The organism is Actinophytocola sp., from assembly GCF_036002505.1.
GTDB lineage: Bacteria > Actinomycetota > Actinomycetes > Mycobacteriales > Pseudonocardiaceae > DASYTH01.
This window is the reverse complement of the sequence record NZ_DASYTH010000185.1, coordinates 1-49,783: the sequence shown is the minus strand read 5'-3', so window position 1 is coordinate 49,783 and position 49,783 is coordinate 1. Positions and strand designations below refer to the sequence as shown.

Below are 49,783 nucleotides of genomic sequence, written 5' to 3'. Positions count from 1 at the left end.
TCACCGGCACCCGCTTCGTCATCGAGTACGACAACACCCAGAACAACGTCAACCACATCCACAACGTGCTGCGCGACCGGGACGCCGACTTCGGCGGCGATCTCCTGGCCACCCACACCGCCGCCGAACGACCCGAGGCCTGAGTGCGGTGAATGCGTCTTTCCTCGCACTGGGCGTGAGGAAGGACGCATTCACCGCACCACCACCGTCCTTCATCAGGCCGGGCTCCAGTCGGTGTTCGATCCGCTCAGCACCAGGCACGGTAGGTCGCCGGGGACCTTGCCGGCGAGGAAGGCGGCGAAGCCCGCGGCCGCGGCGGGTTCGACGGCGAGGCGGAAGTCTTCCCAGAGGCGGTCGCGGGCGGCGAGGATTTCGGGGTCGCCGACGAGGACGGAGTGCACGCCGGCGTCGCGGAGCACGGTGAAGGGGATGTCGCCGACGGTGGTGGCGCCGAGGGCCGAGGCCGCCACGGAGTCCACTGTGGACTCAATGGGCGCGCCGGCGGCGAGGGCGTTGTGCAGGCAGCAGCAGTGGGTGGGCTCGACGGTGATCACGCGGCGGCCGGCGGCGGCCAGGACCGTGCCGGCGGCGAGGCCTCCGCCGCCGACGCCCACGACCAGGGTGTCGATCTCGGGGATCTGCTCGACCGCCTCGGCCGCGCAGGTTCCCTGGCCGGCCACCACGAACGGGTCGTTGTAGGCGGGCAGGCACATGCCGCCGATGGCCTCCGCCTCGGCGAGCGCGGCGGCGACCGCCTCGGAGTAGATCGTGCCGTGCCGGACCAGGCGGGCGCCGGTGGACTCGATGCGGCGGGCCTTGCCGTCGGGGACCGTGGTGGGGACGAACACGGTGGCGGGGCGGGAAAGCAGCTTGGCGGCGGTGGCGACCGCGTAGCCGTGGTTGCCACCGGACGCGGTCACCACGTGCTCGGGCCCGTCCGTGCCGAGGATGGCGTTGAGCGCGCCGCGGAGCTTGAACGAGCCGGTGCGCTGCAGGTGCTCGAGCTTGAGCACCAGAGGACGACCCGCGACCTCGGCACGCAGCACCGGCGTGCGGCGCACGTAGGGGGCGACCCGCCGGGCCGCGGACGCCACGTCGGCCGGGGTGAGCATGATCGTGGAGATGGTCATGGCCCACACTAAACCCGTGTCGAACCTCCCCTGGCCCGCCGGCGCCGCGACCGGGATCGGGTCGATGCCCGGTACCGACCCGGCCGAGGCCGCGAACGTGATCATCGGCGAGCTGCCCGACCTGCCGCACCTGCCCGAGCTGCCCCGCCGCGGCCTGGGCGCCGACGTCATCGGGCGCACTGCCGCGCTGCTGGTGGACCTCGCGGTCGAGGTGGTTCCCTCCGGCTACCGGGTCACCGCCAGACCCGGCGTGGACCACCGGCGCGCGGTCGACCTGATGCGGCGCGACCTCGACGCGTTCCAGGACGCACTGGACCGGGCCGCGGCCACGCCGCCCGCGGTGAAGGTCCAGCTAGCCGGGCCGTGGACGCTGACCGAGGGCATCGAGTTGCCGCGCGGGCACCGGGTGCTCACCGACCGCGGCGCGCTGCGTGAGTTCACCGAGTCCCTCGCCGAAGGCCTCACCCAGCACGTCGACGAGCTGGCCAAGCGCACCGGCCGCCCGGTCGTCGTGCAGCTCGACGAGCCGACGCTGCCCACGGTGCTCGCCGGCGCGCTGCCCACGCCGTCCGGGCTCAGCATGGTTCCGGCGGTCCCGGGCGCCGACGCCCGCGAGACGCTCAGCACGGTGATCAGTGCCGCGCAGGCGGCCACCGGGCAGCCGGTGATCGTGCACTGCTGCGCACCCCGCCCACCGGTGGCGCTGTTCCGCGCGGCCGGCGCCGGCGCGATCGCCCTCGACGCCACGTTCCTCGACGGAGCGCCGGCGGCCCTGGCCGACGAGATCGGCGAAGCGTGGGACGCCGGCACCGTGTTCCTGCTCGGCCTGCTCCCCGGGACCGATCCAGCGAAGCCACCGACGCTGGCCGACGCCGCCGGGCCGGCGCTGCGCCTGGTCGACCGGCTCGGCTTCCCCCGCTCGCTGCTGGCTGAGCGGGCGCTCGCCACCCCGGCGTGCGGGCTTGCCGGCGCCACCAGCGCGTGGACCCGCCGGGCGCTGGCGCTGGTGCGGGACGTTGGAAAGGCGTTCGTGGAGCCGCCGGAGAGCTGGTAGGGAAGCGCGGGTTCATGATCGCCAAATGAAGCAGGATGGTCGCGCAGCGACTCTGCTGCTTCCCAACTGGCGATCTTCCCCGATCTGCGCGACCCCTTACTCGCCGGTGGCGCCGTCGAGGCGTTCGCGGAGGAGGTCGGCGTGGCCGTTGTGGCGGGCGTACTCCTCGATCATGTGGACGAGGATCCAGCGGAGGGAGACCTTGTTGCCGTCGCGCTGGGTGCCGGTGACGTCGAGGGACGGCGTGGCGGCGACGAGCTCGCGGGCGCGGTCGCACTCGGCGTGCCAGAGGGCGAACGACTCGTCGACGTCGGCGGTGTCGACGTTGTCGAAGTCGCTGTCCGGGTCGTCGGTGGACCAGTAGCGCGCGGGGGCGTCCTCGCCGGCGAGGGTGCGGCGGAACCAGCCGCGCTCCACATCGGACATGTGGCGCACCAGGCCGAGCAGGGACAAGGTGGACGGCGGCACGGCGCGGGTGCGCAACTGGTCGTGGTCCAGACCAGAACACTTCCAGGCCAGCGTGTCCCGCTGGAAGTCAAGGAAGCCCAGGAGCGTCGTGCGCTCGTCGGCTTCCTGCGGTGCTTCGGTTCGCTCGATGGTCATGGCACGCATTCTCTACCGGAGCACCGACACACCGCCGGGCAGCCGCACGGTGGACAGGTAGGAGAGCAGGGTCGACCGCAGCGCCCGGGCCGCATTGGTGGGCGGCACGTCGGTGCGGTGCGCGAGCGCGACGGTGCGATGCAGCACGGGGGTGATCGCCGTCGCCCGCAGCGCCGGCCGGCCGGCGAGCACCATGCTGGGCACCACGGCGACGCCCAAGCCGGCCTCGACGAACTGGAGCACGGCGTCCATCTCGCCGCCCTCCACGGCGAGCTGCGGCTCGAAACCGGCCCGCCGGCAGGCCTGCAGGGTGGTCTCGCGCAGGTCGTAGCCTTCGCGGAACATCACCATCGGGGTGTGCCGCAGCGCGCTCAGCCGGGCCGGTGCCTCGGTGGTCGAGGCGACCACGAGGCGCTCGCGCAGGATCGGCGTGACGGTGAGGGCCGGGTCCGCGCCCTGCGGCGGCACGATGACCAAGGCCAGGTCGAGCTCGCCGCCGGTGAGCGCCCTGGTCAGGTCGCGTGATCCGCTTTCCTGTACCTGCAGGCGGATTCCGGGGTACGCGTCGTGGAACCGGCGCAGCACCTCGGCGACCACGGCCACGCACAGGCTCGGTGTGGCGCCCAGCCGGACCCGGCCCTGGCGCAGGCCCACCAGCTCGCCGACCTCCAGCCGCGCGGTGTCCACATCGGACAGGATGCGCTTGGCGACCGGCAGCAGCGCCTCACCGGCCGGGGTGAGCGTGACGTTGCCCCGTGCGCGGCCGAACAGCGGCGCGCCGAGCTCGCTCTCCAGGGTGTGGATCTGCTTGGACAGCGAGGGTTGCGCGACGTGCACCCGCTGCGCGGCCCGGGTGAAGTGCCGGGTCTCGGCGACGGCGACGAAGTAGACGAGCTGCTGGAGCGTCATAGTCTCAGACTATCGTCATGAGCTGGACGATATATTGGACGACTCGACGGCGGCGCTCGTACCGTTGCCGTCGTGGTGGTACTGACGCGGACGACGGTCGGCCAGAAGGCCGTCATGGCGGTCACCGGGGCGGTCCTGCTGCTCTTCGTGACGCTGCACATGCTCGGCAATCTCAAGGCTTTCCTCGGTGCGCAAGCACTTGACGGGTACGGCCGGTGGCTGCGGGAGATTCTGGAGCCGGTGTTCGGGCACGAGGGCGTGCTGTGGCTCACCCGTGGAGTGCTGGTGGTGTGCGTCGTGCTGCACCTCGTCGTGGCCGCCCAGCTCACGCGGCGGGCGCACGCGGCCCGCCCGGTCGGCTACCGCCACCGGGTGCGCGTCCAGGGCGGCTACGCGGCGCGGACCATGCGCTGGGGCGGCGTGATCATCGCCCTGTTCCTGGTTTACCACGTGCTCGACCTGACCGCCGGTGTGGCCAACCCGCACGGCGTGCCCGGCGAGATCTACCGCAACGTCACCGCGGACTTCCAGCGCTGGTACGTGGTGCTGGCCTACACCGTGGCCGTGGTGGCGCTCGGTTTCCATGTGCGGCACGGGGTGTGGAGCGCGCTGCGCAGCCTGGGCGTGGCCCGGGTCGCGCCCGGGTTCGCGCTCGGCTACGCCATCGTGCTCACCGCCGGGTACCTCGCCGTGCCCTTTGCTGTCCTCTTTGGAGTGTTGCGATAATGATCTCCTTCGGCGTGGGCGAACCGGTCGTGGACACCGCGGTTCCGGGCGGGCCACTGGAGACCCGCTGGGAGCGCAGGAGGTTCGGTGCGCGGCTGGTGAACCCGGCGAACCGGCGCCGGTTGAGCGTGATCGTCGTGGGCACGGGGCTCGCCGGTGCCTCGGCCGCGGCGAGCCTGGCCGAGTTGGGCTACCGGGTGACCTCGTTCTGCTTCCAGGACAGCCCGCGGCGCGCGCACAGCATCGCTGCGCAGGGCGGGATCAACGCGGCCAAGAACTACCGCAACGACGGCGACAGCGTGTCCCGGCTGTTCCTGGACACGGTGAAGGGCGGCGACTTCCGGTCCCGGGAGTCCAATGTGTACCGGCTGGCCGAGCTGAGTGCGGCGATCATCGACCAGTGCGTGGCACAGGGCGTGCCGTTCGCCCGGGAGTACGGCGGGCTGCTGGACACCCGCAGTTTCGGCGGCGCGCAGGTGTCCCGCACGTTCTACGCCCGCGGCCAGACCGGGCAGCAGCTGCTGCTCGGCGCGTACCAGGCGCTGGCCCGGCAGATCCAGGCCGGGACGGTGGACATGCACCCGCGCACCGAGATGTTGGACCTGGTCGTGTCGGACGGCCGGGCCCGCGGGGTGATCGTGCGGGACCTGGTCACCGGGGAGATCAGGCCACACCTGGCCGACGCGGTGGTGCTGGCCACCGGCGGCTACGGCAACGTCTACCACCTGTCCACGAACGCCAAGGGCAGCAACGCGACCGCGATCTGGCGGGCGCACCGGCGCGGCGCGCTGTTCGCCAACCCGTGCTACACCCAGATCCATCCCACCTGCATCCCGGTCAGCGGCCAGCACCAGTCCAAGCTGACGCTGATGAGCGAGTCACTGCGCAACGACGGCCGGGTCTGGGTGCCGGCCGAGCCCGGCGATTCGCGGCCACCGCAACGGATTCCCGAGGAGGAGCGGGACTACTTCCTGGAGCGGCGGTACCCGAGCTTCGGCAACCTGGTGCCGCGGGACATCGCCTCCCGGGCGGCGAAGCAGATCTGCGACGCGGGGCGCGGGGTCGGCCCCGGCGGGCTCGGGGTGTACCTGGACTTCGCCGAGGCGCTCGGCCGGTTCGGCCGCGCCGGCTTCGACGAGCGCTACGGCAACCTTTTCCAGATGTACCAGCGGATCACCGGCGAGGATCCGTACACCTCCCCGATGCGGATCTACCCCGCGGTGCACTACACGATGGGCGGGCTGTGGGTGGACTACGACCTGCAATCGTCGATTCCCGGCCTGTTCGTGATCGGGGAGGCCAACTTCTCCGACCACGGCGCGAACCGGCTCGGCGCGAGCGCGCTCATGCAGGGCCTGGCGGACGGCTACTTCGTGCTGCCCGCCACGATCGGCGACTATCTGGCCGAAGCTCCCTTTGGGACGGTCAACCCCGAGAGCGTGGCCGCGACCGAGCGGGCGGTGCGGGACCGGGTGCACCGGCTGCTGTCGGTGCACGGCGACCGGAGCGTCGACTCGTTCCACCGCGAGCTGGGCCGGCTGCTGTGGGATCACTGCGGGATGGAGCGCACCGAGGCCGGCCTGCGCAAGGCGCTGGACCGGATCCCCGAGATCCGCGCGGAGTTCTGGCGCGACGTGCGGGTGCCCGGCGCCGGTGCGGGGCTCAACCAGTCGCTGGAGCGGGCCGGCCGGGTCGCCGACTTCCTGGAGTTGGCCGAGCTGATGTGCCTGGACGCCCTGCACCGCGCGGAGTCCTGCGGCGCGCACTTCCGCGCCGAGTTCCAGACCCGGGCCGGCGAGGCGCTGCGCGACGACGAGAACTTCGGCTACGTGGCCGCCTGGGAGCACACCGGTGACGATCCGGTGCTGCACCGCGAGGCGCTTGCCTTCACCTCCGTCATCCCGAGCACGCGGAGCTACGCATGAGGTTCACGCTGCGGATCTGGCGCCAGGACGGCCCGGAGGACCCGGGGCGCCTCGTCGAGTACCTGGTCGACGAGGTGACGAGCGACATGTCCTTCCTGGAGATGCTGGACTTGTTGAACGAAAGGATCGCCGTCGAGGGGGACGATCCCATCGCCTTCGACCACGACTGCCGCGAGGGCATCTGCGGCATGTGCGGCCTGATGATCAACGGCGTGGCGCACGGCCCGGAGCGCGCCACCACCACCTGCCAGCTGCACATGCGCCACTTCCGGGACGGCCAGGCGATCACCGTCGAACCCTGGCGCGCCCGCCCGTTCCCGGTGCTCAGGGACCTGGTCGTGGACCGGTCCGCACTGGACCGGATCATCGAGGCCGGCGGCTACGTCAGCGCCCCCACCGGCAGCGCCCCGGACGCCAACGCCGTCCCGGTCCCCAAGCCCGACGCCGACACCGCGTTCACCGCCGCCGCCTGCATCGGCTGCGGCGCCTGCGTCGCGGCCTGCCCCAACGGCTCGGCGTCCCTGTTCACCGCCGCCAAGGTCACCCACCTCGGCGTGCTCCCGCAGGGCCAGCCCGAACGCCCCACCCGCGCGCTCACCATGCTCGCCACCCAGGACGCCCTGGGCTTCGGCGGCTGCAGCCTCACCGGCGAGTGCGCCGCCGCCTGCCCCAAGGAGATCCCGCTGGACACGATTCCGCGGTTCAACCGCGACGTGCTCAAGTGCGACAAAGGCGGCCTTTCTCGCGCTGGGCGTGAGGAAGGCGGCCTTCATCGCACTGCCGGCTACGGAATGCTGTAGAGGAGTGCGGTCACGGTGCCGGACGCCTGGGTGACACCCTCATCAGTCAAGCAGTCGAGCAGGTTGGCTTGGCCGGCAAGCAGTGATGCGAGAGCGGTGTCCCCGGCGAAGCGATCGGCGGTCACTACCCCCTGCACCACGACGGTTGGTGGAATTGCCGTCGCCTGGACGTGTAGGGCCACCGTGCTGGTGTCGGTACTCCCGTCGGAGAGCAGCCATGTAATGTTCACGGTCACGTCCGCGCTCCCACCGAGGGTGGTAGGTGCACAGGCGGCGTTGCCGGTGCCGGCGAGCGTTAGCGTTCCGCTCAACACGTGTGGGTTGGCCATGGTTAGGTCCACACAGTTGGTGACGATCGCGGAGCCGGTGATGTCGAACTTGCGAGGAAAGATGTTCACGCCGGGGTTGAACTCCACGTCGCCGGACACCTCACAGCGCAGGTCCAGGACCGGATCCGCCGTGGCCGTGCCGGCGCTCACCGCCAGAGATACTCCAAGAAATGTGACGAAAGCCGTTACTGAAGCCACAGTTCTTCTCATTTGCAAGACACCTCTTTCGTTGCCTTATCCATAGTGGACAGTGGCGGATCGAGGCTAGCCCACGAAGAATGGATTGGCGTGAATCTTGACCATACGTACATCAAATCTAACGAGGTGTATCCGTTCGATTACGGCGCGCTGCCGATTGAATTGATTGAGCATTTCACCAAGATTGCTCTTGCATTTCTGGTGGACAGACCCGTCGGGTGCAGAATGGGCACATGAGGTGGTGGCGCAGGCAGACCCCGCAACCCGAGCCAGACCCCGGCCCCTTCACCCTGGCCGAGCGGTTCTGGTGCGGCTGGCAGGAGATGCTGCCCGAGGTGGCCGCCGCGCTGGGGGACCGGGAGCCGAACCGGGTGGAGAACCAGCTCTGCGACCTGGTCGCGGGGCTGCATCCGCGGCTGCACTTCAGTGTTGACCGCGGGCAGCGGGCGATCTACGCGCTGGTGGTCAGCGGGCAGGAGGACCCGGCGCTGCGCCCGTACACCGACGCCTGGAAGGCCGCGGCACCGCCGGAGGACGCCCTCTGGGAGTACCACGACTCGGTGCCGCCGGTGCCGGATCCGACGCTGGTGACGGTGAACCTGGGCGCGCACCGGATCGCGCTGGCCGACGTCCGGGTGGTGGCCCAGGTGGACGAGGAGCACGGGGTCGTCGACGTCGCGGTGCACCATCCGGTGCTGGCCGAGCTGGACGAGGCGGGCCGGTCGGCGCTGACGTTCCTGCCGCTGGACGCCACGCTGGGTGAGCGGCTGGCCGCCGAACGGCTCCGCCGGGTGGAGACCGCGGTCGCCGCGCCGGACGGCACTCTCGGGTTGCTGGAGTTCCGCGATCTTGTCCGGAAACTGGCTACTCTGCAACCGTGACCAGGAACTCAGCGATGCGAGCCTCGTCCCGAACGAGGGAGACAGCCGATCGTTGTGGGTCGGGCGTGGCATTGGCCGGCTCTGTCGGTGCAGTCACATACGGTCGTCTGCGTGAAGGCCGGGTACCGCTACCGGATCGAGCCGACTGTGACTCAGCGAGCGATGCTGGCGCGTACGTTCGGCTGTTGCCGCGTGGTGTTCAACGACGCGGTCCGAATCCAGCGGGAGGCCCGGCGGGTCGAGGAGAACGTCTCTCCCACCGAGGTGCAGCGTCGGGTGATCACCGAAGCCAAGAGCCGCGAGGATCGGGCCTGGCTTGGCGAGGTCGCGTCGGTGGCGTTGGTGCAATCGGTGCGGGATGCGCATCGAGCTCACCGCAACTTCATCGACTCGATCAGTGGCCAACGTTCGGGTCGGAAGATGGGCCCGCCACGCTTCAAGTCCCGCAAAGGCAACTGGCAGTCCTTTCGACTAACTCGCAACGGATTTGCAATCCGGCCGAACGGTCAGCTGTACCTGGCGAAGATAGGCGAGGTGATGGTGCGTTGGTCGCGGGAACTGCCTTCTCCGCCATCGTCAGTAACGATCATTCAGGAACCCGATGGACATTGCTACGCCTCATTCGTGGTCGAAGTTGGGCGGAAACAGCTGGTTCCGGTCGTTCAGGAGGCCGGGGTCGATCTCGGAATCACCAGGTTGGCGACGGTCGCCACCACAGCGGGCACGTGCTGGGAGGTTGCCAACCCGAATCACCTTGCCGGCAAGCGGCGCAAGCTCGCGCGTTTGGAGCGAGAGAAGGCTCGTCGAGCCAAGGGCGGGTAGAATCGAGCAAAATCTCGGTTAAAGGTGGCAGCCCAGCACGGGCGGGTGGCGCGGGCTCGGCGGGACTACCATCACAAGCGGGCTCTCAGGCTCGTTCGCGAGAACCAAGCGATCTACGTCGAGGATCTGAATGTGGTGGGCATGGTGCGCAACAGGCATTTGGCCTATGCTATTTCGGACGCCGGCTGGGGTCAGTTCATCCGTCTCGTGACGGAGAAGGCGGAACGGTATGGGCGCACAGTGCACAAGGTAAGCCGGTGGTTTCCGTCGTCGAAAAAATGCAGTGCGTGTGGTGCCGTGCGAGCCGAACTGCCACTCAAGGTCCGCGACTGGACCTGCAAATGTGGTTTCCGACACGATCGGGATCACAACGCAGCGATCAACATTCTCGCCGCCGGGCGGGCGGAGAGAATATACGCCTGTGGAGCTCCTGTAAGACCTCTCGCTGGGGAGGCTGGGAGCGATGAAACAGGAAGCATCCGAACCCCGGCCTAGCCGATTGGGAATCCCCACTGGCGCTGGCGAGGAGCACGTCAACAGTGTTGATGATGATCTGCCACCGGACGACGCGGCCGGCGCGGAGGGCGCCGAGGACGTTCCCGCCGACGTCCGCGAGCGGCACGCCGAACTGGCCGAGGAGATCACCGGCCACCGGTTCCGCTACTACGTGCTCGACTCGCCGACCGTCTCCGACGGCGACTTCGACGCGCTCTGGAACGAGCTGCTGAAGCTGGAGCAGGACCATCCGGGTCTGGTCACGCCGGACTCGCCGAGCCAGCAGGTGGGCGGCACGTTCTCCACCGACTTCGCCACGTTCGACCATCTCGAGCGGATGCTCAGCCTGGACAACACGTTCGACGAGGAGGAGCTGTCCGCCTGGTTCGACCGGGTGGACAAGGCGATCGGCGAAGGTACCGAGTACATCTGCGAGCTCAAGATCGACGGACTGGCGATCAACCTGCTCTACCAGAACGGGCGCCTCGCCCGGGCGCTGACCCGCGGGGACGGCCGGACCGGCGAGGACGTCACGCTCAACGTCCGCGCCCTGCGGGGCATCCCGGAGCAGCTCAACGTCACCGGGGAGTTCCCGGTGCCGGCCGTGGTCGAGGTGCGCGGCGAGGTGTTCTTCCTGGTTCAGGACTTTCTCGAGCTCAACGCCAAGCTGGTGGAGGCCGGTAAGGTGCCGTTCGCCAACCCGCGCAACACCGCGGCGGGCTCGTTGCGGCAGAAGGATCCCAAGGTCACCGCCAGCCGCAAGCTCCGGCTGATCTGCCACGGCCTCGGCAAGCGGGAGGGATTCGACCCGAAGCGCCAGTCCGGCGCCTACCGCGCGCTGGCCGCCTGGGGCCTGCCGGTTTCCCCGCACACCAAGGTGTTCGGCAGCCGGGACCAGGTGGTCGAGCACATCCGGTACTGGGGCGAGCACCGGCACGACCTCGACCACGAGATCGACGGCATCGTGATCAAGATCGACGACGTCGCCGTGCAGCGTCGGCTGGGCACCACGTCCCGGGCGCCGCGCTGGGCCATCGCCTACAAGTACCCGCCGGAGGAGGTGATCACGAAGCTGCTCGACATCCGGGTCAACGTCGGCCGCACCGGCCGGATCACCCCGTTCGCGGTGATGGAGGCGGTGCAGGTGGCCGGCTCCACGGTCACCCGGGCCACCCTGCACAACGCCGGCGAGGTCAAGCGCAAGGGTGTGCTGATCGGCGACCGGGTGGTGCTGCGCAAGGCCGGTGACGTGATCCCCGAGGTGCTCGGCCCGGTCGTGGACGCCCGCACCGGCGAGGAGCGCGAGTTCGTCATGCCGACACACTGCCCCTCGTGCGGCACCGAGCTCGGCTACGAAAAGGAAGGCGACGCAGATCTCCGCTGCTTCAACGGATCCTGCCCGGCGCAGCTGCGCGAGCGGCTGTTCCACCTGGCCTCGCGCGGCGCGTTCGACATCGAGGTGCTCGGCTTCGAGGGCGCCGACGCGCTGCTCTCCGCCGGCGTGATCGCCGACGAGGGCGACCTGTTCTCCCTCGACGAGGAGAAGCTGCTGCGAACGGACCTGTTCCGCACCAAGGCCGGCGACCTCTCCGCCAACGGCCGCAAGCTCCTGGCCAACCTCGAGTCGGCCAAAGACCGTCCACTGTGGAAGATCCTGGTCGGCCTCTCCATCCGGCACGTCGGCCCCACCGCGGCCCAGGCCCTGGCCCGCGAGTTCGGCTCCCTCGAGGCCGTCGCGGCCGCCGACGAGCAGGCCCTGGCCGACACCGACGGCGTAGGGCCGCGCATCGCCGAGTCCATCCAGGAATGGTTCGAGGTCGACTGGCACCGCGCCGTCGTCGAGAAATGGCGTGCCGCCGGCGTCCGCATGGTCGACGAGCGCGACGAGTCCATTCCCCGCAACCTTGAAGGCCTCTCCATCGTCGTCACCGGCAGCCTCGCGGGGTTTTCCCGCGACGAAGCCAAAGAAGCCATCATGTCCCGCGGCGGCAAGGCCTCCGGCTCGGTCTCCAAGTCCACCGCCTTCGTCGTCGTCGGCGACTCACCCGGCTCCAAGCACGACAAGGCCGTCCAGTTGAAGGTCCCGGTGCTCGACGAGGACGGTTTCCGGATACTGCTCGATTCCGGCCCCGACGCCGCCCGCGAGGTCGCTGCCGTGGGTGAGGCCGAGGAGTGACCGACCTCACCATCCGCCCGGCCCGCCCGGACGAGCTGGACGCCGTCGGCGAGCTGACCGTGCGCGCCTACCTGGCCGACGGCCCCATCAGCGAGAAGTACACCGCCATCCTCGCCGATGCCCGCTCCCGCTCCCGCGCCGCCGAACTGCTGGTGGCCGTGGACGCCGAGGACCGGATCGTGGGCACGATCACGATCGCCCTCCCCGGCGGCGAGTTCGCCGACATCGCCCGGGACGGCGAGCTGGAGTTCCGCATGCTCGCGGTGGACCCGGACGCCCGCCGCCGCGGTCTCGGCGAGGCCCTGGTCCGCATGGTGATCGACCGCGCCCGCTCCCTCGGCCTACCCCGCGTCGTCCTCTCCAGCCAGCAGAACATGACCGGCGCCCACCGCATCTACGAGCGTTTCGGCTTCCGCCGCCACCCCGACCGCGACTGGATGGTGCCACCGAACTTGACGCTCATCGTGTACGCCCTCGACCTTGACTAGCCAGTGTGGACTGTCAGGTTCTGGCCATTTCAGGAATTGGTGGAAATTTTGCCCCGGGCTCGCCGGTGGCTCGTAGTATGGCGTGATGGCGCGTTCGGAACCTGCCGTGCATCGGACCATTGTCGTGGTCGATGTCGAGGGATTTGGCAACCGGCGCCGTACCAATACCCATCACGTGGCCATCCGGAGTGGGCTGTACCGGGCTCTGCGGCGATCATTTGACAGCTCCGGTCTGTTCTGGGCGAGCTGCGGTCACGAGGACCGCGGCGACGGCGTGCTCATTCTGGCACCCGCCGAATTGATCAAGGCGCTTTTTGTCGATGCCCTGCCCTCCGCGCTTGCTGCGGCGCTGGGCGAGCACAACCTCACCCATCCGGAGGAGGAACGAATCCGGCTGCGGATGGCACTGCACGCCGGCGAAGTCACCTATGACGAGCACGGCGTCACCTCCGCGTCGGTCAACCTGACGTTTCGCTTGGTGGATGCGAAACCGGTCAAGGAGGCGCTTGCCGAATCGCCGGGCGTGCTGGCCGTGGTCGTCTCGGAATGGTTCTTCGATGAGGTGGTGCGGCACAGCCGGGAGACCGATCCCGCGACCTTCCGGCCGGTCCGGGTCACCGTGAAGGAAACGTCGACCGTGGCCTGGATCGGTCTGCCCGACCATCCCTACCCACCCGATCCCGCGCACCTCACGGCGCCGCCACCCGCCGCGCCGGCCGGTCCTGTTCCGCACCAACTTCCCGCCGCACCGCGGTGGTTCACCGGCCGCATCGGCGAGCTCGCCGCCCTGGACGCCGCCGCCGGGCGCGGTGGGACGGTCATGATCACCGTCCTGGCCGGCGCCGCTGGCGTCGGCAAGACGTGGCTGGCGCTGCACTACGCCCACCAGCACCTGGACCGGTTTCCCGGCGGGCAGCTGTTCGTCGACCTCCGCGGCTTCAGCCCGGCTGGCGAGCCCATGGCGCCCGGCGTTGCGCTGCGCGGGTTTCTCGACGCCCTCGGCGTGGACCCCGCCCAACTCCCCGCCGATCTCGACACCCGAGCCGCCCGTTACCGCGACCTGGTCGCCGGCCGGCGGATGTTGATCGTGCTGGACAACGCGGCCGACACCGCCCAGGTCACGCCGCTGCTGCCGGGCACACCCACGGCCACGGTGCTGATCACCAGCCGCAACCACCTGTCCGGCCTGGTCATCGGGCATGGCGCGTACCACCTCGAGGTCGGTGTCCTCTCCGTCGCCGAGGCCCGCCAGCTGCTGGCCAAACGGCTGAGCGACGAGCGGGTCTCGGCCGAACCCCGGGCCGTCGCCCAGCTCATCGCGCGGTGCGGCGGAATTCCCCTGGCTCTGGGCATCGTCGCCGGGCGGGCACAGATCCAGTTCCACCTCCCCCTGGCCACCATGGCCGCCGAGCTCGGGCAGGCGAGCCTGGCTGCGCTCGACGATGACGACCAGGGGGCGAGCCTGCCCGCCATGCTGTCCTGGTCCTACCGGGCCCTCACCGAAGAGCAGGCCCGCGTGTTCGGGCTGCTCGGAGTCGCGCCCGGTGCCGACATCAGCCTCCCGGCCGCGGCCGACCTCGCCGGTCTGCCGAAAACGCGGACCGCGGCGGTGTTGCGTGGGCTGCACCAGGCCTCGCTGCTCAGCCAGGACATCCCCGGCCGGTACCGGATGCACGACCTGATCCGCAGTTACGCCGCCGACCACGCCCCGGCCGTGTCCGGTGTGGCGGTCGCGCTGCGCCGGCTGATCGACTTCTATCTGCACACCGCGTACGCGGGTGAACGGCTGCTGGATCCGCACCGGCAGCCGATCCAGCTCGGCCCCGCCGGCTCCGGCTGCCACCCCCACCCGTTGCCCGACGACACCGCGGTCATGGCCTGGTTCGACGCAGAACACGCCTGCCTGCTGGCTGCCCAACACACCGCCGCCACCCACGGCTGGCACGAACCGGTCTGGCAGTTGGCCTGGTCGCTGAACACGTTCCATCACCGGCGAGGGCACCGCAAGGATCATCTCGGAACCTGGCGGGCCGGCCTCGCCGCCGCCCAGGCGCTGGGCGATCCGTCCGTCGAGATCCTGGCCCACCGGCTCCTCGGCCACACCCTTGGCCGGGTGGGCCGGCACGACGAGGCGCTGCACCACCTGAGCCTGGCGTTGACCAAGGCCGAACGGAACGGTGACCTGCCGCAGCAGGCCCACACCCGGTTGGCGTTGGCGCGGGCATGGACCCAGCTCGGGGATGACCGGAAAGCGCTGGAGCACGCCACTCACGGGCTGCGCGTCTACCGGCGGATCGGCGTTCCGGCCCGGGAAGCGGACGCGCTCAACGCGGTGGGCTGGTACAGCGCCCGGTTGGGCCGGTACGACGAGGCCCGCGTGCACTGCCAGGCCGCGCTCGTCCAGCACCGCCGCCACCGCAACCGCACCGGTGAGGCGGCCACGCTGGACAGCCTCGGCTACATCGCGCACCTCGGCGGTCACCACGCCGTCGCCGTCGACTACTACCGGCAGGCGGCCGCCGTGTTCGGCGAGCTCGGCGACACCTACGGGCGGGCGGACACCCTGCGCGATCTCGGCTATCCGCTCCTCGCCGACGGCCACCCCGGGCCGGCCCGAGCGGCATGGCGGGAGGCGGTCGCGCTGTACCAGACCCAGCAGCGCGCCGCCGACGCCGACCGGGTTCGGCGGCTGCTGGACGCGTTAGTCGTTGAGGACGACGGCGATGATGCCGGCTAGGTGGGCCAGGCGGGCCACCTCCGCGGCGCGGAACATGGGGCCGCCGGGTCTGCCGACGAGGAGGACGCGGTCGGGTTTGCCCAAGGGTGTCGCGGCGAGCTCGGTGCCGAGTTGTTGCCAGGTTTCGGGGACCCAGCTTTCCTCGCCGTCCAGCACGGTGGCGCGGGCGAGGGGCATCCAGGGGAGGTCGAGCGTCTGGATCTCGGGGGCGGCGGTGCTGGAGGCCAGCCGGTGGGCGCCGGCGGTGTCGGAGGCGACGACCAGGGCCCAGCCGGCGCGGACGATCTTGGGGACGCCTTCGGTGAAGATGTCCAGGCCCTCGTCGGGGGTGGCGGCGACCTCCTCCACGAGCTCGAGCTCGCGGTGGGTGTCGAGGACGCCGGCGTACGGGCGGACGGCGTCCACCTCGACGCCGGTCACCGACTCGGCCGCGGTGATCAGCACGTCCGGGAGCCGGCCCTTGGGCAGCTCGACGACCAGGTCGTCGATGGCCACGCCGGACCCCCGCTCGACCACGTCCACGCTGAGGATGTCGGCGCCGATGCTCCCCAGGGCGGTGGCTACCGCTCCCAGCGTTCCCGGGATGTCCGGGAGCTGAACCCGGATCAGGAAGGACAAGGCGAACGCCTCTCTCGCCATGCGCGGCTCCTCGCCGTCCGCGCCTGGGCCGGCCGATGATTGTCGCAGACCAGGCGATGCCCGCACCGGGGTGTCCGGCTTGCGGGATCGGCTCCGGTGTACACCTGTAAGTCCCGGCAAAACAACCCGTTCGGGCCGGCGGAGGCAAGCGAAATAGACTCCCGGGAGACGTTCCGGCCCGACACGCAGGGGGTTCAAGAGCCCGTGCCCACCATCTCGCGCGACGAGGTCGCGCACCTCGCCAGGCTGGCCAGACTGGCCGTCACCGACGACGAGCTGGACGTGTTCGCCGGCCAGCTCGGCGTGATCCTGGAGTCGGTGGCCAGTGTGAGCGAGGTCGCAGCCGACGACATCCCGCCGACCTCGCACGCCGTGCCGCTGACCAACGTGTTCCGCGACGACGTCGAGCGCCCCGGTCTGACCCGTGAGCAGGCCCTGGCCGGGGTGCCGGCCGCGGTGGACGGGCGGTTCCGGGTGCCGCGGATTCTGGATGAGCAAGCATGAGCGACCTGACCCGCAGGACGGCCGCCGAGCTGGCCGGGATGATCCAGGGCCGTGAGGTCTCCGCGGTGGAGGTGGCCCGGGCACACCTGGACCGGATCGCCGCCGTGGATCACGCGGTGAACGCCTTCCTGCACGTGGACGGCGACGGCGCGCTGGCCGCGGCCGCGCGGGTGGACGAGACGGTCGCCGCGGGCGGCCCGCCGGCCTCGCCGCTGGCCGGGGTGCCGCTGGCGCTCAAGGACGTGCTGACCATGTCGGGCCTGCCCACCACGTGCGGTTCGAAGATCCTCGAGGGCTGGGTGCCGCCGTACGACGCGACGGTCACGGCCCGGCTGCGCAACGCCGGCATCGTGATTCTCGGCAAGACCAACATGGATGAGTTCGCGATGGGCTCGTCCACCGAGAACTCCGCGTACGGGCCGACCCGCAACCCTTGGGACCTGGAGCGGATCCCGGGTGGCTCGGGCGGCGGCTCGTCGGCGTCGCTGGCCTCGTTCCAGGCGCCGCTGGCCATCGGCACGGACACCGGCGGCTCCATCCGCCAGCCCGCCGCGGTCACCGGAACCGTTGGGGTGAAGCCAACTTACGGCGGCGTGTCGCGGTACGGGCTGGTGGCGTTCTCCTCGTCGCTGGACCAGGCCGGGCCGTGCGCGCGCACCGTGCTGGACGCGGCGCTGCTGCACGAGGTGATCGGCGGGCACGACCCGCTGGACGCCACCTCGATCGACGCCCCGGTGCCGCCGGTCGTGGCCGCGGCGCGCGAGGGGGCCGGGGGCGACCTGCGCGGCGTGCGCATCGGCGTCGTGCGGGAGTTCACCGGTGAGTGGTACCAGGCCGGCGTGCTCGCGGCGTTCCAGAACGCCGTTGCGGCGCTGGAGAAGCTGGGCGCCGAGATCGTCGAGGTGTCCTGCCCGCACTTCGACTACGGCCTGTCCGCGTACTACCTGATCGCGCCGAGCGAGGCGTCCTCGAACCTGGCCCGGTTCGACGGGATGCGGTACGGGCTGCGGGTCGGGGACGACGGGTCGGCAAGCGCCGAGCAGGTCATGTCGCTGACCCGGGAGGCCGGTTTCGGCGCGGAGGTCAAGCGACGGATCATGATTGGAACGTATGCGCTCTCGTCGGGTTACTACGACGCGTACTACGGGCAGGCGCAGAAGGTGCGGACCTTGATCACCCGGGACTTCGCGGCGGCGTTCGGGAACGTCGACGTGCTGGTCTCGCCGACGACGCCGACCACCGCGTTCCGGATCGGCGAGCGGGTGGACGACCCGATGGCCATGTACCGCGCGGACCTCTGCACGATCCCGGCCAACCTGGCCGGGAACGCGGCCATCAGCGTCCCGTGTGGACTGTCCGATGAGGACGGCCTGCCGGTCGGCCTGCAGATCATGGCGCCGGCGCTGCAGGAGCAGCGGATGTACCGGGTGGGCGCCGCCTACGAGGTGGCCCGCGACGCCGCGCAGGGCGGTCCGTTGATCAACCGTGTCCCCGAGCTGGAGATGATCACAAAGTGAGCAAGGCCAAGAGGGTCAAGGGCGCGTTCGGCGTCGTCAGCTCGGTGACCGCCGCGACCGGCGCGGTGACCAGCCTGAAGCGGGCGCGGACCGACCGCGACCGGCTGCTGCTGGCCAACGCCATTGCCAGCATCGCGGTCGCGATCACCGGTGCGCTGCTCGCCATCCGGTCGCTGCGGAAGGGCGGGCGGGACAAGTGAGCGGAGGTGAGGCCGCGAGTGCCGAATGGACGCGCGAGCGAGCAGGACTGAACGGCAGCGCAGGTGCGAGGAACGAGCACCGAGCAGCGTATGGAGGAAGCCGGCGCCTTCTGCGGCCGAGCCGGAGCGACCAGGAGGCACTGTGAGTCCGGAGTTGATGGACTACGACGAGGTGCTCGAGCGCTTCGACCCGGTGCTCGGGCTCGAGGTGCACGTCGAGTTGTCCACGCACACCAAGATGTTCTGCGGCTGCCCGACGGCGTTCGGGGCGGAGCCGAACACCCAGGTCTGCCCGGTCTGCCTGGGCCTGCCGGGCTCGCTGCCGGTGGTGAACCGCGCGGCCGTGGAGTCGGCGATCCGGATCGGGCTGGCGCTGAACTGCGAGATCGTCGAGTGGTGCCGGTTCGCCCGGAAGAACTACTTCTACCCGGACATGCCGAAGAACTTCCAGATCTCCCAGTACGACGAGCCGATCTCGGTGCACGGCGCGCTCGCCCTCGAGCTGGCCGACGGCGACGTGGTGGAGATCGGCATCGAGCGCGCACACATGGAGGAGGACACCGGCAAGTCGCTGCACGTCGGCGGCGCGACCGGGCGGATTCACGGCGCGGACTACTCGCTGCTGGACTACAACCGCGCGGGCGTGCCGCTGATCGAGATCGTGACCAAGCCGGTCGAGGGCACCGGCGCGCGGGCGCCCGAGGTGGCCCGGACCTACGTGGCGGCGCTGCGTGACCTGCTGCGCGCACTGGGCGTCTCCGACGTGCGGATGGACCAGGGCTCGTTGCGCTGCGACGCCAACGTGTCGCTGATGCCCAAGGGCGCCACGGAGTTCGGCACCCGCACCGAGACCAAGAACCTCAACTCGCTGCGCAGTGTCGAGCGGGCGGTGCGCTACGAGATGTGCCGGCAGGCCGCGGTGCTGGTCGCCGGCGGGACCGTCTACCAGGAGACCCGGCACTTCGACGAGGCCACCGGGACGACCTCCGCGGGCCGGCGCAAGGAGACCTCCGAGGACTACCGGTACTTCCCGGAGCCCGACCTGGTGCCGGTCGCGCCGAGCCGGGAGTGGGTCGAGAAGCTGCGCGCCACGCTGCCGGAGATGCCGTGGGAGCGCCGCAAGCGCGTGCAGTCCGACTGGTCGCTGTCCGACCTGGAGCTGCGCGACCTGGTCAACGCCGGCGCCGTCGACCTGGTCGCGGCCACCGTGGACGCCGGCGCGCCGCCGGACAAGGCCCGCTCCTGGTGGATGTCGTACCTGGCCGAGCAGGCCAACAGCCGCGGCGTCGAGCTCGCCGAGCTCCCCATCACCCCTGCCCAGCTGGCCGCCGTGATCGACCTCGAAGCCGGCGGCACGCTCAACAACGCCCTGGCCCGCCAGGTCGTCGACGGCGTCCTCGCCGGCGAGGGCGAACCCGCCGCCATCGTCGACAAGCGTGGCCTGGCCGTGGTCTCCGACGATACGGCGCTCTACGCCGCCGTCGACGAGGCCCTCTCCGCCCAACCCGACATCGCCGACAAGATCCGCGGCGGCAAAGTCGCCGCCGCCGGCGCCATCGTCGGCGCCGTCATGAAGGCCACCCGCGGCCAAGCCGACGCCAAACGCGTCCGCGAGCTGGTCCTCGAACGCTGCACCTAACCGCGAGTCCCCGGTTCGAGCACGCGAGTTCCCAGTTGGGGCACGTGAATTCGGGGTTCCGCGCTAATCTGCAGAGCCGCCGGGGCCGCCGGCGGGGTTGAGCTTGATGGCGCGGTCGTCGCTGGAGACGGGGGTGCCACCGTCCTTGTTGACGGTGGTGCCGACGGCTACCGCGTTGTTGACCAGGTCGAGGCCGGCGAGGCGGCCGAAGCCGTCCTTGTCGGCGAGGAGCACCTGCGGTTTGCCGCGGAACGTGCCTTCGCGGGTCAGGGGGAGCACCTGGAGGTTGCCGGCGCCGGCCGCGGCCACGGCGACGGCCGGGTCGGTGGACATGCAGCCGGCCACGCCCGGGCGGTCCGGCCAGGTCCAGGCCGGCTCGCCGAGGCCCTTGCCGAGCTGGAGCCGGTAGAGCAGGTCGCGGGTGGCGTCCCGGTCGGTCAGCCACATCCGGGCGCCGTCCATCGACGCGCACACGCCGCCGGGGGAGTGCACGCCGCTGGCCACGATGGCGGAGGTGCGGGTCGGGTTGCCGTCGGCTGGCTTGCCGAGCGCGTTGATCCGCAGGACCTTGCCGGCCAGCGAGGCCTGGTCGGCCGCCAGCGCGGGGTTGCCGGCGTCGCCGGTGGCCAGCAGCAGCGCGCCGCGGTGGTCCTGGGCGAGCGCGCCGCGGTTGCCGCTCGGGCCGCGCGGGATACCGGTCAGTACCGGTTTCGGCGTGTCGCGCTCGGCGATGCGGACCACCCGGTTGTCGGTCGCCGTGGTGACGTAGGCGAACACCAGCCGGTCCTCGGCGTAGTTCGGGGACAGCGCGAGGCCGGTCAGCCCGCCGTCGGTGCCCGCGTCCACCGGGACCGTGGCCACCACGACCGGCTCGGCGTCCTTGCGCACCCGCACGATCCGGCCGGTGGTGCGCTCACCGACCAGCGCGATCGGGTCCGACCCGTCGCCGGGCAGCGCGGCCACCGCGTACGACGGGTTCAGGCAGGTGGCGATGACCATCGGGTTGAAGTCGGTGCAGCCGTTGGGCGGGGGGATCTCGGTGGGCGCGCCCGGCCCGCCGCCGCCCCCCTCGCCGGGAACCCCGCCGGTGTCGGGCGCCTGCGGCTCCGGCCCGGCCTGCGGGGTCAGCGGCTGCTGCGGCTTCCAGCTCTCCGGCGGCGGTTGCGCGGTGAACGTGGCGCACGCCGAGAGCAGCATGCCGCCCAGCACACAGCTGGCGAGCTTCATCCGGCGCGGCATCACATCTCCCAGGCTAGGTCGCCCTCCGTGAGCCTCCCGTGAGCGAGCTTGCGAGCGAACCATCAACACTGCCCTTGCCGCCGAGGGACGAGGTGGCAGGGGTCGCCGTCACCGAGCTTGCGAGGTGACGGATGACGCGCCTTAGGGTGGGTTCATGGCGATCACCGTGCTGGTGCCCGACGACTTCGGGATGTCCGCGCTGTCCCGGATCGAAGGCGTCGAGCTGGTCCGGTACGACGTGCGGCAGCCGCTGCCGGCCGAGGCGGAGCGCGCGCAGGTGCTGATCCCCGGGTTTCTGGCCCAGCGGGACACCGTGGAGCTGATCAGGCAGCTGCCCAACCTCAAGCTGATCCAGCTGATGTCGGCCGGCGCGGAGCTGTGGACCGACATCGTGCCGGACGGCGTGCTGCTGTCCATCTGCCGCGGCGCGCACGGTGGCAGCACGGCCGAGTGGACCATCGGGGTGCTGCTGGCGATCTACCGCGAGCTGCTCCAGTTCGAGCGCGACCGGGAGCAGCACCGCTGGCACCAGCATGTGACGGACACGTTGCAGGACAAGCGGATCCTGGTGATCGGCGCGGGCGACCTCGGCCAGCAGCTCAAGCGCCGGCTGGATGCGTTCGACGCCGTCACCACGCTGGTCGGCACCCGGGCCCGGGACGGTGTGCACGCTGTCACGGAGCTGCCGGACCTGTTGCCGCGGCACGACGCGACCGTGCTCATGGTGCCGGTCACGCCGGCCACCACCGGCATGGTGGACGCCGCGTTCCTGGCCGCCATGCCGGACGGCGCGGTGCTGGTGAACGCCGCGCGCGGGGCCGTCGTGGACACGGACGCGCTGCTCGCCGAGCTGAGCAGCGGCCGGCTGCGGGCGGCGCTCGACGTCACCGACCCGGAGCCGCTGCCGCCGGACCATCCACTGTGGACGGCCCCGGGCCTGCTGCTGACCTCGCACGTCGCCGGCAGCGTCACCGGGCACCGGGAACGCGCCTACGCCATTGTCGCCGCGGAGATCGCGCGGTTCGCGGCCGGCAAGGAGCCGGAGAACCTGGTCCGCGGGGACTACTGACAGTGTGCCTGATGGATCATCGCGGAACGTTGACATAGCCTCAGCTCCTGCCAACAGAACCTCAGGGGACCGTGGCGGTACCCAGCCACAATCAACCGGTGATCTGCACTTTCCGCTGGAACGTGACGACAGCAGTTCATCCCGGAGAGGCGGATCAGCGGACAGTATCAAGCAGGGTCTGGACGCATCCCCTAGCCTGCCTGCGTGAGTATCGACGACGATCGCCCCCGGCACGCGGGCGACTATGCGAACAGCGGTACGTACACCCGGAGTCCGGGCACGTACCCGGGCGGCGGCTCCCCCGACTCGTCCTGGGCCGACGACGACGCCTTCTCCACCGAGCCGACCAGCGTCCTGCCCGGTGCGAGCCCGTACGACGGCTTCGCCGAGGACACGCCGGCCGGCAGGAAGAACAGCTGGCACGCCGGCGCCGACCTCGGCCTGCTGGTGCTGAGACTGGTCCTGGGCGGACTGTTCATCGCGCACGCCCTGCAGCACCTGTTCGGCTGGCTGCAGGGCCGGGGCCTGGACGGGATGGCCGACCAGCTCGCCAAGTTCGGCTACAGCAACAACACGATCCTGGCGTGGGTGACCGGGTTGACCGAGCTGGTCGGCGGCACGTTCGTGCTGCTGGGCCTGTTCACCCCGGCCGGCGCGGCGGCGATCCTGGCCGTGATGGCCAACGCCATCGTGGTCAAGTTCAACGTCGACGTGTTCGCCGGCGGTGTCGAGCTGGAGTCGATCTACGCGGCGGCCGCGTTCGCGGTGCTGTTCGCCGGGCCCGGCCGGATCTCGCTGGACCGGCCGACCCCGTGGTACCGCAACGCTTCCGCGTTCGGCGTGGTGTTCTTCCTGCTCGCCGCCGCGGCCAGCGTCACCATGCTGCTGGTGTTTCGCTGATGCCCTGAAGGCCGCCTTCATGGCATTCAACGTCCCGAAGGCGGCCTTCAGGGCACTTGGCGGACGGCTCCGGTGGCGGCGTCGGTGGTGAGCGCGGCGTAGGCGCGCAGGGCCGCCGACACCGGCCGCTGCCGGTCGGCCGGCTGCCACGGGCGCTCGCTGGCCTCCATCTTCGCTCGCCGCTCGGCCAGCACCTCCGGGTCGACCAGCAGCTCGAGGCTGCGCGCGTGCACGTCGATGCGGATCTGGTCGCCGTCCTGGACCAGCCCGATGGTGCCGCCGCCGGCCGCCTCGGGGGAGACGTGCCCGATGGACAGCCCCGAGGTGCCGCCGGAGAAGCGCCCGTCGGTGACCAGCGCGCACTTCTTGCCCAGCCCCGCGCCCTTCAGGAACGCCGTGGGGTGCAACATCTCCTGCATGCCCGGCCCGCCCGCCGGCCCCTCGTAGCGCACCACCAGCACCTCACCCGGCTGGATCTGCTTGCCGAGGATCACCGACACCGCCTGCTCCTGGCTCTCCACCACGCGGGCCGGACCCTGGAACCGGAACAGCTCCTCGTCGATCCCGGCCGCCTTGATCACCGCGCCGTTCTCGGCCAGGTTCCCGGACAGGACGGCCAACCCGCCCTCGGCGGTGTACGCGTGCGCCGCGTCCCGGATGCACCCGGCCGCGGCATCGGTGTCCACAGTGGACCACCGGTTGGCGGTGGAGAACGCCTTCGTGGTGCGCACCCCGCCGGGCGCGGCGTGGAACAGCTCGATTGCGTGCGACCCCGGTGACTTCCCTCGAATGTCCCATTCGGACAGCCAGGCGTCCAGCGACGGGCTGTGCACGGTGTGCATCTCCCGGTTCAGCAGCCCGGCCCGGTCCAGCTCGCCCAGGATGGCCGGAATCCCACCGGCCCGGTGCACGTCCTCCATGTGGTAGTCCGAGCTGGGCGAGACCTTGCAGACGCACGGCACCCGCCGGCTGATCGCGTCGATGTCGGCCAGCGTGAAGTCGACTTCGCCCTCGCGCGCCGCGGCCAGGATGTGCAGCACGGTGTTCGTCGACCCGCCCATGGCCATGTCCAGCGCCATGGCGTTCTCGAACGCCGCCCGGGTCGCGATGGACCGCGGCAGCGCGGACGCGTCGTCCTCGGCGTACCAGCGCCGCGCCAATTCGACCACGGTGCGGCCGGCGCCGGTGAACAGGTCGCGTCGCGCGGCGTGCGTGGCGAGCGTGGAACCGTTGCCCGGCAAGGAAAGCCCGAGCGCCTCGGTCAGGCAGTTCATGGAGTTGGCGGTGAACATGCCCGAGCAGGACCCGCAGGTGGGGCACGCCGAGCGCTCCACCTCGGCCAGCCCGAGGTCGTCCACGCCCGGGCTCGCCGACGCCGCGATCGCGGTGATCAGATCGGTCGGCGCGTGCGCGACCCCGTCCACCACGACGGCCTTGCCCGCCTCCATCGGTCCACCCGAGACGAACACGGTCGGGATGTTGAGCCGCAGCGCCGCGTTCAGCATCCCCGGCGTGATCTTGTCGCAGTTGGAGATGCACACCAGCGCGTCGGCGGTGTGCGCGTTCACCATGTACTCCACCGAGTCCGCGATGATCTCCCGGGACGGCAGGGAGTACAGCATTCCGCCGTGCCCCATGGCGATCCCGTCGTCCACGGCGATCGTGTGGAACTCGCGCGGCACCCCGCCCGCTTCCCGCACCGCCTCGGCGACGACATCCCCGAGGTCACGCAGGTGCACGTGCCCGGGCACGAACTGGGTGTAGGAGTTGGCGATGGCCACGATCGGCTTGCCGAAATCGGATTCGGTCATCCCGGTGGCCCGCCACAACGCGCGCGCCCCCGCGGCGTTGCGGCCCATCGTCGTCGTACGGGATCGGAGCGCAGGCACGGCCCCTCCAGTCTCCACGTTCTGATCTTGTCTCGGCTGCGCCTGGTCAGCGCGTCCCCACAGGTGACGGTGCCTCCGAGGCTACCCCAGCATCCCCCGCACCCGTTCCACCGAGCTCACCAGGTCCTCCCACTCCTCGTCATCAGCCAGCGGCGACCCGTACTCCTCCCGCACTAGCTGGTACAACTCGACCCCTTCGGCATACGCCGCCTCGGCTTCCGCGAGCTGACCCTGACCTTCGTGGGCGCGCCCAATCCTGGCCAAGGCGAGGGCAAGGTCCTGAAGGGTTTCGGGGGTTGGGCCGTAGGTGTCGTGGATGCGGCGGCCTAGGGTCAGAGATTCGGAAAGGTAGGTGAGGGCCTGATCGAACCGGCCGTGTCTCTCGTGGATACGTCCCAGGCGGTCCAAGGCGACAGACAGGTCGCGGAGGGATTCCAGATTCTCGCCGCGCTGGGCGACAACGAGGCGGGCGATGTCCAGCTGTGCCTCGCGAATGGGGAGAGCCTCGTCGAGGTCAGACGCTTCGGCCAGTAGGTCAAGCATTTCGTCAGTGATGTTGAGGCCGAGCGGGCGGCAGGTGGCGATGGAGCGGCGTGCGTGGGTGACGGCGGCGGGAAGGTCCTCGCGGCGAGCTAGTGCGCGGGCGAGCCAGGCGTGGGCGAGAGCCCGATCGTCCGGGGTGTGGGCGGCGTCGAGTGCTTCCCGGGCGGCGGACACGGCGTCGTCCGTATGGTCCGCCTGTTCGGCTGCCGCAGCTCGGCGCAGGATCGGCCGCAGCTCCTCACTCGGCTCGATGCCGGGCTCCAGGGCATGTTCGACCGCCCAACGGAGGTCCGGCTCGTCAGTGTCCCGGACCGGTGTCGCGGATCGGCGGGAGTCGACCGGCGAGGCCGGCATGGGCACCGCGTCGACCACCTCCATCAGAGACCGGTACGACCACAGGTCGGGAGCCGCCTCCCGCACGGTGGCGAGCAGACCCGGTGGGCATACCAGGATCACGCCGGCCGGCAGGAGCTTTCGCAACAGGTCGCGCCGCTCGTTGAGCCGTCGCAAGAAGGTTGCCCAAGTCGGGCGCCAGGGCTCGGGCTCGCCGGCCACCCCGATCAACCACACTGCCGCCAGATCCGGCGAGTGTTCTCCTAACAGCCACGACATGGCCGCCATCAGCTCTTCCGGCCGGTCGACCTCGGCAACTCGGGTGTCCCTGAGGCGGGTCCGGCTGTAGTTGCGTGTCCTGGCCTGCAGCTCGTCCACGACGAAGGCATTGCTGCAGAACAGGAAGCCGAGCCAGAAGCCGGGCTGGAGCGCGAGCTGGGCCCGGAGTTTCTCCCAGATCGGCTCCACCACCGCCGGCATGGCGCGGGTCATGACACGTCGAGCACCCGCCGGGCGAGGGGGTGCACCTCGTACCAGTCGTGCCCGTTCTTGTGGCCGAGGATCATGTGGGTGTCCATCAGCCGGGCCATGAGTTGGACCTCGCTGTCGGCCGGCTCCGGGATGCCGTTGGTTCGGATGACCCGGCGGAGGAAGTCGGCCTGCTCCCTGGTCACGCTGGAGAAGCCGTGGGCCACGCTGTTCAGCACTTCCTCGAGATGGTCAGCCGAGATGGGAAGGGTGAGGCCGCGTCCGTAAACCGCGGTGATGACCTGCTGGAGAACGAGGAAGATGTCCCGCAGGTGCCCGCCGGATGCGTCGATCGCCCGATGCAGCATCTTGGGTTCGCCGAGCATCCGCTCCCAGGGGATTCGCCTCGTCACCACCTCCATGAGCTCGGCCATGGTCCGCTTGGCGTTGGTGTCGATTTCGCCTTGCTGATTGTGCAGCTGGGGTATGGGTACCTGCCAGACCGGCCCGTCGTAAGGGAGGGCACCAGGCGCGGTGAACAGCAGATAGGTCGGCACGGTGTAGACCATGTGGTGTGTGGAGAACCGCAGTTTGTCGGAATGCTGCACGAACAGGGCCTCGACCGAGGCCTGCACCTCGGCGTCGTTCTCGAGCGTGCCGCGCAGCTTCTCCAGGCTGTCGACGATGACCACCACGCCGCGGGTGTCCGGATTGTCGATGCGGTTCTGCCCGACCAGGTCCTGGAAGAACTCGGCGATCTCCTGGCGGAGCTCGTAGATCCTGGAGGCAAGCTTCTGGCGCAGCTCGTCGACGAATGGTGGGCTTCCCTGCAGGCTGCGCTTGAGATCCACGTCGACGCTGACGCCGAGGGCGGACGCGGCCAGCTTTCCGTCCCCGGCCGACATGGAGACCGGGCCGGCTTCGATGTTGACGTTCAGGCGCTGCAGGAAATCGAGGAACCGCCGCCCGAAACCTTCCTTGGCCGGATCGGCCGGCGGGAACTGCTCGCTGGTGCCGAGTGCCACCGCGATCAGGAAGTCGGCGACGTCGACCGGCATTGCCTGGTTGACCAACTGCAGGATGTCGATGATCACGACGGTGAAGCCGTCCTGCTCCAGCGCCCCCTTGAGCCGGTAGAGCTCGGTGGTCTTACCCGACCCGCGCGGCCCGGACAGCAGCTGGGCGGTGGGGTTGAGCCTGAGGTCGATCATGGCGTGGATCTCGTCGACGGCGGCCTTGCCGGACTCTTCCAGCGGCACGTAGCGGTGCTCGTTCGGGTCGGTCGGGTCCAGCGGATCGAGGGTCAGCGACGCCATCCACTCCCGCAGGAGGGGCCGCAGCTCGGTGCTCATGCGGTGATCGTACGGCCGCGCAGGTCAGGCCGGCGGGCTCGGCGAATCGGGGAGCGGGTCGTCCAGCCGGCCGCCGCTGACCAGGGCAAGCGCGGACAGGTGGCGGGTGCGCACGGACGGCAGGGCGACCTCGGTGTCGTCGGTCAGCACCGCGTGCACGCCGGAGCGTCTGGTCAGCCGCAACCCTTTCAGGGACGACCACGGCAGCGAGCGGCTGGTGAACACCCGCCGGACGGCGAGCCCCTCGCCGTCGGCCGTGGTCCGCGTGCGCAACACCCAGGCGATCAGCCCGAGCGGCACGAGGTAGATCAGGGAGAAGCCCGGCGCCCCCACCGCGAACGGCGTGGCGCCCATCGCCAGCAGCAGCGCGGCCAGCACGGCGACGGCCGGCGTACGGAACACCAACCGGCTGGGCACCTGCACCTCTGACACGGCGCAAGTCTGCCACGTCCACGATCCGGGAGTTCCATCCCGCCAAGTTGACGCTGTACCCCCGATCGCACTAACGTCTGCGTCGTGCAGATTCAGACTGGCCTCGTACTTATTCAGCGCGTTCGACGCTGAGTGGTACCGGCTGCGTCGAACGCGCGACCCTCGTACGACCGAAGACGGTCGACGGGGGTTTTTTGTTGCCACGGCCAGCAAAACGCCCACACCGAGACCCACGAGGCTTGAACGATGACCAGCGCGACATCACGACCCGCCCCGGTCGCCGCGACCCCCGGGCCGGCCCGGCCCGGTGCCGCGAACGCCCGCCCCAAACCCGCGCCGCCGGCCGGCACACCCGTCCGGGTGACCGGCGCTCAGTCGCTCGTGCGATCCCTTGAGGCGGTCGGCGTCGAGGTGGTGTTCGGCATCCCGGGCGGGACCATCCTGCCCGCGTACGACCCGCTGCTCGACTCGACCAAGCTGCGGCACGTGCTGGTTCGGCACGAGCAGGGCGCCGGGCATGCGGCCAGCGGCTACGCGCACGCCACCGGCAAGGTCGGGGTGTGCATGGCGACGTCCGGCCCGGGCGCGACGAACCTGGTCACCCCGCTGGCCGACGCCGGCATGGACTCGGTGCCGGTGGTGGCCATCACCGGCCAGCAGTCCCGGGCGCTGATCGGCACGGACGCGTTCCAGGAAGCCGACATCTGCGGCATCACGCTGCCCATCACCAAGCACAACTACCTCGTGACCGACCCGGCGGAGATCCCGCGGGTGATCGCGGAGGCGTTCCACCTGGCCAGCACCGGCCGGCCCGGCCCGGTCCTGGTGGACATCCCCAAGGACGTGCTCCAGGAGGCCACGAGCTTCTCCTGGCCGCCCGAGCTGCGGCTGCCCGGCTACAAGCCGACCACCCGCCCGCACGGCAAGCAGGTCCGGGAGGCCGCGAGGCTGATCGCCGCCGCCCACCGGCCGGTGCTCTACGTGGGCGGCGGCGTGATCAAGTCGGGGGCGCACGCGGAGCTGCGCCAGCTCGCCGAGCTGACCGGCATCCCGGTGGTCACGACGCTGATGGCGCGTGGCGCGTTCCCCGACTCGCACCAGCAGAACCTCGGCATGCCCGGCATGCACGGCACGGTGGCGGCGGTGGCCGCGATGCAGAAGGCCGACCTGCTGATCGCGCTCGGCGCCCGGTTCGACGACCGGGTCACCGGCCAGCTCGCCACGTTCGCGCCGGACGCGCAGGTCGTGCACGCCGACATCGACCCGGCGGAGATCTCCAAGAACCGCAAGGCGGACGTGCCGATCGTGGGCGACTGCCGGGAGATCCTGGTGGAGCTGATCTCCGCGGTGCGGGCCGAGCACGCCGACGGGCACCGCCCCGACCTGGACGGCTGGTGGCAGCAGCTGAACTCCTGGCGGGAGGACTACCCGCTGGGCTACGACTGGCCGACCGACGGCACGCTCTCCCCGCAGTACGTGATCGAGCGGATCGGCCAGATCGCCGGCCCGGACGCGATCTACACCGCGGGCGTGGGCCAGCACCAGATGTGGGCCGCGCAGTTCATCCGCTACGAGCAGCCGGGCACCTGGATCAACTCCGGCGGCCTGGGCACGATGGGCTACGCGGTGCCGGCCGCGATGGGCGCCAAGTTCGGCATGCCGGACAAGGTGGTCTGGGCCATCGACGGCGACGGCTGCTTCCAGATGACCAACCAGGAGCTGGCCACCTGCGCCATCGAGGGCGCGCCGATCAAGGTCGCGGTGATCAACAACGGCAACCTGGGCATGGTCCGGCAGTGGCAGAACCTGTTCTACTCCGAGCGCTACTCGCAGACCGACCTCGGCACGCACAAGCACCGCATCCCCGACTTCACGCTGTTGGCCGAGGCGTTGGGCTGCGCCGGCCTGCGCTGTGAGTCCAAAGAGGACGTGGACGCGGTGATCCACCGGGCCATGGAGATCAACGACCGGCCGGTGGTGGTCGACTTCGTGGTCGGCAAGGACGCCCAGGTGTGGCCGATGGTCGCGGCGGGCACCGGCAACGACCACATCATGGCCGCGCGCGGCATCCGCCCGCTGTTCGACGAGGACTAACCCTATGGACACGTCACAAGATGTCCTGAATGTGGCATTCACGGCACTTGGAGAGGCCGTCTCATGAGCATTCACACGTTGAGCGTTCTCGTCGAGAACAAGCCGGGTGTGCTGGCCCGGGTGGCCGGGCTGTTCTCCCGGCGCGGCTTCAACATCGAGTCGCTGGCGGTCGGGCCGACCGAGCACGCCGACATCTCCCGGATGACGATCGTGGTCGCGGTCGCCGAGCAGCCGCTCGAGCAGGTCACCAAGCAGCTCAACAAACTCGTCAACGTCATCAAGATCGTCGAGCTGGAGCCGTCGATCGCGGTGCAGCGGGAGCTTCTGCTCGTCAAGGTGCGCGCCGACGCCACCGTGCGCAGCCAGGTGCTGGAGACCGTGCAGCTGTTCCGTGCCAAGGTGGTCGACGTCTCGCCGGAGGCACTGACCATCGAGGCCACCGGCACCGCCGATAAGCTCGAGGCGCTGCTGCGCATGCTCGAGCCCTACGGGGTCCGGGAGATGGTGCAGTCCGGCATGGTCGCCATCGGCCGCGGTCCCCGTTCGATCACCGCCACCGGCGTGCGCTAGAGGGTTCTGCACAATCCAGGTTGGGAGTGGACGGCACGCTGGCCCACCGCGAGCAACCTGGCGGACGACCGGCTTTGCCAGCGCAACCACGGACCTTTGTGCAGAACCCTCTTTGAGTTAGACACTGTCCCCCAAACCAAGGAAGGAAGTACCCGAGAGCAATGGCAGTCGAGATCTTCTACGACGACGACGCGGACCTCGCCGTCATCCAGGGCCGCCGCGTGGCCATCATCGGCTACGGCAGCCAGGGGCACGCGCACGCGCTGAGCCTGCGGGACTCCGGGGTGGACGTCCGCATCGGACTGCCCGAGGGCTCGAAGTCCCGGCCCAAGGCGGAGGAGGAGGGGCTGCGGGTGGTCACCCCGGCCGAGGCCGCCGCCGAGGCCGGCCTGATCATGATCCTGGCGCCGGACACCAGGCAGCGGTCCATCTACGCGCAGGACATCGCGCCGAACCTCAACGCCGGCGACGCGCTGTTCTTCGGGCACGGGTTCAACATCCGCTACGGGCTGATCACCCCACCGTCCGATGTGGACGTTGCAATGGTGGCGCCGAAGGGTCCCGGGCACCTGGTCCGCCGGCAGTTCGTGGACGGCAAGGGCGTGCCGTGCCTGATCGCCGTCGAGCAGGACCCCTCCGGGTCGGCCACGGCGCTCGCCTTGTCCTACGCCAAGGGCATCGGCGGCACCCGGGCCGGCGTGATCAAGACGACGTTCACCGAGGAGACCGAGACCGACCTGTTCGGCGAGCAGGTGGTGCTCTGCGGCGGCACGACGGCGTTGGTACAGGCCGGTTTCGAGACGCTGGTGGAGGCCGGCTACGCGCCCGAGGTGGCCTACTTCGAGTGCCTGCACGAGCTGAAGCTGATCGTGGACCTGATGTACGAAGGCGGCATCGCGCGGATGCGCTACTCGATCTCCGACACGGCCGAGTACGGCGACGTGTCCCGGGGTCCGCGGCTGATCAACGACGCGGTGCGGCAGGAGATGCGCACGATCCTGCGCGAGATCCAGGACGGTTCGTTCGCCGAGGAGTGGGTCGCCGAGGACGACGCCGGGCGGCCGAACTTCGCCAAGCTGGTGCAGGCCGGTGAGCAGCACCCGATCGAGGAGGTCGGGCGGAAGCTGCGTGGGCTAATGTCGTGGGTCGACCGCCCAATTACTGAGACCGCATGAGGGGACACGATGAGCGACCAGGAGTCGCGAACCAGTGCGCCGATCTATGACGACAAGGCGCACGTCCGGGGCAAGCTCGACCTGACCAACGCCGAATGGCAGCGCGCCGCCGAGCCCGACGCCGACCCGGACGGCGAGTACGTCGAGATCGCCTTCGTCCCGCACACCGACGGCAAGACCTACATCGCCATGCGCAACTCGAAGTACACCGGCCCCGACGACACGGTGCTGGTGTTCACCGAGTCCGAGTGGGACGCGTTCGTGCAGGGCGCCAAAGCCGGCGAGTTCGACGAGCCGTGGTGAAATGCGGTGAATGCGTCGTTCCTCACCGTGGACGCGAGGAACGACGCATTCACCGCACTCGCGGACCGGTAGTGCCCTTGTGTCAGCTCGCTCACCACTAGGTGGAACGGTTCAGCCGACCTCCTAGACTGCTCCTGCGCGTGGCGGTTACACCGTCGTAACCCCGGTCGCCTTCGCCATTTCGAACCGTGGGAGCCAGAGTCGTGAGTAACCCGAGCCGTCCTGTCGTTCTGATCGCCGAGAAGTTGGCGCCGTCCGCCGTCGCGGTGTTCGGCGACGAGGTCGAGGTCCGCTACGTCGACGGCACCGACCGGCCGGCGCTGCTCGCCGCGGTGGCCGAGGCCGACGCGCTGCTGGTGCGGTCGGCCACCAAGGTCGACGCCGAGGTGCTGGCCGCCTCGGACCGGCTCAAGGTGGTGGCCCGGGCCGGGGTCGGGCTGGACAACGTGGACGTGCCGCCGGCCACCGATCGCGGCGTTCTGGTGGTGAACGCGCCCACGTCCAACATCGTCTCGGCCGCCGAGCACGCCGTCGCGCTGCTGCTCGCGGTCGCCCGCCGGGTGCCGGCCGCGGACCAGAGCCTGCGCGGCGGCGAGTGGAAGCGCAGCTCGTTCTCCGGTGTGGAGCTGGCCGGCAAGACCGTCGGCGTGGTGGGGCTCGGCAAGATCGGGCAGCTGTTCGCGCAGCGGCTGGCCGCGTTCGGCACCGACCTGATCGCCTACGACCCGTACGTGTCGCCGGCGCGCGCCGCCCAGCTCGGCATCGAGCTGGTGAGCCTGGACGAGCTGCTTTCCCGCGCGGACATCATCTCCATCCACCTGCCGAAGACACCGGAGACCAAGGGGCTCATCGGCAAGGATGCGCTGGCCAAGACGAAGCCCGGCGTGCTGATCGTCAACGCCGCCCGGGGTGGGCTGATCGACGAGGAGGCGCTGGCCGAGGCGGTCCGAAGTGGACACGTGGGCGGCGCCGGGGTGGACGTGTTCGTCACCGAGCCGACCACGTCGAGCCCGCTGTTCGAGCTGCCCAACGTGGTGGTGACGCCGCACCTCGGCGCGTCGACCGCGGAGGCGCAGGACCGCGCCGGCACCGACGTGGCCCGCTCGGTGCTGCTGGCGCTGCGCGGCGAGTTCGTGCCGGACGCGGTGAACGTGGCCTCCGGCGGCGTGGTCGGCGAGGAGGTGCGGCCGTTCCTGCCGCTCACCCAGAAGCTCGGCAAGGTGCTCTCGGCGCTGTCCGGCAAGCCGCCCACCTCGATCACGGTCGAGGTCCGCGGCGAACTGTCCACAGAGGACTTGACGGTGCTGCCGCTGGCCGCCGAGCGCGGCGTGTTCGCCGGGATCGTCGAGGATCAGGTCACGTTCGTCAACGCGCAGCGGGTGGCCGAGACGCTCGGCGTGGCGGTCGAGGTGACCACCGAGCCGGAGAGCACGGCGTACCGCAGCCTGGTCACGTTGCGCGCGGTGTACCCGGACGGCACGACGCTCACCGTCGGCGGCACGCTCACCGGGCTGCAGCAGGTGCAGAAGCTGGTCGAGGTGAACGGCCGGCACTTCGACCTCCGCGCCGAGGGCATCGTGCTGCTGCTGGAGTACCAGGACCGCCCGGGCGTGATGGGCCGGGTCGGCACGCTGCTCGGCGAGGTGGGCATCAACATCGAAGCCGCGCAGCTGAGCCAGACGACGGACAAAACGGACGCCATCATGTTGCTGCGCGTGGATCGCACCGTCGACCAGACCGTGCTCTCGTCGATCGGAACGGCGGTCGGCGCCCGTTTGGTCCGCGCGATCAGTTTCGACTGACCGCCGACCCCTCGCGACACGCTGCGACGTCACCTGGTCGGGTGGCCTCGATGATCGCCCGGGCGTGTTCCGGGTAGCCTTCCCTGGACTGTTTCCCTTTGTCGTGTTCGGTGGCGAAGCGCCAGTAAGGCTCTGGAGGTGTGCATGCGGCTCGCGGTGATCCCCGGTGACGGGATCGGGCCCGAAGTGATCGCCGAGGCGCTCAAGGTGCTCACCGAGGTGGTGCCGAATGCGGAGATCACCCGGTACGACCTCGGCGCGGCCCGATGGCATGCGACGGGCGAGCTGCTGCCGGAGTCGGTGCTCGGTGAGCTTCGCCAGCACGACGCGATCCTGCTCGGCGCGGTCGGCGATCCGTCCGTGCCGTCCGGCATCCTCGAGCGGGGCCTGCTGCTGCGCCTGCGGTTCGAGCTCGACCACCACGTGAACCTGCGCCCGGCGCGGCTGTATCCCGGGGTGAAGAGCCCGCTCGCCGACCCGGGCGAGATCGACATGATCGTGGTGCGGGAGGGCACCGAGGGCCTCTACGCCGGCAACGGTGGACTGTTGCGAAAGGACACTCCACACGAGATCGCCACCGAGGTCTCGGTCAACACGTCCTACGGCATCGAGCGCGTGGTCCGCGACGCGTTCGCCCGCGCCGCCGGCCGGCCGCGCAAGCACCTGACGCTGGTGCACAAGACCAACGTGCTCACCCACGCCGGCTCGCTGTGGTCCCGGGTGGTCGAAGAGGTCTCGTTGCAGCACCCCGACGTCACGGTGGCCTACCAGCACGTCGATGCCACCACGATCCACATGGTGACCGACCCCGGCCGGTTCGACGTGATCGTCACCGACAACCTCTTCGGCGACATCCTCACCGACCTCGCCGCAGCGGTCACCGGCGGCATCGGGCTCGCGGCCAGCGGCAACCTCGACAACACCCGGCGCAACCCGTCGATGTTCGAACCGGTGCACGGCAGCGCCCCGGACATCGCCGGCCAGGGCGTCGCCGACCCCACCGCGGCCGTGCTCTCCGTGGCGCTGCTCCTCGATCACCTCGGCGAGCACGAGGCCGCCCGCCGCATCGAGGCCTCCGTCGCGTTCGACCTGGCCACCCGCGACCACCCGTCCCCGGGCAACACCTACGCCATCGGCGACCGCCTCGCCGCCCTGGTCTCCTCCAACACCTCCACCACCCGCACGGACGTGTAGGCCTGGTCCGCCTCTCCCGAATTTGACTCCTGTCGTTGCGTTCCATCGAACGATGCGGTTGGCCGGTTGACCGTGGCCGGGCGCCGTCACGGTCCCCTGAGGTTGCGTTGGTCGGAGCGAAGTGGGCCAGCTCGTCCCAGGTTCTGGGAGGGGCGGCCCGCGAGTTGGTATCGGGGAGACGGGTGTGCCAGTATGTGGCCGTGACCACGTTTGTGATCATTATTGATGAGCGCGCTGGGTAGCACAGCTACACACCCGGCGCGCTGACCTCTCGCATCCCCGCGGGAGGTTTTTTGTTGTCCTGGACCAGGATCGAGGAGACCAGTGAGCCGCACCGCCCCCGCCGGCACGCCGCTCGGCGACGAGTTCCATGTGTACGACACGACGTTGCGCGACGGGGCCCAGCGGGAGGGTATTTCGTACTCGGTCGCGGACAAGCTGGCCGTGGCCCGGCTGCTGGACGAGTTGGGGGTGGGCTTCATCGAGGGCGGCTGGCCGGGCGCGCTGCCCAAGGACACCGAGTTCTTCGCGCGGGCGGCGGCCGGCGAGCTCGAGCTGCGGCACGCCGCGCTGGTCGCGTTCGGGTCGACCCGCCGGGCCGGCACCACCGCCGCGGACGACCCGCAGGTGCGGGCTCTGCTGGAGAGCCAGGCGCCGGTCGTCACGCTGGTCGCCAAGTCCGACCGGCGGCACATCGAGAAGGCGCTGCGCACCGACGTGGCCGAGGCGTGTGCCATGGTGCGCGACACGGTGGCGTTCCTGACCGGCGAGGGGCGGCGCGTTTTCCTTGACGCGGAGCACTTCTTCGACGGGTTCGGGTTCGATCCGGACTGCGCGCTGCGGGTGCTCACCGCGGCGGTCGAGGGCGGCGCGGACGTCGCGGTGCTCTGCGACACCAACGGCGGGCAGCTTCCGTTGGGGCTGGCCGACATCGTGGGCGAGGTGATCGCCCGCACCGGGTTCCGGGTCGGCATCCACTGCCAGGACGACACCGGCTGCGCGGTGGCCAACAGCGTGGCCGCGGTGCAGGCCGGCGCGACCCACGTGCAGTGCACCGCCAACGGCTACGGCGAGCGGGCCGGCAACGCCGACCTGTTCGCCGTCGTGGGCAACCTCGTCACCAAGCTCGGCATGCCGGTGCTGTCCGCGCCGCGCGTGCCGGAACTTGCCCGGGTCTCGCATGCCCTTGCCGAGATCGCCAACATCGCACCCGACACCCACCAGGCCTACGTCGGGTCGTCGGCCTTCGCCCACAAGGCGGGCCTGCACGCGAGCGCGATCAAAGTGGATCCGTTGCTGTACAACCACATCGACCCGACCGTGGTGGGCAACGACATGCGGGTCCTGGTCACCGAGATGGCCGGCCGGGCCAGCCTCGAGCTCAAGAGCCGGGAGCTCGGGGTCGACCTGGCCGGCCAGCCCGCCGTGCTGAACTCCGCCGTCCGCCGGGTCAAGGAGCTCGAAGCCCGAGGCTGGTCCTTCGAAGCCGCCGACGCCTCGCTGGAACTACTCCTGCGCACCGAACTGTCCGAAGTGGACAACCTGCCGTTCGCCCTCGAGTCCTACCGCGTCATCCTCGACCACCGCCTCGACGGCGAGGTGGTCTCCGAAGCCACCGTCAAGGTCCACGTCGCCGGCCAGCGCGTCATCGCCACCGCCGAAGGCAACGGCCCCGTCCACGCCCTCGACGCCGCCCTCCGCACCGCCCTGGTTCCGCACCTCCCCTGGCTCGACGAAGTCCAACTCACCGACTACAAAGTCCGGATCCTGACCGACCACCACGGCACCGACGCCGTCACCCGCGTCCTCGTCGAATCCACCGACCACGAACGCGAATGGACCACCGTCGGCGTCCACGGCAACATCGTCGAAGCCAGCTGGCTCGCCCTCTGCGACGCCTTGGCGCACAAGGCTCTCCGAGTGCGGTCGGCCGTAGCCGCCACCGGCTAGCGTGCTTTCCCAGAGGGGAAGCAACGTCACGTTCATGCCGTGGAGGGCAAGGAAGGTCCGCTCCCTCGAAGGAAAGCTGACAGTTTCAGGCGCCGTGTTCGGACAGGATGGCGTCGGTGAGGGTGGGCCACGCCGCGATTGCCCAGTCGCCGAAGGGGCGGTCGGTGAGGGTGACGCAGGCCAGGCGGGCGGCGGGGTCGACCCAGAGGAAGGTGCCGGACTGGCCGAAGTGGCCGAAGGTTTCCGGGGAGCTGTGCTTGCCGGTCCAATGTGGACTCTTGTGGTCGCGGAGCTCGAAGCCCAGCCCCCAGTCGTTGGGCTTTTGCTGGCCGTAGCCGGGAAGGACGCCGTTCAGGCCGGGGAACGCCACATGGGTCGCCTCGGTCAGGGTCTCGACCGACACCAGGCGCGGTGCGAGCAACTCAGCGGCGAAGCGGGAGAGGTCGTCGGTCGTGGAGACGGCGCCGGACGCGGGGGAGCCGTCGAGCCTGGTGGCCGGCATGTCGAGGGGGTCGAGGACGGCTTCCTGCAGGTACTGGGCGAACGGGATGCCGGTGTGGGTGGCGAGGGTGTCGGCGAGGAGGGTGAAGCCGGTGTTGGAGTAGATGCGGCGGGTGGCCGGCGCGGCGAGGACGCGGTCGTCGTTCAGGTTCAGGCCGGAGGCGTGGGCGGCGAGGTGGCGGACGGTGGAGCCGGGTGGGCCGGCCGGCTCGTCCCAGGTGATCGCGCCCTCTTCGACGGCGACGAGGGTGGCGTAGGCGGTCAGCAGCTTGGTGACGGAGGCGAGCGGGAACGTGCGGTCCGGGGCGCCGAACGTGGCGAGCACGCGGTCGGGTGCGACGACCGCGACGGACACGTTGTCGACGGGCCAGTCCGAGGCCAGGCGCAGGCTCTCCACGCGGCAGACCGTACGCCGCGGACGGTGCCGGCGCCGGGCTAGGGTGGGCGCGTGCGTATCGCTCGTATCGCTCATCCCGACGGCATGGCGTTCGCCGCGCTCGAGGGCGACGGGGACGGTGCGGAGGCCGCGGAGATCGCCGAGCACCCGTTCGGTGAGCCGCGGCTCACCGGCCGGCGCTGGCCGCTCGCCGACGTCCGGCTGCTCGCCCCGATCCTGCCGCCCAAGATCATCGGCATCGGCAAGAACTACGCCGACCACGCCAAGGAGATGGGTGGGGACGCGCCGCCCGACCCGGTGATCTTCCTGAAGCCGTCGACGGCGGTGATCGGCCCGGGTGTTCCGATCAAGCTGCCGCCCGACTCGTCCAGAGTGGACTACGAGGGCGAGCTGGCCGTGGTGATCGGCATGCCGTGCCGGGACGTGCCGGCCGCGCGGGCGAAGGACGTGCTGCTCGGCTACACCATCGGCAACGACGTGACCGCGCGCGACCAGCAGAAGTCCGACGGCCAGTGGGCCCGGGCGAAGGGCCACGACACGTTCTGTCCGCTCGGGCCGTGGATCGACACCGCGGTCACCCCAGACGACCTGGCGCTGCGCACCGAGCTCGACGGCGAGGTGAAGCAGGACGCGCGCACCTCGTTGCTGCTGCACGGAATCCCGCGCCTGGTCGAGTGGGTCTCGCACGTGATGACGCTGCTGCCGGGCGACGTGATCCTCACCGGCACCCCGGCCGGCGTCGGCCCGATGTCGCCCGGGCAGAGCGTCTCGGTGAGCATCGAGGGCCTCGGCACTCTCACCAACCCCGTCACCACCCGGTAGCACCCCGGCGTGTTGGCGCGTCACGTCGGTGTGTTGGCCTCCCACGCTGTTGTGTTGGCGCTACACGCGGCTCGGCATCGCGCGAGGCGCCAACTCGGCTACGCCAGCGGCAAACATGGCGACGCCAGCGGCCAACATGGCGTTAGGGGCGGCGGGCGAAGTCGGGGGCGTGTTCGGGGCGGGGGCCGATGGCGACGATGTAGGCCGGGATGGCGCGCAGGGCCGGGATGTGGCGGGTCAGGAAGATCGGCGCCTTCGGGAACGACGTGATCTCGCCGCGGAGGACCGGGCCGACGAGCACCCGCTGGATCACCCGCTGCAAGGTCTGGGTGACCACGGTGGGGAACCAGCGGCGGCGGCGGATCCTGGCCAGGTCCGCGGCGCCGACCCGGTGCTGGCGCAGGGGTTCGGCCAGCAGGGTCGCGGTGGCGACGGCATCCTGGACGGCGACGTTGATGCCGACGCCGCCGACCGGGGACATGGCGTGCGCCGCGTCGCCGATCAGCAGCAGGCCGTCGGTGTGCCAGCGGTGCAACCGGTTGAGCCGGACGTCGAGCATCGGCACCTGGTTCCAGTCGGTGAGCGTGTCCACCGCGTCGGCCAGGTCCGGGGCCAGGTTCACGATCCGCTCGCGGAAGCGCGGGATGCCCTCGGCGCGCAGCGCGTCGTTGGTGCCCTTCTTCAGGAAGTAGGCGACCTGGAAGTAGTCGTCGCGGTTGATCGTGAGCAGCAGCTCGGATCCCTTGATGCGCGGGGAAATCCCGCTCACCGGCCCGCCCTGTTCATGGCGCGGCAGCCGGAACCACCACACGTCGAACGGAACCGGGAACTCCTTCGGCGCCAGTCCGGCCTCGTCCCGCAGCAGCGAGGTGCGCCCGTCGCAGGCCACGGTCAGGTCGGCGCGGATCGTGCCGGTCTCGCCGCCGCTGGTGCGGTAGCGGACGCCGGCCACCCGGCCGTTCTCCTTGATCAGTCCGGTGGCCGCGGTGTTCATCCGCAGGCTGAACGTGGGCTCCTGCTTCGCGGCGTCCACCAGGAGGTCCAGGAAATCCCACTGGGGCACCGTGGCAATGTAGTTGTACGGCGGCCGCAGCCGGGAGATCTCGCCCAGCGTCACGATCTTCCCGTCCGGGCCCGGAAACGCCACGGTCTCCAGCCGGCTCTGCGGCAGCTTGCGGAACTCCTCGCCCAGCCCCAGCTCGTCGAGCAGCCGGATGGTCGAGGCGTGCACGGTGTCGCCGCGGAAGTCCCGCAGGAAGTCGCCGTGCTTCTCCAGCACCGTGACCTCGACGCCGGCCCTGGCCAGCAGCAGACCGAGCACCATCCCGGCGGGGCCACCACCGACGACCAGGCACGTGGTTCGCTCGTTGTCGGCCATCTTCGTTCACTCCCCAATTTCAACATCGGTTGAATACTTCAAGGGTCCACCCGGACACCAGGCGCGTCAAGGGAAATCGGTGTGGATGCCCTGAACGGGCTATGACGACACCCACACTGCACACCCGGCAGAGCGAGCGGGGCGCGATCTACGCCGACGTCGCCGCCCGGCCAGGATCCCAAGCTGGGCTACGACAACGCCGACCGCGAGCTGACCGCCGAGCAGATCGCCGGGCTGCGCGCGCAGGGCCGGGGAACCGGTGCTGCGGCTGCGGAGGCCGGACGCCGACATCACGTTCACCGACCTGGTGCGGGGCGAGATCACGTTCCCGGCCGGCTCGGTGCCCGCCCCGGTCCTGGTCCGGGCCAGCGGCGCCCCGCTCTACACCCTCACCAACCCGGTCGACGACGCGCTGATGCGGATCACACACGTGCTGCGCGGCGAGGGCAACCGGAAGCTGTCCAAACGCGACCCCGAGATGACCCTGTTCCTGTACCGGGAAAGGGGTTTCCTCCCCGAGGGGCTGCTCAACTACCTGGCGCTGCTGGGGTGGGCCATCGCCGAGGACCGGGACGTCTTCACCATGGCGGAACCGCCTTCCGGCGCGCAGCTGGCGACCCTGCGCGCCATTACCCCGCTCATTCAGGAACGGCTCATCGTGCTTTCCGATGCCCCCGGAATGGTGGGTTTCCTGTTCGTTTCCGAGGACGAGTTCAGCCCCGAGCCGGAATCGGTGGCGAAGGCGCTCGGGCCGGCCGCCGAACCGGTGGTCAACGCCAGCATCGCCGCACTCGAGGGCGTGGCCGCGTGGTCCGCCCCGGCCATCGAGGACGCGCTCAAGGCGGCGCTGTCGACGGCCTCGGGCTCAAGCCACGGAAGGCGTACGCCCCGGTGCGGGTCGCGGTCACCGGCCGCACCGTCTCGCCGCCGCTGTACGAGTCGAGGGAACTGCTCGGCCGCGACCGGTCGCCGTCCCGGCTGCGCCGCGCGTAACACGGCACCGCCGGGGAGCGATTACCCCAGTTTGGGCGCTTGTCCCGTCTCAAGTGGACATCCCGATCTGGATCGAATCAGAACCAGCACCATCCCCTGAACGGCCGAATCGGCGGGGGTGGCAACGCGCCTAGCCTCTCGGGGTGACTTCTGCGGTCGTGCCGATGCCCGTGCACTGCGAGCTGCCCCACGCCCACGGTCCCCGGCTCCAGGCCGTCTGCCTGGACATCGACGACACCCTGATCGACTTCACCACGGCGGCGCGGAAGGCACTGTACGGAATGATCGGTCGCGACGACATGTGGTCGACCTGGCAGCGGATGACCGAGGAGCACGTCGCCCGCGTCGTCGCCGGTGAGCTGGACTCGGGCAGCATGCGGCTGGCCCGCACCAAGGCTTTTCTCGCCGACCTCGGCGCCGTGGTCGACGACGAGCTGGTGCACCGCCTCGAGGACCGCCGGCGCGCCGAGGTGGACGAGGCCTGGGCGCTGTTCGACGACGTCGTCCCGTGCCTGGACTGGCTGCAGGCCGCCGGGCTCAAGGTGGCCGCCGTGACCAACGCCTCGGGCGCCCACCAGCGGGACAAGCTCAACGCGCTGGGTATCGCCCGGTTCTTCGACACCGTGGTCATCGCCGGCGAGCTCGGCGCCGCGAAGCCCGACCCGCAGATCTTCCGGGCCGCCTGCGACCGCCTCGACGTCCCCGCCCAGGAGGCCCTGCACGTCGGCGACCGGCTCGATGTCGACGCCGTCGGCGCCCGCGACGCCGGCCTGCTCGGCGTCTGGCTCGACCGCTGCGGCCGCGAGCCGCCCGGCGACCCGGGCGTTCCGGTCATCGAGACCCTCTCCGACCTGCCCGAGCTCATTGTCAGCGAGTACGTCACGCCGTCCGCGACCGGCCCCGCCGGCGTCCCCGGCCAGCGCGCGACTGATCCGGTTTCCGGTCCGCACGGCGGGTGGTCTACCATCTCCCTTCGGCAGCACGGGCAGTGACCATCGCTGCTGGTGGGGTATGGTGTAATTGGCAGCACGACTGATTCTGGTTCAGTTAGTCTAGGTTCGAGTCCTGGTACCCCAGCCCCTCGGGGGGCGTGTGTCCGCGGAAAGCGCGGACCGGGGCGGGTCTGCTGTTTTGTGGGGGCCAAGCCCCCACACCCCCGGCCGGGGGCAAGCCCCCGGACCCCCGCGTTTGGTCGCCAATTGTGGTTGAGGTCGGCTTTTATTGGTGCTGGCTTTTCGCATTTACCACGGAATCGGTTGGCCGTCGCGGTAGAAGCCGCCGGTGTCTTCCACGGATCCGTTCCTCGACCCGTTGATCCACCTCGCCTACGTCGCGGCGGTCACCGACCGGATGGAGCTCGGTACCGGGGTCATCGTTCTGCCCCAACGCAATCCGCTGGTGCTGGCGAAGCAGGCGGTGTGCCGATGTCCGAGCGGGGCAGCCGCACCGACGAGTACCTGGACGCGGTGGCGGCCCTGTGGTCCGACCCGGCACCGGTGAGCTACCAGGGCCGGCAACGTCTCGTTCCAGAACGTCGACGAGCATCCCCGGCCGGGCCTGGAGATCTACTTCATGCAGGGCGATCCGGTCGCGATGGACGCGGACAAGGCTAAGCGGTACGCCGACCTCGGGCTCGACCGCCTGCTGCTGTACCCGGCGCCGCTCGAGGATCCCGGCCACGTCGCCAGGTTCCTCGAGCAGCACGCGGACCTCCCGCTCAGCGGGTGAGCGAAAGCTCGGCCGTCCGGATCGGGGCGCTGAGCGGTTCCGGGCGCCGGAGGGTCCGGGTGGTTCGGATCCGGCGGAACACGATGCCGGCGGCGATCGCTGCGGTGGCGCCGAGCAGGGCGAGCAGAATGGGGATGAGGGTCGCCAGCCACGGCCAGCTTCGGCCGGTCAGGTCGACGTCGTGCACCGGGTACTCGAGGGTTTTGGCGGCGAAGCGGGCGGTTTGCACGTCGTAGGTGCGGGCGATGTCGCGCAGCACCGGGTCGAACGCGAACTCTTCGGTGGTGTGGAGGTACTCGGGGCGCGGACCCGCCGATGTGGCGGAGTGCTGCCGGGCGGCGTCCAGGCCGGGCACGAGGAGGCGGTCGAGGTTGCCCGCGTTTGCGACCGTGGAGCGGGGGACGAAGGTCAGGCCGTGCCGGGAGCGGATCGGGCCGTCGCCGACCGCGACGGTGCGGCCGATCAGGGACTGCTCGGTGTAGGACATGAACGCGGAGGCGAGCTCCAACTCGCCGGTGCCGCCGGTGAGCTGAACCCCGATGGTCGATGGGCCGGGCTGGTAGGAGGCGTTGAGCGCGACCACCACGTCGGGAATTGCCCAGCTGGATTCGGGGATCCGGGCGGCGGTGCCGGGGGAGTAGTGGCGCCAGTGGACGTTGTCCGCCGCCGCGCGGGCGGTGTTCGTGCCGGCGAGCCGTTCCAGGATGCGCAGGGCGCCGTCGATTCCGGACAGCACGCCGGCGGTGGTGATCACGTTGCCGTCGTCGACGTAGCGCCGGCCGCTCACCCAGTTGATATTGCGGAAGTCGTTGCGCAGCCCGGAAAGTCGGGTCCAGTGGGAGGTCGCCGGCCGGCCGTCCAGCAGCCCCGACTCGGCGAGGGTGCGGGCTCCGTTGCAGACGCTGACGGTCAGCGCGCCGGCGCCGGACTGCTGCCGCAACCAGGTGGTGATGGCGTCGCGCTCCGCGGCGTCGGGCTCCTGCAGGGCCGGGATCACCACGGCGTCGAGGCGGTCGTGCCGCTCGGCCAGCAGGGCGGCCAGCCCGTCGAACGTCAGGTCCGGCACGAGGTCCAGACCACCGGTCAGCGGCACCAGCCGGGCGCCGGCCGAGACGACGTAGGTGTTGAGCGCCCCGGTGCCGGCCAGCGTCTCGTACGGCCCGAGCAGGTCGGCCGCGTTGGAACCCTTGCTGCCCACCAGAAACGCCACGGTCGGCTTGGCCGGATCATGGTCGGCGGCCTTCGGCGCCGGCTCGACCGACACGGTGTCCGAACGGGCCTCGTACCGGGCGCCGAACTTGCCGATCGTGTTCACCGCCGAGACCGCGGCCGGGACCAGCAACGCGATCAGCACGACGGCGGCCCGCCACACCCACTTCGGCCGGATGTGGTGCCGGTGCTGCGTGTACTCCGCGCGCCGCCACAGTATGGCCAGCGCCATCGTCACGAACATGAGCGGGTGCCCGACGGACATCACCAGGTGGCCCGGCAGCACCCCGAACCAGTACGGGACAAGCAGAACGAGGAACGGCAGGATCATCGCCACGCTCATCTCGCCGATGCTTCGCCATCCGTGCCGGCGCATCCGCATCCACGCGGCCATCCCGATCGTCATGTTCGCGGCCATGACCAGCGTGTCGACGTCGGTCCGGGTGATCTCCGGCAGCACCGCGCTCCACAGCAGACCGAGCAGCAGCATCCCGAGCATCATCGCGATGACCATCTCGGTGTAATGCAGGAGAAACCGGCCAACCATGCGCGCCTTGTGAATCGTCATCGCCAGGCTCCTAACGGGACGGGATTTCGACACCGCCAACGCTAGGAAGACCGGGCAGCCGGGCGAATCAGTGAAGTTGCCGGTCTCTCATGCCTTGAATGCCGCCTTCGAGACGTTGAACGTCCTGAAGGCGGCCTTCAGGGCATCAACCCCGGACAGCGAGGACGAGGCGCATCAGCTCGGCGCGGGAGGTGAGGTCGGCTTTCTGGAAGACCTTGCGGAGGTGGTAGTCGACGGTGCGGGGGCTGAGGAAGAGCTGGGCGGCGATCTCGCGGTTGGTCAGGCCTTCGCCGACGGCCAGGGCGATGCGCAGCTCCTGGGGGGTGAGGGTGCTGAGCGCGCCGGCCTCGGGGGTACCGGCGGACTCGCCGGTGGCGCGCAGCTCGCCGAGCGCGCGGTCGGCCCAGGCGAGGGCGCCGATGCGGCGGAAGTTCTCGGCGGCGGAGCGCAGGTGGTGGGCCGCTTCGGAGCGGTGCCGGTCGCGGCGCAGCTGCTCGCCGAACAGCAGCTCGGTGCGGGCATGCTCGAAGGGAGCGTCGGAGAGGGCGTGGCGGCGCAGGGCTTCGGGGTAGCCGGCGCCGGTGCCGGTCAGGGCCTGGCAGCGGGCGGTGCGGGCGGCCAGCGCGGGGGCAGGGGTGGGGCCGGTCCACCGGGCGTGGAGGGCGGTCGCCGCGGCGGCGCGGTCGGGCTCGCCGGCCCGGACCAGGGCCTCGACCAGGTCGGGGAGGACGCCCATGGCCAGGTCCGGGGGCGGGTCGGTGTCCCAGATGCCGATCGCCTCGAAGTGCTGCGCGGATTCGCGGTGCCGGCCGGCAACCAGCTCGATGAGGCCGAGGGCCCGCCGGGCGTAGGCCATCGCATCGGCCAGGGTGCGGCCGCTGGCCTCGGCCAGCACCTCGGTGGCCAGCTCGGCGGCGTCCGGGCGGCCCCGGAGCGCCGCGCAGAGGGCGAGCAGCCCGCGGTTGCGGCAGGCGGTGTTCGGCTGGCCGACCTCCACGGCGAACTGGACGCCCTCCTCGGCGTGCGCTTCGGCCAGCCCGAACCGGCCGCGGGCGAGCTCGTCGGCGGCCTGGTACTCGAGGTTCCAGGCCAGCGCGCCGAGCGCTCCGGTGGTGCGCGCCAGCTGCCCGGCGGTGCGGTACAGGCGCCGGCTCAACTCGTCGTCGCCGAGTGCGCGGGCGATCGCGCCGGCCAGGGTCATGGTGATGGGATCGTTCAACGATTCGACGATGGTGCGATCCTCTTGTGGCCGGGGAGGATTGTCCCCGGTGCGGATCCGGCTCGCGGTGCGGAGCAGCCGGAGCACGCCGTCCTCCGGGTTTCCCGGTTCCGGCGGGACGTCCTCGAGCCAGCCGGCGAGGTCGGACCAGGCCCGCGGCAGGTTGGTGCGGACCCCGAGGTCGCCGTACATCGCCACGGTCGGGGTGTAGCGGCGCCGGTCGATCACCAGCGCGCGCGGGATCCAGGGCCTGATCAGGTCCAGCGCGTCCTCGGGCGAGCCGGCGAACCCGGCCACGATGGCGCGCATGACCGCCACCGAGATCCGGTCCGCCTCCTGCAGCTCCGGCTCGCGCTCGGCCCGGTCGAGCAGCTCCACGGCGGTGGCGGTGAACCCGCCCCGGATGGCCGCGCGGGCGGCGCTCCACAGCCGCCGCCCCCGGCGCGGACCGTCCGCGGTGAGCTCGGCGGCCCGGGACAGCGCGGCCAGCGCCGCGGCCAGCGCCGCGGCCGGACCACCGCGCAGGGCCGCCTGCTCGGCCGAGTGCTCGAGCTGCTCGGCGGCCCGCTCGTCGGGCCCGGTGGCGGCCTGCCCGAGGTGCCAGGCACGGCGGTGCTGATCCGCCGGGGTGTCGAGGGCCGCGGCGAGGGCGCGGTGGATCGCGGCCCGCCGCCCGGCCGTGGCGCTGTGGTAGATCGCGGACCGGATCAGCGGGTGCCGGAACACCAGCCGGCTCCCGTCGTAGGTGAGCAACTCGTCGAGCTCGGCCCGGTGCAGCGGCCCGGTCGCGATGTCCAGCTCCGCGCCGGCCTTCTCCAGCGTCTCCACGCTGCCCGAGCCGTCGGCCGCGACCAGCTGGAGAAGCGGCAGCAACTCACCGTGCCGCGCCTGGATCCTGGCCAGGAACGACCGCCGCAACTCGTCGGTCATGGCCAGCGGCTCCGGCGTGCCGTCCGCGGGCACGCCGGACCCGGCCAGCTCCAGCAGCGCCAGCGGATTCCCCCCGGTGGCCGCCAGCAGGTGGTTCCGCTCGCCCTCGGTCAGCCGCCCGCTGCCGTGCTCGGCCAGCAGCGCCATGGCCGCCTCCTGGTCGAGCCCCATCAGCGGAATCCGGCGCAGGTGCGGCAGATCCGTGCCGTGCCCCTCGTCGGCGCGCGCCGCCAGCGCCAGCACGATCGGCTCGTTGTCCAGCCGCCGCGCGACGAACGCCAGCGTCGTCAACGTCGGCTGATCCGCCCAGTGCGCGTCATCGATCACGCACAGCACCGGCTTCGTCCCGGCCAGCAGGGACAGCAGCGACAGCGTCGACAACCCCACCAGAAACGGATCCGGCGGCGCGCCCTCCGCCCGCCCGAACAGGATGCGCAGCGCCCGCGCCTGCGGCCCCGGCAGCTCCCCCACCAACCCCAGCGCCGGAAGCAGCAGCTGGTGCAGCATCGCGTACGCGAGATCCGCCTCCGGTTCGACGCCGACCGCCCGCAGCACCTGGAACCCGCCGGCCCGCTCCTCGGCGTGGCTCAGCAGCGCGGTCTTCCCGATTCCCGGCTCGCCGTGCAGCACGACCCCGCCACCGTGCCCCGCGGCGGCCGCCCGCAGGACCGACTCCAGCAGCCCGGTCTCCTGATCTCTCCCCAGCACCCCGCCGAGCATAGAAGACCGGCGACTTCGCTGATGCGGTTCGCGGGCCGGGTTCCTAGCGTTGAGCGGCATGATCCCTGCGGCATTGAGCGGCCGGACCGCCCTCGTCGTCGGAGCAGGCGCCGCGGTCGCCGACGCGTTGCGCCGGGCCGGCGCCAACGTCGTGCGGAGGGATCCTGCCGAACCGGTGTCGGTGCGGCGGCTGGTGGAGCAGACGCTCGGCGCGTTCGGGCGACTCGACCTGGCGGTGAACGGCGGCGAGGCGCGTGGGGTGTCGCTGGCGATGAGATACGAGATCCCGGCCATGCGGGGGACCGGCCGGGTCGTGAACCTCGCGATGACGGCCGACGTGATCGAGGTGACGCGCGCCGCGGCGGTGGAGTTCGCCGGCTCCGGTGTCCTGATCAACGCGGTGGCGGCCGGACCAGGTGACAGCGCCGGGGACGTGGCCGACGCCGTCCTGTGGCTGTGTTCCGCGCCGGTCAGTGCGGGAGGGGCAGGCCGGCGGTGGTGAGAACGATGCCGGTGGCGGCGGCGCCGAGCAGGGTGAGCACGACGCCGCGGCGCAGGGCCAGGAGGGTGATCGCGGCGGCGCCGAGGATGGCGTACTGCCAGGGTTGGGTGAGTGAGCGGGCCAGGGTGATGGCCGAGCCGGCGATGGCTCCGACGGCGGCCGGCCCGGCGCCGTCGAGGAACGCGCGGACCGTGGGGTTGCTCCGGAGCCGGTCGAAGTGGTGGGCGCCGAGCAGGATGAACGCGAACGACGGGCTGAACGCGACCGCGGCGGCGAGCACGCCGCCGGCGATTCCGGCGGCGGCGTAGCCGATGACGGCGACGGTCTGCACGACCGGCCCGGGGGTGATCTGGCCGAGCGCGACGGCGTTGAGGAACTGCGCGTCGGACAGCCAGTGGTAGTGGTTGACGGCGTCGGCCTGCATCAGCGGGATGATCACGAACCCGCCGCCGTAGGAGAGCGCGCCGACCTTGAACGCCACCCAGGCCAGCGCCGCCAGCGGGCCGGCGGCGAACCCGCCGGCGGCGAGCACCGGAATGGGCGGCAGGAGGGTTCGCCGGGTGGCGTCGTACCGGGCGGCGATCTCGATGGCGCCGCAGGCCAGCAGCACCAGTACCAGCCAGGGGCCGATGAGGGCGGCGGACGCGGTGCCGGCGACCAGGTAGGCAGCCCAGCGCAGCCGCCGGACCCGCCCCTCCGGCCGCACCCGGCGCCAGCTGTCCGGCAGCAGGGTGGCCGCGGCGTGCACCGCGACCGCGGCGACCGCGGAGCCCGCTCCGGCCCCGGCGGCGAGGATCGCCCGGGGCGGCGCGGAGGCGAGGAACAGCGTGGCCAGGGCCAGGATGATGATCAGGCCGGGAACGATGAACGCGACCCCGCCGACGAGCGCGCCGGGCCGGCCGCGCTGCCGCCAGGCGCAGAAGATCGCCAGCTGGGTGGACGCCGGCCCGGGCAGCAAATTGCACGCGGCGACGGCGTCCTCGAACTCGACCGCCGTCAGCCACTTCCGTCGGTGCACGCACAGGTCGCGCAGCAGCTTGATGTGCGTGGGCGGGCCGCCGAACCCGATGCAGCCGATCCGCCCCCACTCGTACAGCACCGTGGCCAGGCTCGGTCGCCGCTGCGTCATGGGGCGGTGTACCCCGCCTTCACGCGCGCGACGCTACCTCAGGCCGGTTCGGTCCGCGCGCGCCCTATGCTTCTGTGCCCATGGCGACTCACGATGACCTCACCGACGCGTTCAACGAGCTCGACGGCAACGGCGACGGGCAGATCACCAGAACGGAGTTCCGGGCCGCGATGACCGCCCGCGGCGAGGAGATCACCGACGCGGAGATCGAGTCGATCTTCGCCGACGCCGACAGCGACCGGGACGGCCAGATCTCCCTGGCCGAGTTCACCACCGCCTGGAAACGAGCCGAACTGGCGTGAGTCGTGCTCGAGGGGCGCCAGCCGGTTGGCGGGGTGGGGTTGGGGAGCAGGGCCGTTTCAAGATCGTTTGGGTGGCGCCTCAGGCGGTGCTACCCGAGGCCGGTGGCGTGCCGGTGGTGCTGACCCGTGCGGCACCTCAGTGTCCATTGTGGAGTGGATGCGAGGAAGGCGTCCTTTCTCACGCCCAGCGTGAGGAAAGCGTCCTTCGTCGCACGACTTCGCCAGCCACTGGAGTACCTGGCGTCACCACAGTCCCATCAGCAAACAGCAACCACTCAGGTGATCTTGAAACAGCCGTGC

General features: G+C 70.8%; 43 protein-coding genes, 1 tRNA gene and 2 pseudogenes. 31 read left to right on the top strand and 15 right to left on the bottom strand.

Translation table 11 applies throughout. From position 1 onward, the window contains the following. On the top strand, positions 1-143 hold a 143-nt coding region (locus VGR06_RS15665), incomplete at its 5' end, for a DUF3500 domain-containing protein (protein ID WP_327559805.1). Positions 144-215: 72 nt separating this feature from the next. Here the strand turns inward: VGR06_RS15665 and VGR06_RS15660 are convergent. Continuing rightward, positions 216-1,130 (bottom strand): serine/threonine dehydratase, encoded by a 915-nt coding sequence (locus tag VGR06_RS15660; protein ID WP_327559801.1) that lies wholly within the window; start codon positions 1,128-1,130, stop codon positions 216-218. Positions 1,131-1,146: 16 nt separating this feature from the next. On the opposite strand from VGR06_RS15660, the gene VGR06_RS15655 reads away from it, so the two are divergent. Beyond that, complete coding sequence (locus tag VGR06_RS15655) at positions 1,147-2,184, top strand: methionine synthase (RefSeq protein ID WP_327559800.1); 1,038 nt, start codon at positions 1,147-1,149, stop codon at positions 2,182-2,184. 96 nt (positions 2,185-2,280) lie between these two features. Here VGR06_RS15655 and VGR06_RS15650 read toward each other — a convergent pair whose 3' ends face one another. Continuing rightward, a complete protein-coding gene (locus VGR06_RS15650) occupies positions 2,281-2,787 on the bottom strand; it encodes a DinB family protein (protein ID WP_327559799.1) in 507 nt (168 codons plus the stop codon). 12 nt (positions 2,788-2,799) lie between these two features. After that, the gene (locus VGR06_RS15645; RefSeq protein ID WP_327559798.1) at positions 2,800-3,696 is read right to left on the bottom strand and encodes a LysR family transcriptional regulator; all 897 of its coding nucleotides are present in this window, start codon (positions 3,694-3,696) and stop codon (positions 2,800-2,802) included. A 72-nt stretch (positions 3,697-3,768) separates the two neighbouring features. Between VGR06_RS15645 and VGR06_RS15640 the strand changes: the two genes are divergently transcribed. From VGR06_RS15640 to VGR06_RS15630, 3 genes are read left to right on the top strand one after another with little or no spacing between them, the layout of a single operon-like run. After that, on the top strand, positions 3,769-4,422 hold the full coding sequence (locus tag VGR06_RS15640) for a succinate dehydrogenase cytochrome b subunit (protein ID WP_327559797.1): 654 nt from the start codon (positions 3,769-3,771) through the stop codon (positions 4,420-4,422). Then, complete coding sequence (locus VGR06_RS15635) at positions 4,422-6,347, top strand: fumarate reductase/succinate dehydrogenase flavoprotein subunit (RefSeq protein WP_327559796.1); 1,926 nt, start codon at positions 4,422-4,424, stop codon at positions 6,345-6,347. The genes VGR06_RS15640 and VGR06_RS15635 overlap by 1 nt, the downstream gene beginning before the upstream one ends. Further along, positions 6,344-7,147: a succinate dehydrogenase/fumarate reductase iron-sulfur subunit gene (locus tag VGR06_RS15630; RefSeq protein WP_327559795.1), complete on the top strand. Its 804-nt coding sequence runs from the start codon at positions 6,344-6,346 to the stop codon at positions 7,145-7,147. The genes VGR06_RS15635 and VGR06_RS15630 overlap by 4 nt, the downstream gene beginning before the upstream one ends. On the opposite strand, the gene VGR06_RS15625 is transcribed toward VGR06_RS15630, so the two are convergent. Then, positions 7,132-7,563, bottom strand: coding sequence for a hypothetical protein (locus VGR06_RS15625; RefSeq protein WP_327559794.1), 432 nt, complete (start codon positions 7,561-7,563; stop codon positions 7,132-7,134). The genes VGR06_RS15630 and VGR06_RS15625 overlap by 16 nt on opposite strands. 344 nt (positions 7,564-7,907) lie before the next feature. Between VGR06_RS15625 and VGR06_RS15620 the strand changes: the two genes are divergently transcribed. From VGR06_RS15620 to VGR06_RS15600, 5 genes and pseudogenes are all read left to right on the top strand, one after another. After that, complete coding sequence (locus VGR06_RS15620) at positions 7,908-8,555, top strand: hypothetical protein (RefSeq protein ID WP_327559793.1); 648 nt, start codon at positions 7,908-7,910, stop codon at positions 8,553-8,555. A 54-nt stretch (positions 8,556-8,609) separates the two neighbouring features. Then, positions 8,610-9,872: pseudogene (locus VGR06_RS15615) on the top strand (RNA-guided endonuclease InsQ/TnpB family protein). A 58-nt stretch (positions 9,873-9,930) separates the two neighbouring features. Then, on the top strand, positions 9,931-12,048 hold the full coding sequence (gene ligA, locus VGR06_RS15610; protein ID WP_327559804.1) for an NAD-dependent DNA ligase LigA: 2,118 nt from the start codon (positions 9,931-9,933) through the stop codon (positions 12,046-12,048). Beyond that, positions 12,045-12,536: a GNAT family N-acetyltransferase gene (locus VGR06_RS15605; RefSeq protein WP_327559792.1), complete on the top strand. Its 492-nt coding sequence runs from the start codon at positions 12,045-12,047 to the stop codon at positions 12,534-12,536. The genes ligA and VGR06_RS15605 overlap by 4 nt, the downstream gene beginning before the upstream one ends. A gap of 175 nt (positions 12,537-12,711) precedes the next feature. Then, positions 12,712-15,273, top strand: coding sequence for an ATP-binding protein (locus tag VGR06_RS15600; protein ID WP_327559791.1), 2,562 nt, complete (start codon positions 12,712-12,714; stop codon positions 15,271-15,273). Here the strand turns inward: VGR06_RS15600 and VGR06_RS15595 are convergent. Beyond that, entirely contained in the window at positions 15,238-15,891 is a 654-nt protein-coding gene (locus tag VGR06_RS15595; protein WP_327559803.1) for an amino acid-binding protein, read from the bottom strand. The two genes, VGR06_RS15600 and VGR06_RS15595, sit on opposite strands and share 36 nt — an antisense overlap. A gap of 225 nt (positions 15,892-16,116) precedes the next feature. On the opposite strand from VGR06_RS15595, the gene gatC reads away from it, so the two are divergent. From gatC to gatB, 4 genes are all read left to right on the top strand, one after another. Next, entirely contained in the window at positions 16,117-16,416 is a 300-nt protein-coding gene (gatC, locus tag VGR06_RS15590) for an Asp-tRNA(Asn)/Glu-tRNA(Gln) amidotransferase subunit GatC (protein ID WP_327559790.1), read from the top strand. Further along, positions 16,413-17,933: an Asp-tRNA(Asn)/Glu-tRNA(Gln) amidotransferase subunit GatA gene (gene gatA, locus VGR06_RS15585; protein ID WP_327559789.1), complete on the top strand. Its 1,521-nt coding sequence runs from the start codon at positions 16,413-16,415 to the stop codon at positions 17,931-17,933. The genes gatC and gatA overlap by 4 nt, the downstream gene beginning before the upstream one ends. Continuing rightward, a complete protein-coding gene (locus VGR06_RS15580; RefSeq protein ID WP_327559788.1) occupies positions 17,930-18,133 on the top strand; it encodes a hypothetical protein in 204 nt (67 codons plus the stop codon). The genes gatA and VGR06_RS15580 overlap by 4 nt, the downstream gene beginning before the upstream one ends. Before the next feature lie 157 nt (positions 18,134-18,290). After that, positions 18,291-19,772, top strand: a complete 1,482-nt coding sequence (gene gatB / locus VGR06_RS15575; RefSeq protein ID WP_327559802.1) for an Asp-tRNA(Asn)/Glu-tRNA(Gln) amidotransferase subunit GatB — start codon at positions 18,291-18,293, stop codon at positions 19,770-19,772. A 63-nt stretch (positions 19,773-19,835) separates the two neighbouring features. Here the strand turns inward: gatB and VGR06_RS15570 are convergent, their stop codons facing one another. Then, a complete protein-coding gene (locus VGR06_RS15570) occupies positions 19,836-21,011 on the bottom strand; it encodes a PQQ-dependent sugar dehydrogenase (RefSeq protein WP_327559787.1) in 1,176 nt (391 codons plus the stop codon). A 154-nt stretch (positions 21,012-21,165) separates the two neighbouring features. Here VGR06_RS15570 and VGR06_RS15565 point away from each other — a divergent pair, with 154 nt between their 5' ends. Together VGR06_RS15565 and VGR06_RS15560 are read left to right on the top strand one after the other, a co-directional pair. Beyond that, complete coding sequence (locus tag VGR06_RS15565; RefSeq protein ID WP_327559786.1) at positions 21,166-22,080, top strand: 2-hydroxyacid dehydrogenase; 915 nt, start codon at positions 21,166-21,168, stop codon at positions 22,078-22,080. 204 nt (positions 22,081-22,284) lie between these two features. Continuing rightward, entirely contained in the window at positions 22,285-22,980 is a 696-nt protein-coding gene (locus tag VGR06_RS15560) for a DoxX family protein (RefSeq protein ID WP_327559785.1), read from the top strand. 47 nt (positions 22,981-23,027) lie between these two features. On the opposite strand, the gene ilvD is transcribed toward VGR06_RS15560, so the two are convergent. The 4 genes from ilvD to VGR06_RS15540 all read right to left on the bottom strand — a co-directional run bounded on the left by ilvD (position 23,028) and on the right by VGR06_RS15540 (position 27,997). Further along, on the bottom strand, positions 23,028-24,869 hold the full coding sequence (ilvD, locus tag VGR06_RS15555) for a dihydroxy-acid dehydratase (RefSeq protein ID WP_327559784.1): 1,842 nt from the start codon (positions 24,867-24,869) through the stop codon (positions 23,028-23,030). A gap of 81 nt (positions 24,870-24,950) precedes the next feature. Next, entirely contained in the window at positions 24,951-26,225 is a 1,275-nt protein-coding gene (locus tag VGR06_RS15550) for a tetratricopeptide repeat protein (RefSeq protein WP_327559783.1), read from the bottom strand. A gap of 8 nt (positions 26,226-26,233) precedes the next feature. Continuing rightward, positions 26,234-27,565 carry a hypothetical protein gene (locus VGR06_RS15545; RefSeq protein WP_327559782.1) on the bottom strand — a complete coding sequence of 444 codons (1,332 nt, stop codon included), beginning with the start codon at positions 27,563-27,565 and terminating at the stop codon, positions 26,234-26,236. Between the two features lie 24 nt (positions 27,566-27,589). Next, positions 27,590-27,997 (bottom strand): PH domain-containing protein, encoded by a 408-nt coding sequence (locus VGR06_RS15540; RefSeq protein WP_327559781.1) that lies wholly within the window; start codon positions 27,995-27,997, stop codon positions 27,590-27,592. A 246-nt stretch (positions 27,998-28,243) separates the two neighbouring features. Here VGR06_RS15540 and VGR06_RS15535 point away from each other — a divergent pair, with 246 nt between their 5' ends. The 7 genes from VGR06_RS15535 (at position 28,244) to cimA (ending at position 37,085) form a co-directional block, all read left to right on the top strand. After that, positions 28,244-30,091, top strand: a complete 1,848-nt coding sequence (locus tag VGR06_RS15535) for an acetolactate synthase large subunit (RefSeq protein ID WP_327559780.1) — start codon at positions 28,244-28,246, stop codon at positions 30,089-30,091. A gap of 63 nt (positions 30,092-30,154) precedes the next feature. Beyond that, positions 30,155-30,661 carry an acetolactate synthase small subunit gene (gene ilvN, locus VGR06_RS15530; RefSeq protein WP_327559779.1) on the top strand — a complete coding sequence of 169 codons (507 nt, stop codon included), beginning with the start codon at positions 30,155-30,157 and terminating at the stop codon, positions 30,659-30,661. Between the two features lie 161 nt (positions 30,662-30,822). Beyond that, positions 30,823-31,836, top strand: a complete 1,014-nt coding sequence (gene ilvC, locus VGR06_RS15525; protein ID WP_327559778.1) for a ketol-acid reductoisomerase — start codon at positions 30,823-30,825, stop codon at positions 31,834-31,836. 9 nt (positions 31,837-31,845) lie between these two features. Further along, the gene (locus VGR06_RS15520; protein ID WP_327559777.1) at positions 31,846-32,139 is read left to right on the top strand and encodes a DUF397 domain-containing protein; all 294 of its coding nucleotides are present in this window, start codon (positions 31,846-31,848) and stop codon (positions 32,137-32,139) included. 203 nt (positions 32,140-32,342) lie between these two features. Further along, positions 32,343-33,941, top strand: a complete 1,599-nt coding sequence (serA, locus tag VGR06_RS15515) for a phosphoglycerate dehydrogenase (protein ID WP_327559776.1) — start codon at positions 32,343-32,345, stop codon at positions 33,939-33,941. A gap of 144 nt (positions 33,942-34,085) precedes the next feature. After that, positions 34,086-35,135 (top strand): 3-isopropylmalate dehydrogenase, encoded by a 1,050-nt coding sequence (locus VGR06_RS15510; RefSeq protein WP_327559775.1) that lies wholly within the window; start codon positions 34,086-34,088, stop codon positions 35,133-35,135. A gap of 324 nt (positions 35,136-35,459) precedes the next feature. Continuing rightward, entirely contained in the window at positions 35,460-37,085 is a 1,626-nt protein-coding gene (gene cimA, locus VGR06_RS15505; RefSeq protein WP_327559774.1) for a citramalate synthase, read from the top strand. Between the two features lie 85 nt (positions 37,086-37,170). Here the strand turns inward: cimA and VGR06_RS15500 are convergent, their stop codons facing one another. After that, on the bottom strand, positions 37,171-37,983 hold the full coding sequence (locus tag VGR06_RS15500) for a serine hydrolase domain-containing protein (protein WP_327559773.1): 813 nt from the start codon (positions 37,981-37,983) through the stop codon (positions 37,171-37,173). A 51-nt stretch (positions 37,984-38,034) separates the two neighbouring features. On the opposite strand from VGR06_RS15500, the gene VGR06_RS15495 reads away from it, so the two are divergent. Beyond that, the gene (locus tag VGR06_RS15495) at positions 38,035-38,805 is read left to right on the top strand and encodes a fumarylacetoacetate hydrolase family protein (RefSeq protein ID WP_327559772.1); all 771 of its coding nucleotides are present in this window, start codon (positions 38,035-38,037) and stop codon (positions 38,803-38,805) included. Positions 38,806-38,947: 142 nt separating this feature from the next. Here the strand turns inward: VGR06_RS15495 and VGR06_RS15490 are convergent, their stop codons facing one another. Next, positions 38,948-40,183 (bottom strand): FAD-dependent oxidoreductase, encoded by a 1,236-nt coding sequence (locus tag VGR06_RS15490; protein ID WP_327559771.1) that lies wholly within the window; start codon positions 40,181-40,183, stop codon positions 38,948-38,950. Positions 40,184-40,351: 168 nt separating this feature from the next. Between VGR06_RS15490 and VGR06_RS15485 the strand changes: the two are divergent. The 5 genes and pseudogenes from VGR06_RS15485 to VGR06_RS15465 form a co-directional block, all read left to right on the top strand. Further along, a pseudogene (locus VGR06_RS15485) lies at positions 40,352-41,176 on the top strand (glutamate--tRNA ligase); the annotation flags it as partial. A 143-nt stretch (positions 41,177-41,319) separates the two neighbouring features. After that, the gene (locus tag VGR06_RS15480) at positions 41,320-42,168 is read left to right on the top strand and encodes an HAD family hydrolase (protein ID WP_327559770.1); all 849 of its coding nucleotides are present in this window, start codon (positions 41,320-41,322) and stop codon (positions 42,166-42,168) included. Between the two features lie 13 nt (positions 42,169-42,181). Next, positions 42,182-42,253: transfer RNA gene (locus VGR06_RS15475), tRNA-Gln, on the top strand. 204 nt (positions 42,254-42,457) lie between these two features. Beyond that, entirely contained in the window at positions 42,458-42,676 is a 219-nt protein-coding gene (locus tag VGR06_RS15470; protein WP_327559769.1) for an LLM class flavin-dependent oxidoreductase, read from the top strand. Positions 42,677-42,748: 72 nt separating this feature from the next. After that, positions 42,749-42,904: a hypothetical protein gene (locus tag VGR06_RS15465; RefSeq protein ID WP_327559768.1), complete on the top strand. Its 156-nt coding sequence runs from the start codon at positions 42,749-42,751 to the stop codon at positions 42,902-42,904. Here the strand turns inward: VGR06_RS15465 and VGR06_RS15460 are convergent. Then, complete coding sequence (locus tag VGR06_RS15460) at positions 42,894-44,681, bottom strand: DJ-1/PfpI family protein (RefSeq protein ID WP_327559767.1); 1,788 nt, start codon at positions 44,679-44,681, stop codon at positions 42,894-42,896. The genes VGR06_RS15465 and VGR06_RS15460 overlap by 11 nt on opposite strands. Positions 44,682-44,826: 145 nt before the next feature. Then, positions 44,827-47,538, bottom strand: coding sequence for a helix-turn-helix transcriptional regulator (locus tag VGR06_RS15455; protein ID WP_327559766.1), 2,712 nt, complete (start codon positions 47,536-47,538; stop codon positions 44,827-44,829). Between the two features lie 70 nt (positions 47,539-47,608). Between VGR06_RS15455 and VGR06_RS15450 the strand changes: the two genes are divergently transcribed. Then, positions 47,609-48,052 carry a hypothetical protein gene (locus VGR06_RS15450; RefSeq protein ID WP_327559765.1) on the top strand — a complete coding sequence of 148 codons (444 nt, stop codon included), beginning with the start codon at positions 47,609-47,611 and terminating at the stop codon, positions 48,050-48,052. Here VGR06_RS15450 and chrA read toward each other — a convergent pair. Beyond that, positions 48,021-49,181 (bottom strand): chromate efflux transporter, encoded by a 1,161-nt coding sequence (gene chrA, locus VGR06_RS15445; RefSeq protein WP_327559764.1) that lies wholly within the window; start codon positions 49,179-49,181, stop codon positions 48,021-48,023. The genes VGR06_RS15450 and chrA overlap by 32 nt on opposite strands. A gap of 80 nt (positions 49,182-49,261) precedes the next feature. Here chrA and VGR06_RS15440 point away from each other — a divergent pair, with 80 nt between their 5' ends. After that, positions 49,262-49,483, top strand: a complete 222-nt coding sequence (locus VGR06_RS15440; protein ID WP_327559763.1) for an EF-hand domain-containing protein — start codon at positions 49,262-49,264, stop codon at positions 49,481-49,483. Positions 49,484-49,783: the final 300 nt, after the last annotated feature.

Bases quoted from the DNA above. Each gene is read 5' to 3' on its own strand.
- VGR06_RS15565 (WP_327559786.1), top strand. From the start codon at position 21,166: ATGGCGATCACCGTGCTGGTGCCCGACGACTTCGGGATGTCCGCGCTG.
- VGR06_RS15490 (WP_327559771.1), bottom strand. From the start codon at position 40,183: ATGGCCGACAACGAGCGAACCACGTGCCTGGTCGTCGGTGGTGGCCCC.
- ilvN (WP_327559779.1), top strand. From the start codon at position 30,155: ATGAGCATTCACACGTTGAGCGTTCTCGTCGAGAACAAGCCGGGTGTG.
- VGR06_RS15645 (WP_327559798.1), bottom strand. From the start codon at position 3,696: ATGACGCTCCAGCAGCTCGTCTACTTCGTCGCCGTCGCCGAGACCCGG.
- VGR06_RS15450 (WP_327559765.1), top strand. From the start codon at position 47,609: ATGATCCCTGCGGCATTGAGCGGCCGGACCGCCCTCGTCGTCGGAGCA.
- chrA (WP_327559764.1), bottom strand. From the start codon at position 49,181: ATGACGCAGCGGCGACCGAGCCTGGCCACGGTGCTGTACGAGTGGGGG.
- ilvC (WP_327559778.1), top strand. From the start codon at position 30,823: ATGGCAGTCGAGATCTTCTACGACGACGACGCGGACCTCGCCGTCATC.
- VGR06_RS15520 (WP_327559777.1), top strand. From the start codon at position 31,846: ATGAGCGACCAGGAGTCGCGAACCAGTGCGCCGATCTATGACGACAAG.
- VGR06_RS15550 (WP_327559783.1), bottom strand. From the start codon at position 26,225: ATGCCGGCGGTGGTGGAGCCGATCTGGGAGAAACTCCGGGCCCAGCTC.
- gatA (WP_327559789.1), top strand. From the start codon at position 16,413: ATGAGCGACCTGACCCGCAGGACGGCCGCCGAGCTGGCCGGGATGATC.
- VGR06_RS15660 (WP_327559801.1), bottom strand. From the start codon at position 1,130: ATGACCATCTCCACGATCATGCTCACCCCGGCCGACGTGGCGTCCGCG.
- VGR06_RS15635 (WP_327559796.1), top strand. From the start codon at position 4,422: ATGATCTCCTTCGGCGTGGGCGAACCGGTCGTGGACACCGCGGTTCCG.
- gatB (WP_327559802.1), top strand. From the start codon at position 18,291: ATGGACTACGACGAGGTGCTCGAGCGCTTCGACCCGGTGCTCGGGCTC.
- VGR06_RS15510 (WP_327559775.1), top strand. From the start codon at position 34,086: ATGCGGCTCGCGGTGATCCCCGGTGACGGGATCGGGCCCGAAGTGATC.
- VGR06_RS15465 (WP_327559768.1), top strand. From the start codon at position 42,749: ATGCAGGGCGATCCGGTCGCGATGGACGCGGACAAGGCTAAGCGGTAC.
- VGR06_RS15440 (WP_327559763.1), top strand. From the start codon at position 49,262: ATGGCGACTCACGATGACCTCACCGACGCGTTCAACGAGCTCGACGGC.
- VGR06_RS15570 (WP_327559787.1), bottom strand. From the start codon at position 21,011: ATGCCGCGCCGGATGAAGCTCGCCAGCTGTGTGCTGGGCGGCATGCTG.
- VGR06_RS15650 (WP_327559799.1), bottom strand. From the start codon at position 2,787: ATGACCATCGAGCGAACCGAAGCACCGCAGGAAGCCGACGAGCGCACG.
- VGR06_RS15620 (WP_327559793.1), top strand. From the start codon at position 7,908: ATGAGGTGGTGGCGCAGGCAGACCCCGCAACCCGAGCCAGACCCCGGC.
- VGR06_RS15630 (WP_327559795.1), top strand. From the start codon at position 6,344: ATGAGGTTCACGCTGCGGATCTGGCGCCAGGACGGCCCGGAGGACCCG.
- VGR06_RS15545 (WP_327559782.1), bottom strand. From the start codon at position 27,565: ATGAGCACCGAGCTGCGGCCCCTCCTGCGGGAGTGGATGGCGTCGCTG.
- VGR06_RS15460 (WP_327559767.1), bottom strand. From the start codon at position 44,681: ATGACGATTCACAAGGCGCGCATGGTTGGCCGGTTTCTCCTGCATTAC.
- VGR06_RS15535 (WP_327559780.1), top strand. From the start codon at position 28,244: ATGACCAGCGCGACATCACGACCCGCCCCGGTCGCCGCGACCCCCGGG.